Below are 57,234 nucleotides of genomic sequence, written 5' to 3' on the forward strand. Positions count from 1 at the left end.
CGTTATTTCCCCAGGCTTGACCTTTCTATCCGATACTTCCATTACCCTAATCTGCCCATGCGATTCCCGAACGTTACTTCTGTAACCGCTAGCCGTATCCGAATATCATCATGGCGAACACCTTTTGCAGGACAAGTTTAATGCTGACATTTACCGCAGAAACTCCGTTTGAAAAACTCGACAACGGCCTCATCCGCCGCCAAGGTGTAATGAGCGATGGCGCCCGTGCTACGGAAGTCAAATTCGGGGCCGGCACCTTCGGGCAACTGCAAAAGCGGGAGCATTCATTGCAAACGCGGGTCGTTTCCGGTGAGTTTGAATTCACCGTTGGCAGTGATACTCAGGTGGTGGTGGCCGGGGAAACTATCGCCATTCCCGCCAACACCGCCAGCGGATGCTTCTGCCTGACTGCCGGAACCCTGCTGGAAATCATCACGGCAGATTGATTGCGTTAATTGTTTCGTTCACAGCAAGGTTATTTGCGCAACAAACACCTGCTGGTGATTTGCATTTGCGCCACATTTGCTGCTGATTTGAAGGATCCGCCGTCGATCACCGGTTTTTTATTTTGTTTCCCGTCGCTTAGCCTTTATAATGCGCAACGTCTTTCAGTTGAATGGTTTCAGCCCTTGATCTGCGAAAACGCAATAACAACACATTTTCATCTCATCATGTTGCGCAGCATCCCTACGCCCTGGCGCGGGCTGAATTTTTACACCCCATTTCAACTCTGGTCACCTATCCTTAACTGTGTTTTGCACCACCAGGCGCGACTCAAATTCCATACCGGTGGCCTGGCCGCTGGTTTTATTCGTTTTTTTATCCATCACAACTTGTAGAAAACTCCGTCATGAAAAAGACCAAAATTGTTTGTACCATCGGTCCAAAAACCGAATCGGAAGAAATGCTGACCAACCTGCTCAATGCAGGCATGAACGTAATGCGCCTCAACTTCTCCCACGGCGATTATGAAGAACATGGTAACCGCATCAAGAACATGCGTGCCGTGATCGCGAAAACCGGCAAAAACGCCGGTATCCTGCTGGATACCAAAGGCCCGGAAATCCGCACCATGAAGCTGGAAGGCGGTAAAGACGCGGCGCTGGTTGCCGGCCAGACCTTCACTTTCACCACCGATCAAAGCATTATCGGCAATAACGAACGCGTTGCGGTCACCTACGCCGGCTTCTCCGCCGATCTGAAAATCGGCAATACCGTGCTGGTTGACGACGGCCTGATCGGCATGGAAGTCACTAACGTGACCGAGAACGAAGTGATCTGTAAGGTACTGAACAGCGGCGATCTGGGCGAAAACAAAGGCGTTAACCTGCCGGGCGTTTCCATCCAACTGCCTGCATTGGCAGAAAAAGACAAACGCGACCTGATTTTCGGCTGTGAACAAGGTGTCGACTTCGTTGCCGCGTCCTTTATCCGCAAACGCTCCGACGTGCTGGAAATCCGCGAACATCTGAAAGCCCACGGCGGCGAGCAGATTCAGATCATCTCCAAAATTGAAAACCAGGAAGGCCTGAACAACTTCGACGAGATCCTCGAAGCCTCTGACGGCATCATGGTAGCCCGTGGCGATCTGGGCGTAGAAATCCCGGTAGAAGAAGTGATCTTCGCTCAGAAGATGATGATCGAAAAATGTAATCGCGCACGTAAAGTGGTGATCACTGCCACCCAAATGCTGGATTCGATGATCAAGAACCCGCGCCCTACCCGTGCTGAAGCCGGCGACGTGGCGAACGCCATTCTGGACGGCACCGACGCCGTTATGTTGTCAGGCGAGAGCGCCAAGGGCAAATACCCGCTGGAAGCCGTGACCATTATGGCCACCATCTGCGAGCGCACCGATCGCGTGATGCCAAGCCGTATTGACAGCCTGAACGACAACCGCAAACTACGCATCACCGAAGCCGTCTGCCGTGGCGCCGTTGAAACCGCAGAAAAACTGGACGCGCCATTGATTGTGGTTGCCACCAGCGGCGGTAAATCAGCCAAATCCGTGCGTAAATACTTCCCTAACGCCGTGATCCTGGCGCTGACCACCAACGAAGTCACCGCTCGCCAATTGATCCTGACCAAAGGCGTTACGCCGCAAATGGTCAAAGAAATCGCCTCTACCGACGACTTCTATCGCATTGGCAAAGAAGCTGCACTGGCCAGTGGCCTGGCGCAAAAAGGCGACGTTGTGGTGATGGTTTCTGGCGCTCTGGTACCGAGCGGCACCACCAATACTGCCTCGGTTCACGTGCTGTAATATAAAACGTGACATAATTGTCTTGACCAAAACGCCGCTTAGCGGCGTTTTTTTTAGCAGTAGTAAACTGTTTTCCCAAAAACGCAACTGCCGATTGCTCATTATTTGGCTAATTACAAATCGGAGTTGTCCCATGGAATCCAGCTGTTTTCCCTAGATTTTTTAACTATTCATCAAAAGAAGATGCAAGTTTGAGCGAACGATCAAAATAAAGCACTCCAATACAAAAAAATTATTCTCTTTCGAAAAAAGTTTGTGTAATACTTGTAACGCTACATGGAGATTAACTCAATCTAGAGGGTGTTATAATGAATCGTACTAAACTGGTACTGGGCGCGGTAATCCTGGGTTCCACTCTGCTGGCAGGCTGCTCTAGCAATGCTAAAATCGATCAACTGTCTTCTGACGTTCAGACTCTGAACGCTAAAGTTGACCAGCTGAGCAACGACGTGAACGCAATCCGTTCTGACGTTCAAGCAGCTAAAGACGACGCAGCACGTGCTAACCAGCGCCTGGACAACCAAGCTCACGCTTACAAAAAGTAAGATAGCTTCGGTTATTGAAAACGGCGCACATTGTGCGCCGTTTTTTTTTGTTTGCACTCCCCTTTCCCCTCGCCACAGGCGAAAAAAAGGGTTCAGCACGCTGAACCCCCTCAGAATCGTCAGTTATGACCCGTATTTAATTCACCGCGCTGATAGGTGCCCCCTTGAACAGGCCCTTATTCGCTCCCTGCGGGGCTACAGGCGTTAAAGTCACCTCAGACGTACTCTGCCCTAGATTAACCAGTACCGGCATGCCAGAGCGGCGTACAACCGCACTGTCGAACACCGCACGATCGGTCTGCGAATCCTCGACAAAGCTTTTTTCGGTTTTGGACAGTGAAATCGGCATGGTCTGCGGATCGTCGCTTTCGACTCTCGACAGCGGCTGATGGACTTCGACGTAACGCTTACCGTCCGGCTCTACGGAAATTTTCACCGGATCGTTAATCACCTGTACGCGGGTGCCGCGCGGTACCATGTTAAACAGCGCTTCGATATCCTTCGGACGCAGGCGGATACAGCCGGAGCTGACGCGCATGCCAATACCGAAATTGGCATTGGTGCCGTGGATCAGGTACTCACCGTGCCCCATAGCCAAACGCATGGCAAACAGCCCCATCGGGTTTTCAGGGCCGGCCGGTATGACCGCTGGCAGCGTCACGCCTTTCGCCTGATAGCGCTTACGGATGTTGGCGGTTGGTGTCCAGGTCGGGTTCGGGATCTTCTGGCTGACTGAGGTCACCTGCAGCGGCGTATGCATGCCGGTTTGGCCAATACCGATAGGATAAACAATCACTTTATTCTCGCCTTTCGGGTAGTAGTACAGGCGCAGTTCGGCCAGATTGACCACTATCCCCTCACGCTTGGTGTCCGGCAGCAGCATTTGGGTCGGGATGGTTAATACCGAACCCGGCTTGGGCAAGAACGGATCCGTACCCGGATTGGCCTCCAACATGCCCAACAGACCAATTTGATACTCGGCGGCAATGGCCTCTAACGGACGGCCATCGTTAGGTACGGTATAAGTGGTGTTCTCGCCAATCAGGCGGCTGTCCGGCGACGGCAACGGATACTCGGTCGCGCTGGCGGCTTGGGTGCCTGTCAGTACGGTGGCGAATAGCATGCCCATTAAACTCAACGCACGTTTCATTATCATCCCTATATGCTTATTACGGTTCGGCCACAAGGCTAGCGGGCACCTGACGGCAGGTAAATCAGACAATACCTGATTAATACTAGCAACGCTGGCATTAAAGGCAATAAGTCCTCTAAAAATCAACATGTTATAACGTAATTGCGCGACAGGTTTGTCAATGCAACGTCAATCAGCAAGCTGCTGAAATGTCACTGATTTGTTGCACAGACGGGGGGTTCGGAAGGGATTTGTAAAGACTCACTGACACAAGAAATATATTCAACGCATCAATAAGCCTTTCTGAATATCAAAGCAGGCTCACAGCAACTGGGTGGCCTTACTGCGGATAGCGCGGATCATCGCCTCCAACCCCTGGGAACGCGATGGCGTCAGGTGCTGGCTCAACGCCAGTTCGGCGAAAAAGGGCCGCACATCAAGCTCGGTAATCTGCTGTGGCGTCATTTGGTGATACAGAATAAACACTACCGCCAGCAACCCTTTGACGATGGCCGCATCGCTGTCACCGTGAAATTCGACGCACCCTTGCTCGTCAGTGTGCATCACAATCCACACCTGGCTCTGGCAGCCGGAAATCAGATTGCTCGCCTGACGTTCGTCCTCGGCAAGTGCCGGCAGCCTCGCGCCCAGTTCAATCACATACAGGTACTTATCTTCCCAATTAAGACAACGGGAAAAATTACGCACCAACTTATCTTTATCCGGCAAGTTCGCCATGAGGATCCTTTCAATAATTCAGGGACCGGCATGCCGGCCCCGCGTAACTGTCTGCAGACATTGTTTCGCCAGAGAGCGCCACAAGCGGCACCCTCGACCTACCCCAAGAGTTTTTGGATACGCTGCAACCCGGCCACCAGCCGATCAACTTCATCGCGGGTGTTGTATAACGCCAGCGAAGCGCGACACATGCTCGGCACATTATAGAACGCCATCAACGGCATCGCGCAATGGTGCCCGGTACGAATGGCGATACCGTATTGATCCAGAAAACTGCCGACATCGTAAGCGTGATGCTCACCCAGGTTAAAGGCAATGACCCCAGCGCGCTCTGCCGGACCATAGATGTTAAGCGTCGGCACCTGTTTCAGCGCTTCGAGCGCATAGTGCATCAGCGACTGCTCGTAGTCGTGTATCGCCTCCAGCCCCAGCGCGTTAACATAATCAATCGCCGCGCCCAGCCCCATCATGCCGGCCGTGTTCGGTGAACCGGCCTCAAAGCGCCACGGCGGCTCGGCATAGGTGGTGCCGTTAGTCAGGCTGACCTGTTGTATCATCGATCCCCCGCCTTCCCACGGCGGCATCTGCTGCAGCAGCACCTGGCGGCCATAAAGAATGCCGATACCGGAAGGGCCATACAGCTTGTGGCCGGAAAACACATAGAAATCGCAATCCAGCGCCTGCACATCCACGCGTTGATGCATAACGGCCTGTGCACCGTCTATCAGCACCTTCAGGCCCGCAGCCTTCGCCTGAGCGATGATTTCACGCACCGGGTTCACCGTGCCCAGCACGTTGGAGACCTGGGTCATCGCCAGCAATTTGGTGGACGAGTCGATCAAACCCGGCAACTGTGCCAGATCCAGCGTGCCGTCCTGCTGCAGCGGCCATACCCGCAGTTGAAGCCCGCGCTCCTGCGCCAGCATCTGCCAGGGAACAATATTGGCGTGATGCTCCATCTCGGTGATGATAATGCTGTCGCCCGGTTGCAGGACATGGCGGCCAAAGCTGTTGGCCACCAGGTTAATGCCCTCGGTGGTGCCCTTGACGAAAACAATCTCTTCCGCCGAAGCGGCGTTGATAAACGCCGCCACTTTTTCGCGCACCGCTTCCATGTCCTGCGTCGCTTCTGCGCTCAGCGTGTGGATGCCACGGTGTACCGCAGCGTAGCCATGGCGATAAAAATCCAGTTCGCGATCGATCACCGCCTGCGGCTTCTGCGCGCTGGCGGCACTGTCAAGGTAAGCCAGCGGCCGGCCATTGACTTCACGCGCCAAAAGGGGGAATTCGCTGCGCACCCGTTCAATCGGAAAACTCATGCGGCCTCCCCCGGCAGGCGTTGCGCTATGCGCGTCAGCACCCATTCGCGGATAACATCGTTGCCGATGCCCTCGGTCAGTTCAGCGGCAAAGGCGAAGATGATCATCTGCTGCGCTGCGTGTTTATCAATACCGCGCGATTGCAGATAGAACAGTTGCTCTTCATCAATACGCCCGACGGTGGCGCCGTGGCTGCATTTCACGTCATCGGCGTAGATTTCCAACTGCGGCTTGGTGTCCACCTCCGCCACCTTACCCAGCAGCAGGTTGTGGTTGGTCATCTGGCCGTCGGTCTTGATCGCATGCTTGGCGACTTTGATCATGCCGTTGAATACCGCCTTGGCGCGATCGCTGACCACCGTTTTATGCAGTTGACGGCTCTCACAGTAACCTTTGTTGTGCTCCAGATAGGTACGGGTATCGCACACATCCTTGCCCACCGGCAGCACCAGGCTGTTGATCACCAGGTTGGAACCTTCGCCGTTCAACTGCGCGCTGGTGTTATGCCGCGTAAGGCCGGCCCCCAACAGGAAGCTGTCGCTTTTCACCCGCGCGTCGCGGCCAATCACCAAGTCGTTATGCGCAAAGTGGTAGCTCGCCTGGCTTTCGAACGCCAGCTTGCAGTGACGCAGCTCCGCGTTGTCTCCGATGCTGGCTGTCAGACGCGCGCCGGTGAAATGCGCGGCATCGTTCAGGCTGACATAATGCTCGATCACCTCAGCCCGGGCATTGCGACCGACGTCGAGGTGATGGCGATGATGCACAGTATTCACCTCGCCCTCAGCGCCGCGTCCACTGCTGATGTGCAACAGGTACAACGGCCGAGCAGCGATCTTGCCGGCCGCCACGCGGATCATGCTGGTCTCCTGCGCCAGGCTTTCGGTCAGGTGCAGAAAAATTTCAGGCTGAATCGGCTCCGGCAATGCCTGCGGCGTGCCGTAGGGAGTGACCTCGAACTGGTATTCGCCCAGATCGCTGTCGCTCAGCGCGGCGTTGAAACGCCCGTCGACAAACACCAGCCGATAAGCATCGAGGTTCAGCGCCAGCGCATCACGTTGGGCGGCAGCGATCGGTTCGGCCTGCGGCTCAAGGAATTGCTGCTCCAGCAAGCCCTCCAGCGGGGTATATTTCCAGTTTTCATGTTTGCGCGTCGGCCAGCCCAGACGCAAAGCCTGCTGCCAGTGCGCCAGGGCGTGAGCGGAGTGTTCGCCGCCACGGGCCTCGAACAGGCTGTAAAGCTGTTGCAACGCACGCGAGTTATTGTTGGTCGGTAAGCCAGCCATAGCCCTGCTCCTCCAACTGTTTCACCAGGGAGAAATCGCCGGACTTCACGATGCGCCCTTGAGACAGAACATGAACATAATCCGGTTTGATGTAGTCCAGAATACGCTGGTAGTGCGTGACGATAATGAAGGCGCGTTTGCCGTCCCGCAGCGAATTAACGCCGTTGGCGACGATCTTCAGCGCGTCAATATCCAGGCCGGAGTCAGTTTCATCCAGGATGCACAGATCCGGCTCCAGCGCCGCCATCTGCAGAATGTCATTACGCTTTTTCTCGCCGCCAGAGAAACCGACGTTGACCGAGCGGGTCAACAGATCCTGGGGCATATTCAGCAACTCAATCTTTTCTTCGATGAAATCAGCAAAATCGAAGCGGTCGAGCGGTTCTTGCTGGCGGTATTTGCGCACCGCATTCACCGACGTCTGCAGGAAGAAGTGGTTGCTGACCCCGGGGATCTCAACCGGATACTGGAACGCCAGGAACACGCCTTCGCCGGCGCGATCTTCCGGGGCCAGCTCAAGCAGGTCTTTACCCTTGAAGGTAACCTCGCCCTCGGTCACCTCATACTCTTCACGCCCCGCCAGGGTGGCGGAGAGCGTACTCTTGCCCGAGCCGTTCGGCCCCATGATGGCATGCACTTCACCCGGCTTGATCTCCAGGTTCAATCCCTTGAGGATCTCATTGCCTTCGGCGCTGACTTTCAAATTCTTGATACTTAACATGCGGTGTCCTTAAGTAGCGCTGCTGCGCTGTAAATCCGGCGTTTAGCCCACGCTGTGTTCCAGGCTGATGGCCAATAACTTTTGCGCCTCGACGGCGAATTCCAGCGGCAGTTCAGAGAACACGTCCTTACAGAATCCGTTGACGATCATAGAGATGGCATTGTCTTCGCTGATGCCGCGCTGCAAACAGTAGAACAGTTGGTCATCGCCGATTTTCGACGTGGTCGCTTCGTGTTCCAGCTGTGCGCTGTTATTGCGGGCCTCCACGTACGGGAAGGTATGGGCTCCGCTGTCCGGTCCAATCAGCATCGAGTCGCATTGGGTAAAGTTACGCGCATTTTCCGCCCCCGGCAGGATCTTCACCAGGCCGCGGTAAGTGTTCTCGCTGTGCCCGGCGGAGATGCCTTTGGCAATGATGGTCGATCGGGTGTTCTTGCCGATGTGGATCATCTTGGTGCCGGTATCCGCCTGCTGATGGCCGCTGGTCAGCGCCACCGAGAAAAATTCGCCGATCGAGTTATCGCCTTGCAGGATCACGCTCGGGTATTTCCAGGTGATCGCCGAACCGGTTTCCGACTGGGTCCAGGACATTTTCGAGCCTGCGCCTTCGCACAACGCGCGCTTGGTCACGAAGTTGAGAATGCCGCCCTTGCTGTCACCGCCGGAGAACCAGTTTTGCACCGTTGAATATTTCACTTCGGCGTCTTTGTGCAGGATCACTTCCACTACCGCCGCATGCAACTGATAGCTGTCACGCACCGGGGCTGAGCAACCTTCGATGTAACTGACGTAGCTACCTTCATCAGCGATCAGAATCGTGCGTTCGAACTGGCCGGTTTTGGCGGCGTTAATGCGGAAATAGGTCGAGAGTTCCATCGGGCAGCGCACGCCTTTCGGCACGTAGACAAAAGTGCCGTCGGAGGCCACTGCGGCGTTCAGCGCGGCAAAGAAGTTATCGTTGGACGGCACTACGCGGCCCAGGTACTTGCGCACCAGATCCGGGTATTCCTGAATCGCCTCGCCGAACGAGCAGAAAATCACCCCGCTTTCCGCCAGTTTTTCGCGGTAGGTGGTGGAGACCGATACCGAATCGAATATCGCGTCTACCGCCACTTCGCTGCCTTCACGCACCGGTACGCCGAGCTGGTTAAACGCCAGTTCAACTTCGCTGGTCAGGTAGCTGTTTTCGGTTGCCGCACCGGGTTGCTGTTCGGCGCCGGGCTGGGAGCCGCAGGCGTCGTCGCAACTGCCGCAGGAGGGCGCCGAGTAATAGCTGTAATCCTGGTAGTTCAACCGGTCATAGTTCGCTTTCAACCAGTGCGGCTCTTCCATTTGCAGCCAGGCACGGTAGGCCTCCAGGCGGAATTCCAGCATCCACTCAGGTTCGTTACGCTTGGCCGAAATGGCGCGCACCACATCTTCGTTGATGCCCGTCGCCAATTCATCGGTATCCAGCTGGGTGAAAAAGCCTTCTTTGTAGCGCCCTTCGCTGACCCAAGCCTGCACTTCATTAGGCATTTCTACATTGCTTCGTGTCATGTTGATTGCATCGCTCAAACGCCAAAGCTCTCGCCGCACCCGCAGGCATGCTGAGCTTTAGGGTTATTGAATTTGAATATTTGATTCAGCCCTTCACGGACAAAATCTACCGTGGTGCCATCAATGAACGGCATGGCTTTAAGCGGCACATACAGTTTGGCGCCATCGCGCTCAAACAGCAGGTCGTCTTCCGCCGGGGCACGGGTGAGATCCAGCACATAGGCAAACCCGGCGCAGCCTGATTGCTTCACTCCGAGTTGCAGCCCCTTCACTTGCGGATCCTGCTGCATCAATTTAGTAATTTGTTGTACGGCGTTGTCGCTGAGCAAAATGCCTTGCCAGACATTTTCGTCCAGAGAAAAGGTGCCGACATTTTCCGTTTGCATAGGGCCTACCTCACACTCGTGTTTTACCACAGCCAATCTGGGTTGCTTATATGTTAGTGATAACAATTATCACTTCAACCGTTTGTTTTGCGGGGGTATCCGCCAAAAGCCCGTTTTTTTGCTGCCGCACACGGCAAGCAGAAGGGACAGTCAGGGTGCCTGACGCAGTCCGGCGGCGACGCGTTCATTTTATCCTTATGAATTTACTGTACATCCTGAATCACCGCACCGCCCAGCCGCTGGCTCATCCCCTTTACACCGCCGGCTTTTATTGTCGATGTAAACATTCATAGAAAATACCTATTTCAACATTTTGTCTGTCTCAAAAATGCGTTTATCGGCAATTAGCGGCGTTTTCCGTCATTTGCACCGCCCGGCCACACTGGCCGAAACCGCCGTCATTGATTAAAGTTTAGCCGCTACTGACTGATATTGGGTCGGCGCAGAGCAAATGCAGCCCCGGTGTCCGATAAAAATTTCAACAGAATGATTGATCGCGAACGCATCCGTAAATATGATAATGATTATCATTCAAATACAAGTGAGCGCGGGTAAATGAATATCTCGATGAATGCGTGGCTGCTGGGCAAAATTGATGACTATAAATTCAGCGTGCGCGATGCCACGGTAGATTTCTACATGGCGGAGGCGTCGCTCAGGCGGCCAGAGTGCAATATCAACCATCTGAAACGCTACAATAACGTCAGCCTGAACATGGCCAATCTGTGCCTGGAAAACGGCGATGATGAAAGCTATCTGCACGCGCTCAGCAAACTGCATAACCGGCTGATCGTCGAAATCAACAACCCGCAGCGCTGCCAGTTGTTTCGGGTTCAGAGCTATCATTTTGCCCGGCATACCCTGACCTTAATCTGCCAGAAATATGCGATGGAAGGCACCTGGGAGAAGGCTAACGCCTTCCAGAAGGATTTCGTCAAGCGGGTGCCATTCCAACTGTAAATGTCTGCGGAACGGCAACGGAGTACCCGCAGGCAAAGGCGCCTGCGGGTGGGAGGATCAGTCGATGATTGCGGTGGTCAGGCGTGAGGTGCAGCACAACCGGTCGCGCGAATCGAATATTTCGATCTGCCACACCTGATGCCGTCGGCCAACGTGCAGCGCGCGGCATACACCACGCACCTGCCCTTCAAATACCGCCCGCAAATGGTTGGCGTTGATTTCCAGCCCTACCACTTTCTGCTCCCCTTCGCTGCACAGATAACCGGCCATCGATCCCATCGACTCCGCCAGCACCACCGACGCCCCGCCGTGCAACAGCCCGAAAGGTTGCCGGGTACGGTGGTCCACCGGCATCGTGGCTTCAAGAAAATCGTCTTCCAGCCGGGTGAAGTGAATCCCCACATGGCTCACCATGCATCCCTCACCGGCGCGGTTTAACTGCTCCAGCGTCGTTTCTCGTTTCCACAATTTCACGCAATCATCTCCAGAAGTGCCTGTAACGGGTGGCGCACGCCGTTACCCTCAATGCGTTTGACCTGGCTGCGACAGGAATAACCGGTCGCCAGACAGCGTTGCCGCGGCAAACGTTGCAACGCCTGATGCCATGATAGCTCATAAATCCCGAGCGAATTCTCCAGGTTCTTCACTTCGTGCCCGTAGGTGCCCGCCATGCCGCAACAGCCCACGCTGACATTTTCCAGCCTGGCCCCGAAACGGGAGAAGATCGACGCCCAATGCTGGCCGCTGGCCGGCAGCGCCGTGGTTTCGGTACAGTGGCCAAACAAGTACCAGGCCTCACCGGTCGCCGGTTGTTCGGCACGTTCCGCCAGCAGCTGTTGCAGCCATTCATGCACCAGTTGCACCTGGAAGTCACCGCGAGTTTCGCCGAGGATCTCGTTATATTCGTCGCGATAGCACAGCACCAGCGCCGGATCGACCCCTACCAGCGGCATCCCGAGTTTCGCCACCCGGTTGAGGAAATCGGCGGTTTTGCGCGCGGTGCGGGCAAAGCGCGTCAAGAAACCTTTGATATGCTGCGCCTTGCCGTTCGGTGAGAAGGGCAGCAACACCGGCTGGTAACCGAGCTTTTCCACCAGCCGCACAAAGTCCGCCACCACCTTGGCGTCGTAATAGCTGGTGAAAGGATCCTGCACGATCAGCACGTGTTGCTCGCGTTGTTCGGCGCTCAACGCTTCCAGTTGCTCCAGCGTCATGGTCAAGGCGCCGTGGCCGGAAAGTTGCTGACGCAGTGTCGGGCTGGAGAGCATCGGCAAATCGACCATGCCGATAGTGCTGCGGCTCAGCTCACGCACCCAAGGCTGGCGGAAGAAGAAATTGAATACCTTCGGCGCTTTTGCCATCAGCGGCGTATAGCTTTCAACCCCGGCGACCATATAGTCACGCGCCGGCCGCAGATAACGGGTGTGATACAGCTGCAGGAAACGCGAGCGGAAACCCGGCACGTCAATTTTAATCGGGCATTGGGTGGAACAGGCTTTACAGGCCAGGCAGCCGGACATCGCCTCTTTCACCTCGTGCGAAAAATCATATTCGCCTTTGCCGGCGTACCAGCTGTTGCGGGTTTTCTCGATCAAGGTACGGAAGCTAAGACGCTGCTGCGGCAGTTGCTGTTCCAGCACCAGCGGGTCTACCCCCTGTTCGGACAGCAGGCGCAACCATTCGCGCACCAGCGCCGCACGGCCTTTTGGCGAGTGAATGCGGCTACCGGTGATCTTCATCGACGGGCACATCGGGCTGCGCACATCAAAGTTAAAACACAAGCCGTTGCCGTTACACTCCATGGCGCCACGGAACGAGGTACGCACCTCTACCGGGATACGGCGGTCGAGTGTGCCGCGCTTGGCCGCGTCCACTTTCATCATCGGGGCATCAACGCCCAACGGCGGGCAAATTTTACCGGGGTTAAGGCGGTTATTCGGATCGAACGCGGCCTTGATGCGGCGCAACTCTTCGTACAGCTGCTCACCGAAGAATTCCGGGCTGTATTCGGCGCGGAAACCTTTGCCGTGTTCGCCCCACAGCAATCCACCATATTTGGCGGTCAGCGCCACCACCTGGTCGGAAAGCTGCTTCATCAGCACTTCTTGCTGCGGATCGCACATGTCGAGCGCAGGCCGCACGTGCAATACGCCGGCATCCACATGGCCGAACATGCCGTAACTGAGGTTATGGCTGTCCAGCAACTGGCGGAACTCGACAATGTAATCGGCCAAATGCTGCGGCGGCACGCAGGTATCCTCGGCGAAAGGAATAGGCTTGGCGCGTCCTTTGGCGTTGCCCAACAGCCCGACCGCCTTCTTGCGCATGTTATAGATCCGCTCGATGCCGACCAGGTCCCCGCAGATCTGATAGCCAATCACGCCGCCCTGCTTCTCGCGGATTAACTCGTCCAGCCGCAGACACAGCGTTTCCATCTGCTGGTCGATCAGCGCCTTGTCATCCCCGGCAAATTCGACGATGTTCAGACCCAGCATCTCTTTATCCGGCACGTTGGTGATCAATTCACTCACCGAATGCCAGACAATATCTTCCCGCGCCAGGTTCAATACCTTGGAATCAATGGTCTCTACCGACAGCGCCTTGGCCTCCACCATGAACGGGGCGTTGCGCAGGGCGGAATCAAAGGAGTCATATTTCACGTTAACCAGGCGACGTACCTTCGGCAGCGGCGTGATATCCAGACGCGCCTCGGTGATAAACGCCAGCGTGCCCTCTGCACCGGTCAAAATGCGCGTTAGATCGAAGGTTTGCAGATCGTCACTGAACACATGCCGCAGGTCGTAGCCGGTCAGGAAACGGTTTAATTTGGGGAATTTCTCCAGGATCAGCGCACGCTGGTCGCGGCAGCTATTCAGTACCCTATGGTAGATCCGGCCTTCAACGGTATCTTCCATAGCAATCGTTTCCGCCAGCGATGTCGGCATAGCGCGGGTGTCGATCATATCGCCCCCCAGCAGCACCGCCCGCAGGCCCAAAACGTGATCGGAGGTTTTGCCATACACCAGCGAGCCTTGGCCGGAAGCATCGGTGTTGATCATGCCACCCAGCGTCGCGCGGTTACTGGTAGAAAGTTCCGGCGAGAAGAAATAGCCGAACGGCCGCAGATACTGGTTAAGCTGGTCTTTGATGACCCCGGCTTCAACCTTCACCCACCCCTGTTCGACATTGATTTCAAGAATGCGGTTCATATGGCGCGACATATCCACCACGATGCCGGTGTTGAGGGCCTGGCCGTTGGTGCCGGTGCCGCCGCCGCGCGGGCTGAAGGTCAACGCGCTAAAGCGCTCCTCTCCCGCCAGGCGCGCAATCAACGCCACATCCGCAGTGGAACGGGGAAACACCACCGCGTCAGGCAACAGCTGATAGATGCTGTTGTCGGTCGCCATCGTCAGCCGATCAGCGTAGCTGGTCGCAATATCGCCGTTGAATCCGTTTTGCTTTAAGGCTTCCAAAAAGTCGAGCACCCGTTGAATGAGGCCGGGTGCCTGAGAAATCTGTGGGATCATTCGCTTTTTTGACCCTGTCTGTCTATTTTTTATGCGTTAATATACGCTGAATCAGGTCTTTACCCGTCGCCTTTCAGGCTGCGGCGTTGTAGGCTGCAACTTGAAATTCATAGGGTATATTCAGACCCACCCTACTTTTTATTGATGCTGAAAACTAACATACTCGTTTAGTGAAGGCATTCACATTATCACAATTACCCCGCTACAGAATGGCGTGCGATAAAAGGTGCGCCGCATTGTGAAAAATGGCGAAAATGCACCATGCTTAGCGGGTACAAAGGATTTAACTTACCAGGATGAGAACCTAATTCATGACACTCCCGCACTCCCGATACGATTTGCCACGGATTATTTTTGGCGTGCTGTTTATCGTCATCATGATCGTCGCCTGTTTTTGGGTCATTCAACCCTTTATTCTCGGCTTCGCCTGGGCGGGCATGGTGGTCATCGCCACCTGGCCGCTGCTGATAAAACTGCAAAAACTGCTGTGGGGCCGACGCTCGCTGGCGGTACTGGTCATGACACTGCTGCTGATCCTGCTGTTTATCCTGCCGATTTCGCTGCTGGTCAGCAGCGTGGTGGATAACAGCGCGCCAGTCGTTGCCTGGGCCAGCACCCCCGGCAAGCTGCATATTCCCGATCTGGCCTGGTTGCAATCGATCCCGATGATCGGCAACAAAGTTTATAACAGCTACCACACTCTGGTGAATGCCGGCGGCGCAGCGCTGTTGGCGAAGATCCAACCTTACTTCGGTCAGACCGCCACCTGGTTTGTCGCGCAAGCGGCGCATATCGGCCGTTTCCTGCTGCACTGTACGCTGATGTTGCTGTTCAGCGTGCTGCTGTATGCGCGGGGTGAACAAGTGGCCCTGGGTATTCGCCATTTTGCGGCACGTCTTGCGGCCGAGCGCGGCGACGCGGCGGTGGTGCTGGGTGGCCAGGCGATCCGCGCGGTAGCGCTGGGCGTTGTGGTGACGGCGCTGGTGCAATCGGTTCTGGGCGGGATTGGCCTGGCGGTGTCCGGCATTCCTGCCGCCACCTTGCTGACGGTGCTGATATTCATCTGCTGCGTGGCGCAATTGGGGCCGTTACTGGTGCTGGTGCCGGCGATTATCTGGTTGTACTGGAGCGGCGACACCACCTGGGGCACCGTCCTGTTGGTGTGGAGCTGCGTGGTTGCCACGCTGGATAACGTGTTGCGGCCGGTGCTGATCCGCATGGGCGCCGATCTGCCGATGCTCCTGATCCTGTCCGGCGTTATCGGCGGCCTGCTGGCCTTCGGCATGATCGGCCTGTTTATCGGCCCGGTGGTGTTGGCGGTATCTTATCGTCTGCTCACTGCCTGGATGGACGAAACGCCAGAACCCACGGCCGATCTGGATGAAGTCGCCAAAGAGTTGGAAGAGCGGTAATTCCCCTATTCTGCCCGGGCAACCGGGCAGAATACCCTCAGCAGACTCCCGGTTCATTTCCGGCCTTCGAATTCACTCTCTGCCATAATATAACCGCCCGCTAGAGCACATTAATTAAACATGCCGAGTGAATGCATCTTTATACGATAAAGATAAAATAAGCGTTCAGAAAAATAAATCATGAGGCAAGTATTTATTAGGATGATTCTTAATGACTGGCAGGCTTTAAATATCTAGTATTATTACCATCTATTGCTTCAAATCACTGATTTTAAAGCAAGCTTTCCAAACAATGTAATGCCATACATGTAAATTGCTGTGTGTAGTCTTTGCCCGTCTCTTGATGGGCTTTTTTTTATTCTTTTTTTGACCCCGGCGATTTTCTCACCGGCACTATTTACATTCAGCAATAAAAAAACCGTAACCTGAGTTACGGTTTTGCTTCAGCAATTAATCTGGCGATGAAGAGTTATTTTTTCTTCGACAGATTGATCCAGGTTTGCACCACGGTATCCGGATTGAGGGACAGGCTGTCAATGCCCTGCTCCATCAGCCATTCGGCGAAATCCTCATGATCGGATGGCCCCTGGCCACAAATACCCACGTATTTGCCATGACGCTTAGCGGCCTGAATCGCCATCGACAGCAGCGCCTTCACCGCTTCGTTGCGTTCATCAAACAGTTCCGACACCACGCCAGAATCGCGGTCCAACCCCAGCGTCAACTGAGTCATGTCGTTAGAGCCGATCGAGAAGCCGTCAAAGTGCTCCAGGAACTGATCCGCCAACAGCGCATTGGACGGAATTTCACACATCATGATCACTTTCAGGCCGTTCTCGCCGCGCTTAAGACCCTGACGTGCCAACTCCGCAACCACCGCCTCCGCCTGCGCTACGGTGCGAACAAAGGGCACCATGATCTCGACGTTGGTGAGGCCCATGTCGTTGCGCACACGTTTTACCGCATCGCACTCCATCGCAAAGCAATCGCGGAAGCTGTCCGACACGTAGCGGCCTGCCCCACGGAAGCCCAGCATTGGGTTCTCTTCGTGCGGTTCATACTTCTCGCCGCCCACCAAGTTGGCGTATTCATTGGATTTGAAATCGGACAGACGAACGATCACCCGTTTCGGCCAGAATGCCGCACCCAGCGTGGCGATCCCTTCCGTCAGGCGGCCCACATAGAACTCGACCGGGTGGTCATAGCCCAGCATCAACGCCTTGATTTCGTTCTGAAGCGCCGGGGTTTGTTGATCGAACTCCAGCAACGCCTTTGGATGGACGCCAATCATGCGGTTGATGATAAATTCCAGACGGGCCAGGCCCACGCCTTCATTCGGTAAACGCGCAAAATCGAAAGCCCGATCCGGGTTACCGACGTTCATCATGATTTTCAACGGCAGGTCCGGCAATTCGGTCACTTCAGAGCTCTGTACGGTAAAGTCGATCATATCGCTGTACACGAAGCCGGTATCGCCTTCCGCACAGGAAACGGTGACGTTCTGGCCGTCTTTCAGCAAATCGGTGGCGTTGCCACAGCCGACTACCGCCGGGATACCCAGCTCGCGAGCGATAATCGCCGCGTGGCAGGTACGCCCCCCACGGTTGGTGACTATCGCCGCCGCTTTCTTCATGATCGGTTCCCAGTCCGGGTCGGTCATGTCGGTAACCAGCACGTCACCCGGCAGAATACGATCCATTTCGCTGATGCTGTGGATCACCTTCACCGGGCCGGCACCAATGCGATGGCCGATAGCTCGCCCTTCCACCAGCACCGTACTTGTGCCGTTAAGCTGATAACGTTCCATCGTCTGCTCGTTGGAACGCACGGTTTCTGGACGTGCCTGCACAATCAGCAATTTTCCGGTATGGCCGTCTTTGGCCCACTCGATGTCCATCGGGCGGCCGTAATGTTTTTCGATCAAAATCGCCTGATGCGCCAGCGCTTCCACTTCCTGGTCGGTCAAAGAGAAACGATTGCGTTGCTGCTCTGGCACATCTTCGATTTGCACCTGTTTGCCGTGATCCAGCGAAGGCGCGTACACCATGCGGATTTTCTTCGAGCCGAGGTTGCGGCGGACGATAGCCGGATTGCCGCGTAGCAGCGTCGGTTTGTGCACATAGAACTCATCCGGGTTCACCGCGCCCTGCACCACCATTTCGCCCAGGCCGAAGGCGGACGTAATAAACACCACCTGATCAAAGCCCGACTCGGTATCAATGGTGAACATCACGCCGGAAGACGCCAGGTCGGAACGTACCATGCGCTGTACGCCGGCCGACAAGGCTACACCGCGGTGGTCATAGCCCTGATGTACGCGATACGAGATGGCGCGGTCGTTAAACAGCGAGGCGAAAACGTGTTTGATCGCCACCATGACAGCGTCGATGCCCTGGACGTTGAGGAAGGTTTCCTGCTGGCCGGCAAAAGAGGCATCCGGCATGTCTTCCGCGGTCGCGGAGGAACGCACGGCAAACGAGGCTTCCGGTTCGCCGTCCGCCAGCTGTTGGTAAGCCAGGTTAATTTCGCGCTCGAATTCCGCATGGAATGGCGTGTCGATGACCCATTGGCGGATTTGCGCGCCGGCCTTGGCCAGTTGAGCAACATCGTCAACGTCAGTTTGATCCAGTAATTGATAGATGCGCTGGTTAACACCGCTTTGCTCGAGGAAATCGTTAAACGCCTGTGCGGTGGTGGCAAAACCGTTTGGTACGGCCACGCCCAAATCGGAAAGATTGGTGATCATTTCACCGAGGGAGGCATTTTTGCCGCCGACACGGTCAACGTCGTGCATGCCGAGCTGGTTGTACCAAAGCACATTACGCAAGTCTGGGCCATTGTTGGACATCGAGACAATCCTTATTGCTATCAGTAGGGTATAGACGGATTTAATTCGTTTGCTTTCTTGGGCGCCGACAAAACGGAGCCAACTCAGACTAGCACAATGATCCATAGGAAATGGAAAGGTGAATCGATCAACCCGATGAAGAAAGTGGATTTTCGGAAAATTACCTGAACGGCGAAATTTGACTGGAATCGTTCCCTGTGGCACTAAAAGCTTAAATCTCAACAAATTAAGTATTTTTTAAACTTCAGTTTTAAAGACCATTCAAACTCAATGGCTTTTGATGAACATAACGCCAATGCGCTGAACATTCCACCACTGAAAATAAACTCTGCTTTTTCATAAAAATTAAAATAACGTTTCATCTGAAAAACCTGTGGTTCATGATTCTCCCTGCCTCGAAAATTAATGACCAACTCTGCCCGCATTATCACATTTTTTTTGCCCGCCCCTTTACCGCCGGTAAACCTGAAGCCCATGATACTGTTAAGCAGTCGATACAACTGCATCACCGTTTTCAGGTAAGGAGCCTCGGGTGGAAAGAAGCGTTTTTTATATTTCGGATGGCACGGCGATCACCGCCGAAGTATTGGGCCACGCGGTTTTATCTCAGTTCCCGGTCAAGGCCACCACCTTTACGTTGCCTTTCGTTGAAACCGAAGCGCGGGCCCGCGGAGTCTGCCAACAGATTAACGATATTTATCGCGATACTGGCGTGCGCCCGTTGGTGTTTTATTCCATCATTTCGCCGGAAGTGCGTAATGTCATCACCCAGAGCGAAGGCTTTTGCCAGGATATCGTTCAGGCGCTGGTCGGCCCTCTGCAGGGCGAACTGGACGTTGAACCCACGCCGGTGCCGAACCGCACCCACGGGCTGACGGCCAGCAACCTCGGTAAATATGATGCCCGTATCGCCGCCATTGACTACACGTTAGCCCATGATGACGGCATATCGCTACGTAATCTCGATCAGGCTCAGGTCATACTGTTGGGCGTATCCCGCTGCGGCAAAACCCCCACCAGCCTGTATCTGGCCATGCAGTTCGGGATCCGCGCCGCCAACTATCCGTTTACCGCCGACGATATGGACAATTTGCATCTCCCCGCCGCGCTGAAACCGTTTCAGCATAAACTGTTCGGGCTGACCATCGATCCGGAGCGGCTGGCCGCCATCCGTGAAGAACGCCGAGAAAACAGCCGTTATGCCTCCCTTCGCCAGTGCCGGATGGAGCTTGCCGAAGTCGAAGCGCTGTTCCGCAAGAACCAGATTCGCTATCTGAATACCACCAACTATTCGGTGGAGGAAATCTCCACTAAAATCCTGGATATTCTTGGCATGAGTCGCCGCATGTTCTAGGCAGCATGGCGCTCGCCGCTAACAACTAGCCTGGCCGTGCGCTCTCCCGGCAGTGGCATTTTCCCTGCCGTCTGCCACTGATCTCCCCGCAGACCCTGATTTTTGTGCTTTTTTTAGTGGCTTCGATCAACAGAACACAATTTCTACGGTTGAATTCACCGATTTTTACGTTATTGTGATCGGCATCACTTCCCGGCACTCCTGCCGCAGCGAAGAAAAGTCTTTAGAGAAAATCATGCACAAAACAGATGAACTGCGGACCGCGCGCATCGACAGCCTCGTCACGCCGCAAGCATTGGCGGAAAAGCTGCCGATTTCGGCGGACATTGCCGATAGCGTGACAGCGTCACGACAACGAATTGAAAAGATTCTTACCGGCGAAGATCGTCGCCTGTTGGTGGTTATCGGCCCCTGCTCCATCCACGATTTAGACGCCGCCATCGATTATGCCGGCCGTCTGAATGCGCTGCGCATTCGCTATAAGGATCGCCTGGAAATCGTGATGCGCACTTATTTTGAAAAGCCGCGCACCGTGGTGGGCTGGAAAGGCCTGATCTCGGATCCAGCGCTGGATGGCACCTTTCAGGTAAATCGTGGCATCGAAATGGCACGCCGACTGTTACTGGAAGTCAATCAGCTCGGCCTGCCGACCGCCACCGAATTCCTGGACATGGTGGTCGGCCAGTACATTGCCGATTTGATCAGTTGGGGCGCCATCGGTGCACGCACCACCGAAAGCCAGATCCACCGCGAAATGGCTTCTGCGCTCTCCTGCCCGGTGGGCTTCAAGAACGGTACCGACGGCAATACCCGCATCGCCATTGACGCCATCCGCGCGGCGCGCGCCGGCCACATGTTCCTGTCGCCGGACAAAAACGGGCAGATGACGATTTATCAGACCAGCGGCAATCCCTACGGCCATATCATCATGCGCGGCGGCAAAACGCCGAACTACCACGCCACCGATATCGTTGCCGCCTGCGACAGCCTGCGCGAATTTGAGCTGCCGGAGCATCTGGTTATCGACTTCAGCCACGGCAACTGCCAGAAACTGCATCGCCGCCAACTGGAAGTGGCCGAGAATGTCTGCCAGCAGATCCGCGCCGGTTCCGCCGCCGTCACCGGCGTGATGGCAGAAAGTTTCCTGGTGGAAGGCACGCAGAAAATCGTTGCCGGCCAACCGCTGACTTACGGCCAGTCAATCACCGATCCATGCCTAAGCTGGTCCGACAGCGAACAACTGCTGGCCATGTTGGCCGATGCGGTGGATACCCGCTTCTGAACCTGTTCTCCGGGGTGGCGACACCCCGGTTTTTCAACGTTCCCTTCCCTCATCTATACTTATGCCAATCAAGCCCGCAGACGCTATAAACCGCGCCCCTGCCAACAGGATGTGGAGTTTCCTGCATGAGCCATTCACTGTTATCCATCCCTTGCGTCACTCTGCAAGGAGAGCACAAAACTCTGGGCGACTTTCCCGCCCGCGCTTATCTGGTGGTTAATACTGCCAGCAAATGCGGCTTTACTCCGCAATACCGTGGCCTGGAAAACCTGTGGCAGTACTATCGGGATCGCGGCCTGATGGTGTTGGGGTTCCCTTGCAATCAATTTGGTGCACAAGAGCCAGGGGATCCGCTGGAGATCGCCAATTTCTGTACGCTCAACTACGGCGTCAGCTTCCCGCTGTTCAGCAAGGTGGAGGTTAACGGCCCCGGCGCGCATCCGCTGTTCAACGAATTGAAACGCCTGGGGCCAGGGGTGCTGGGCAGCAAGCGCATCAAGTGGAACTTCACCAAGTTCCTGCTGACCGCCGACGGCCAGCGGGTGAAACGTTTTGCGCCCATTACCAAACCTGAGCGTCTGTTTGACCGCATCGAAACCCTGCTGAAATAACCCCTTACTTTGCGGGACGGGCATGCCCGAACCGCTCCGCCGGCCCTTCTTTCAAAAAGGTTCCATCGGTAAGAAAATTTTCCTTGATGTAACCTTTCGCTCGCATGATAATGATTATCAATATGATATTAATTACCATTTAATTGCCCATTTTATAAACAAATGACGATGGATAATCACAATGACACCCCGCAGGGCAACGCTGCCCCCGGTGCTGAACGCAGCCTGATCTCGCCTCCTTGCTACGACAGCGCGCAGTTGCTTGATGCCGACGGCGTAGCGATCATCCTCCATCAGGGCCAGCGTTACCAACTGCGGCAGACCAAGGCCGGGAAATTAATCCTGACCAAATAATCCCTTATTCCTCAACGCCAGCCACCCCGATCGCTTCGATCCAGGCAGCCAGCAAATCTAGTGATATGTTTAAAACATATGGAGAATTGCGACATGCCTCTGCCCTCTTACACCCGGCAGCGTTTATCCGCATTGAGTCTGGCGATTGCCTGCGCTCTGCCGACGGTGACTTTTGCACAAGCTACCAGCACAGTTTCTTCTTCTGCCGCCGCCCCGGCAAAAACCGAGAAAACCGGCGACGACGCCATGACCGTTGTCGCTACCGGCAATCAGCGCAGCAGTTTTGAAGCGCCAATGATGGTCACCGTGATCGAAGGCAATACCCCAGAGAGCCAGACGGCCACCAGCGCCGCCGACATGCTGCGCCGCGTGCCGGGCATTACCGTAAATGGCACTGGTCGTAGCAACGGTCAGGACGTCTCCATGCGCGGCTACGGTAAAAACGGCGTACTGACGTTGGTAGACGGTATCCGTCAGGGCACCGATACCGGCCACATTGGCGGTACTTTCCTGGATCCGGCACTGGTAAAACGCATTGAAGTAGTACGCGGCCCTTCGGCTCTGCTGTATGGCAGCGGCGCACTGGGCGGCGTAATTGCTTATGAAACCGTGGATGCCGCCGATCTGCTGCTGCCTGGCCATGACACCGGCTTCCGGGTCTATGGTACCGCCGGCAGCGGCGATCACAGCCTGGGTATGGGTGCCAGCGCCTACGGCAAGACCGACAATCTCGACGGTCTGCTGTCGTTCGGCACCCGCGACGTCGGCGATTTGCGCCAGGGCAACGGTTTTGACGCGCCAAACGATGAAACCATCAACAACCTGTTGGCCAAAGGTACCTGGAAGATTGATGATGCCCAATCGTTGAGCGGCGATTTGCGCTATTACAATAACAGCGCCCGCGAACCGAAAAATCCGCAGGATCCGGATTATTCCAGCAGCAATCCGATGACCAACCGCTCTACCATCCAGCGTGATGCGGCATTGAGCTATAAAGTAAAACCTCTGGATCAGGCGTGGCTGGACGCCGACGTCAAGGTGTACACCTCTGAGGTCAAAATCAACGCTCACAATGCGGCGTCAACGGACGAACTCCGCAAACAAACCACCAACGGGGCCAAGCTGGAGAACCGTACCCGCCTGTTTGCCGACAGCTTTGCTTCGCACCTGCTGACCTACGGCTCGGAAAGCTACCAGCAAAAACAACATCCTGGCGGCGCTACCACCAGCTTCCCACAGGCGAAAATCAACTTCGCTTCCGGCTGGATGCAGGACGAAATCACGCTGCGTGATATTCCTGTCACCCTGCTGGCCGGCACCCGCTACGATAACTATAAGGGCAGCAGCCAGGGCCACGACGACGTCGATGCCGACAAGTGGTCATCCCGCGGCGCACTGACTTATTCGCCAACCGACTGGCTGATGCTGTTCGGCTCCTATTCCCAGGCCTTCCGCGCCCCCACCATGGGCGAAATGTACAATGATTCGCGCCACTTCCCCGGCAACTATTGGGTGCCGAACCCTAATCTGAGACCGGAAACCACCAGTACCGCCGAGTACGGTTTCGGCCTGCGTTTTGACGATCTGTTGATGGCCGGAGATAACCTGCAGTTTAAAGCCAGCTACTTCGATACCAACGCCAAGGACTACATTAGCCTGTACGTCACCCATACCCAGACGTCTTCGCAAAATATCTCACGCGCTAAAATTTGGGGCTGGGATACGTCCCTGAGCTACCAAACGCAGTGGTTTAATTGGGATCTGGCTTACAACCGCACTCGCGGCAAGGATAAGTCGCGCAACGGGGAACTGAACGGCAACAGCGGAGAGTGGCTGAGCGACATCAACCCTGACACCGTGACCAGCACGCTGGATATCCCGTTGGGTGAAACCGGCCTGTCGACCGGTTGGGTCGCTACCTTCGCCGAGCGCGCCACTCGTGTGGAAACCGGTACCGCCGAGCAAGGCGGCTACGGCGTCAACGATTTCTACCTGAGCTATAAAGGCCGCGAACGCCTGCAGGGCGTCACCACCACGGTGGTGCTGGGCAACGCCTTCGATAAAGAATATTACTCGCCGCAGGGCATTCCGCAAGATGGCCGCAACGCCAAACTGCTGGTCAGCTATCAGTGGTAACCTTTTGAATACGGCGGGCGAGCCGATTGCCCGCCGCGTGAACCACACACAGGAGCACAACCGATGAGCAACAACTTATACGCCAGTTACCAGCAGGCAAAAATTGATAATCCTGGCAAATACGCACGCGATCTGGCGGAACTGCTGGGTGTCAGCGAAGCGGAACTGACCCATGCCCGCGTGGGTGAAGACACCCACCGCCTGCAAGCCGACGCACGTACCCTGCTGACCGAGCTGGCACAGGTTGGCGTCACCAAATCCATTACTCGCAACAGCTATGCGGTGCATGAGCAAATGGGCCGCTACCTTAACCAACACCTGAACGGCCACGCGGGGTTAATTCTTAACCCCCGCGAGCTGGATTTACGTCTGTTCCTCAACCAGTGGGCCAGCGTATTTGCCATGAGCGAAACCAACAAACGCGGCGTACGCCACAGCATTCAGTTCTTCGATCATCAGGGCGATGCCTTGCACAAGGTGTACACCACCGAGGAAACCGATCTGGGGGCCTGGATGGCGCTGGTCGAACGCCACCTGAGCACAGAAAACCCGGCTCTGACACTGAAGGCTGCAGACGCCACGGTCAGCAACGCCGCACCGGACGCCGAAAAAATCGACCGGGAATGGCGTGAGATGACCGACGTTCACCAGTTCTTCCAACTGCTGGGCCGCCATAAGCTGACGCGTCAGCAGGCCTTCCGCGCCGTCGGCAACGATCTGGCGTACCGGGTGGATAACAACGCCTTGGCGCAGTTGCTCAATGCCGCGCACGGCTTGCAGAACGAGATCATGATTTTTGTCGGCAACCGAGGTTGCGTGCAGATCTTCACCGGCCAGATCGAGCGGCTGATGCCACAGGAAGGTTGGATTAACGTGTTTAACCGCCGCTTCACTCTGCACCTGATCGAAGGCGCAATTGCAGAAAGCTGGATCACCCGCAAACCCACCAAAGACGGCTTCGTCACCAGCCTGGAACTGTTCGCCGCCGACGGCACGCAAATCGCCCAACTTTACGGCCAACGTACCGAGGGCCAGCCGGAACAAACCCAGTGGCGCGAGCAGGTTGCCGCCCTTGAACCCAAGGACATTGCCGCATGAAATCTTCATTGTCCCGTCGTCTGACGTTGTGCCTTGCGCTGGCGTTGCCGTTCACCGCTGCGGCGGCGGAACGTATTGTCTCGATTGGCGGTGACGTCACCGAAATTGCCTTCGCCCTTGGCGCGGGCGATGAGCTCGTGGCACGAGACAGCACCAGCCTGCAGCCGGCGGCCGTGAAACCCTTGCCGGATGTCGGCTATATGCGTCAACTCAATGCCGAAGGCATTCTGGCGCTGAAACCCACGCTGGTGCTGGCCACCGAACTGGCTGAACCTGCGCTGGTGCTCAAACAGTTGGAGGAAAGCGGCGTGAAGGTGGTGCGAATTCCCGGCGACACCACTTTGCAGGCGGTGCCGGAAAAAATCGCGGTCATCGCCCAGGCGCTGCAACGCACCGAGCAGGGCACACAACTGAGCGCCCGTTACCAACAACAGCTCGCGCAGGTGAACACGTCTTCGTTGCCGATCAGGGTGTTGTTCGTCATGAGCCACGGCGGCATTACACCGATGGCCGCCGGGCAACATACCGCCGCCGATGCGGTCATCACCGCCGCAGGGTTGAAGAATGCGATGCAAGGATTCAACCGCTACCGCCCGCTGTCGCAGGAAGGCGTGATCGCCAGCGCGCCCGATCTGCTGCTGGTCACCACCGATGGCGTCAAGACCCTTGGTGGCCTGGATCAGCTGTGGAAACTGCCCGGCATTGCCCTCACGCCTGCCGGCAAAAACCACCGCGTGTTGGTGGTCGACGACATGGCGCTGCTGGGCTTTGGGCTGGAAACGCCGGCGGCGCTGGCCAAACTGCGTAATGCGGCGGAGCAAAAGTAATGCCCGGTCGCATTTCTCCGCGCGTGACCATTGTCGGCCTGTTGGTGCTGCTTGCGCTATTGGCGCTGGGTGCAGCCAATATGGGCGCGCTGACGCTGTCGTTTCGCACCCTGTGGCAAGAACCGTTCAGCGATACCTCTTGGCATATCTGGCTAAACATCCGCTTGCCGCGTGTGCTGCTGGCGGTGGTCATCGGCTGCGCACTGGCGGTGTCCGGCGCCGTCATGCAGGGGCTGTTCCGCAATCCGCTGGCCGATCCCAGCCTGTTGGGCATCAGTAGCGGCGGTGCGCTGTTTGTCGCGCTGATTATCGTTATGCCGCTGGCCCTGCCGCCGGTGATTGCCTTGTATGGCCACATGTTGGCGGCTTTCCTCGGCAGCCTGCTGGTGTCACTGTTGATCTACGGTATCAGCCGCAGCGGGCACGGCAGCCTGTCACGCCTGTTGTTGACGGGGATCGCCATCAACGCCCTGTGCATGGCGGCCATCGGCGTGCTGTCTTATCTCAGCAACGATCAACAGCTGCGTCAGTTTTCATTGTGGATGATGGGTAGCCTGAGCCAGTCACAATGGCCAACGCTGATCGTATCGGCCTCGCTGATCCTGCCGGCGGCCCTGCTGACGCTGTTACAGGCACGCTGCCTGAACCTGCTGCAACTGGGCGATGAAGAGGCGCACTATCTCGGCGTGAATGTCCAGCGTGCCAAACTGCAACTGCTTCTGCTCAGCGCATTGTTGATTGGCGCGGCGGTGGCGATGAGCGGCGTCATTGGCTTTATCGGCCTGGTGGTGCCGCATTTGGTGCGCATGCGACTCGGCGGCGACCACCGCTGGCTGCTGCCCTGCTCCGCGCTGGGCGGTGCCTGCCTGCTGCTGGTCAGCGACACGCTGGCACGGACGCTGGTGGCGCCGGCGGAAATGCCGGTCGGGCTGATGACCAGCCTGATTGGCGGACCTTATTTCTTATGGCTGGTCATGCGCCAGCGGGAGCGTACGGATGGATAACGAATCAAGCCTGACGGCACATCAGCTACGTTACAGCCTGGGTTCGCGTCGGTTAGTCAACGACGTCTCGCTGAGTATCGCCAGCGGTGAAATGGTGGCGATTATCGGGCCGAACGGCGCGGGGAAATCGACGCTGCTGCGTCTGTTAACCGGCTACCTGTCGCCGAGTTGCGGGGAGTGCAAACTTCTTGAGTTGCCGTTGGATCAATGGCAGCCGCAACAGTTAGCCAAGGTACGTGCGGTGATGCGTCAGCACAGCGATCTGGTCTTTCCGTTTACCGTCGAGGAAGTGGTCAGCATGGGCAGGTCACCGCACGGCAAACGTCATGTGCAGCAAGCGGTACAGCAGGTAATGGCGCAAACCGATTGTCTTGAACTGGCCCAGCGGGATTATCGCCGCCTTTCCGGCGGTGAACAGCAACGGGTACAGTTAGCCCGCGTGCTGGCGCAGCTTTGGCAGCCGCAGCCCTCGCCTTCCTGGTTGTTCCTGGACGAACCTACCTCGGCGCTGGATCTTTACCACCAGCAGCATACGCTGAGGTTGTTGCGTTCACTGACACGGCAACAGCCCATTGCGGTGTGCTGCGTACTGCACGATCTGAACCTGGCGGCGCTGTATGCCGACCGTATTTTATTGCTGCATCAGGGGCGTTTGGTTGCCGTGGGCACACCGCAGGAGGTATTGCAGGCGGATATTCTGACCCGCTGGTATCAGGCCGATTTAGGCGTGGTGCACCACCCGGAAGTGGCGCTACCACAGGTTTATCTGCGTCAGTGAACTATCGCCATGCCTGTTCACACTTCAGCCAGGCGGCGCGTTGGCGCACAGCATGTCGCGCCCACGTTAGCCCGCTGCAATGTGAAACGCGGCAGGTATTTCAGCTCGAGCAGGAAATCTCAAGATGCTTGCCCCAATCCGGCGGCAAAGCGGCAAGATCGTCGTATTCGGCCGCATCGGCGAACGGCGTCAGCAACGCCTGATGCAGGCGCGCCAGCTTGCTGACATCATCCTGCTCGGCACTCTCTATCGCCTGCTGCGCCAAATAATTGCGCAGGATTAATTTGGGATTTGCCGCCTTCATCGCCTGCTGCCGTTCACTGTCGCTCACCTGCTCTTGCTGCAAACGCTGCCGATATTGCTGATACCACGCGTCGAATGCGCCGCGATCGATAAACTCATCCCGCAACGGCGACTGCGCCTGTTGCTGTTCCGTCTGGCTCAGCAAGCGGAAAGTTCGGGTATAGTCACACCCCTCTTGCGCCATCAGGCTCAACAGCCCGGTCAGCAGACCGTTATCCTGAGTCGACTGGGTGAAAAAACCGAGTTTGGCGCGCATCTGTTCCCCATAGGCTCGCATCAACGCCGGTTCATAGGCCGCCAGCGCCTTCTGCAACTGCTCGGTGGTCATCAACCCGGACAGCGCCTGCGCCAGCCGGTGGAGGTTCCACAGCGCAACCGCAGGCTGATTATCAAAGGCATAACGCCCCTGATGATCCGAGTGGTTACAGATAAAATCAGGTTTATAATCATCGAGGAAAGCGTAAGGGCCATAATCGATGGTGATGCCAAGGATCGACATATTATCGGTGTTCATCACGCCGTGAGCGAACCCGACGGTCTGCCAATGCGCGATTAAGCGCGCAGTGCGTTCAACAACGTCAATAAACCAGGGTAAATAGCCGTCATCGTGATCCTTCAACTGCGGCCAATGGCGGGCGATCACAAAATCGGCCAGCTGTTGCACCTGCTCCGGCTGTTTGCGGTAGTAAAAATGCTCAAAATGGCCGAAGCGCACATGGCTTTCCGCCACGCGCAGCAACATCGCCCCACGCTCTGGCTGTTCACGGAAAACGGGCTGTTCGCTAGTCACCAGAGTCAACGCGCGCGTGGTCGGGATCCCCAGATGATACAACGCCTCAGAGGCCAGAAATTCACGGATCGCCGAACGCAATACGGCACGCCCGTCGCCCATCCGCGAATAAGGCGTTAGCCCCGCGCCTTTCAGGTGCCAGTCCATGCTGCGGCCATCCGCCAGCTTTTGCTCGCCGAGCAAAATGCCGCGGCCGTCGCCCAATTGCCCAGCCCACACGCCAAACTGGTGGCCGCTGTACACCTGCGCCAACGGCTGCATACCAGGCAGCAGCCTTTCACCCGACCATATCGGGGTCTTGTCCTGGGTAAACCAGCTTTCGTCCAACCCCAGCTCTCGCGCCAGCGGCTCACTGTGATACAGCAGGCGAGCGCCCTTCAGCGGCGTGGGTTTCAATTCGGTATAAAAACCGGGTAACTGGTGGTGATAAGCATTTTCAAACTGCGGCATAGGCCCTCCGTATCCGTTTAGTGTAGAGCCTGGGCGTGCGGATTAACACAGAGGAAATGCAGGGAGAACACCTCTGTCGAGAACCCAGGCAGAGGCGGAGGATAGGCGTTTGCGTCAATAGGGTTTAAGCGCCTTATTCTGCCGATGAATGAAAGGCTTTTTCAGCGAGAAATTCATGATAAATAACAGAGGCGGAATCACAGCAAAAATCATCCGATCCATTATTACTCTGAAGTGGGCGGCGCTATCGATTATTGCTATTGAACTCTTCAGGCGTACCCCGCAAAGCGGCCAGATTATCCACACCAACGCTGGGCCATAAAAAACCCTGCAAACCCAAAACACCGGCATGCCTGAGCTTATTAAAATACTCCTTCTTCTCTATGCCGCAGACAATCACCCCCTTGCACAGCAGGTTGATATTCTTTAATAGCGAGTCTATGACTACGTCATATCCCTCGTGGGTAAACAGCTGCCAGTAAAAATGTTTGTCGATTTTCACATAGTCGAACAGGCCGTCATACAATGCGGTCAATGTCGCCTGCCCCGAACCAAAATTATCCAGCCACAGAGTGAACATTTCGCTTAGCCGGCTGACCTTGGTATTGTTCTTTCCCGCCGAAAGATTCGGAAAAGCCTCACTGATCTCAAATGCAATAAACGACCACTGCCGTAGGCGTTGACACAACAGCTCGTCAGTGAGGATCGCATCGACAAGGGTTTCTTCGATATTGAGGGTCAACAGCACGTCGTGCTCGATAAACCAACTGGCATATTGCTCCGCCAGTCTCAATTGCTCATTAAATAACTCAATCCTTTGATCAGGGGTCAATAACGTAATCCCAATGTCAGCCGGCATAGCTAAATCACCGTCCAGGCTATTGAAACGGCATAAAATTTCCACCGCCATCAGCCTGCCGTCCATTGAGTAAACAGGTTGAAAAACATAGCTACTAATAAAGTCAGCTTCGAATTGAATTTTCATTTTAATGCCACAGGCAGAATGGCGAGCAGCTCATCGTATATCAATATATTTTATCGATCAATCCCCCTGGGATTAATCGGAAATATCAATGTAATTACCAATAAGTTATCATTTAATTGATAGATTAAAGCTATGCGTAGTTCGCAAAAAAATGAATAAAAAACAATTTAACTTATGACAAGATCAGAACGGAACGAATGAAATTGAGAGGCATTTAACTTAGGTGATAGAGTAATGCTTAAAATTTGACTTATCTCCATTGTTTTAATTAAAGAAATTCCTATCAGCCTGGAAACCTATCCTTGGCACTCAACGCAATTACGCCCCAATTCCCTAACAACTGATTAAATTTAATAACACATCAATTCACTGCGCTATTCTCAGCATTGAAACAACCAAAAAATGCCCACCTTGATTTTTAGCGAATTTATGCTGAGCCTGCATTTACGACTTTTTTGACGATGAGATACAACAACAAAGTAGGGGCCACACGGCGTAAAAAAGGATGAGTTGCCTCATCCCAGGATAGTCGCAGCCTGAATGTTATTTAATCGTCTCGGCCAACCATTGCCGCAGTTCAGCCAACTCGGCGGCATGATCGGGAAACTGCGCGATCAAACTATCGCAACAACTTGCCACAGCCTCACTGCGGTAGGCGCATCCCACCAGCCTCTGCGCCAACTGTTGCAACGGCGCAGGGTTAAGGCTATCGGTAAAAATCTGCGCCCTGTCAATGGCTCCCTTTTCCACATCAAAGAAGATATCCACCCCGCCCCAGGCAAAGCGCTCATTCAGCAAATGGCTAAATGCAGGCGCTTTGCCGAAATTCCATTCCCAGCTGCTTTGTCTGGCGAACTGGGCGGCAAAATCCGGCAGATCCGGATACACATCCGGAGAGATGATTTCCGCCCTGGCGGTATCGCCATAATGGTCAAAGAATGCCTGAGTCACGGCATCGCATATCTGTTGGTGGTTGATATCGGGCCGGAACTCCGCCAGGTTGGCGACGCGAGAACGTACTGAGGTGATGCCCTTGGCCTGCAATTTCTTGGGGTCCGGGTTGAGGTAGTCCGCCAGACGGTTTAGATCGGCGTTCAGTAATAACGTGCCATGGTGAAACCCGCGATCCTGAGTTTCACGGTAGGCCGAGCCGGATATTTTACGCACGCCCTCTGCGGTGTCGATCACCAGATCATTGCGCCCTGATGCCGTGGCGGAGATCCCCAGTTGAGCCAGTGCCGCCAGAATAATGCCGGTGGACACGTTTTTATCGTAGCCGGGTTTACCTGCCATAAAGGTAAAGCAGGTATTGCCCAGGTCGTGAAATACCGCTCCGCCCCCGCTGCTGCGCCGCGCCAGCCGGATCCCATCTTGCTCCATCCGTCGGGTGTTGCACTCTTTCCACGGGTTCTGCGACTGGCCAATGACCACGGTTTCGGCGTTGCGCCATAAGAACAGGATTTTCTGCGTGGTCATCTCGCGGAAGATGCACTCTTCCACGGCCAGATTGAACCAGGGATCGTAGGAGTCGGAAATCAGTAAACGTAGGCTATTCATGGCGGTCACCGTTAAGGACGTGATGCCGCCATGATACACCGAATCAAAGGGTTAAGGTTAAATGCGCCGCGCCTGCCAATAGGCTCGCTTCCAATAGACATTGTCCAGCGAGGAACGAATGACGCCGCGGCTGGTTGAGGCATGGATAAATTGATCGTTGGTATCGTAGATACCCACGTGTAAACCATTTTCACCCGCGCCGGTTTTGAAAAACACCAGATCGCCCGGCATCAATTCATCACGCGAGACTTTGGTGCCGAGCTCGGTTTGCTCTTCGGTAGAGCGCGGCAATTGCATATCGAAACGGTCACGGAAGGTGCGATAGACAAATCCTGAGCAGTCGACGCCGCCGCGATCCATCCCGCCGTAACGATATGGCGTGCCGTACCATTGCCGCAGTTGCTCGTTCAATTGAGCCACCACCACGATCGAGTCGGCCAACCGGCCGCTTGGCGGCGGCGCATGGCTGCTGCAACCGGCAAGAATTAAACTGGCTAATAAAAACCAAACACGCATCCGCATAATATCCCTTCATTGAACCCGTTGCCGCATCATGCCGCCCGGTCAACCACACCGCCAGCGAGGCAAAGTCGGCACCACGTTAGGAGAGAGCTATTTGGCGCTAATTTATCTCCCGCATGGGGAAAAAGGCAAGCACTGTGAAGGAGATAATCGCGTTGACGCTAATTTTTGCGCTATTGGGCCGTTTTTACCCCAGCCTTGCTGTTAATCAGCCACACCCCAAACAGGATAAACAGCGTTCCCAGCGTTTTCAGCAGGGTAGCGGATTCATTAAACCAGGGCAGGATCACCGCAGCCAGATACACCAGCGCATAACTGACGCTCAACAGCGGATAAGCGCGATTGAGCGGCAAATGATGCAGCGCAAAGAACCAGCACAGCATCGACAACGCATAGCCAAAGATACCGCAACCCACAGCCAGCAGCGGCAACCAGTAATGCATGAGCAGCGCCAATGTCACGTCGGCGAACGACATCAGCGGGATCTGCGCCATGCCCCACTTCATCAACAGTTGCGCCAACGTCACCAACAATACGCTGGCAGCGCCCCAGGCATAGCCCCTCATGGGTGTACACTCATCAACAGGATCCCCAGCATAATGGACGCTACGCCACACCAGTGGCGCAAGGTGGTCGGTTCCTGAAACAGCCAGCGGGCAGCCAGCGTCACCAGCACAAAATTCAGGCTGAGCATCGGGTACGCCAGGCTGAGTGGCAAACGTTGCAACACGTTGAGCCACACCGCCATGCCGGCCCCCAGCAGCAACACCGCCAGCGCCAACCAACGTAGCGTCGGCCCTCGTCTGACCTCCGGCGGCAATTGCCAGCACAGAGCGGCCTGTTTCTGGCACAGCTGCCCACCGCAGGTGAGCAGACTGACCACAATCACCAACAGGTAACCGATCATCATGGTTGCTGTTGATACCAAACCAGCGCCAGGCGGTTCATCTCAACAATCTTGTCTGCGGTCGGTAAGTTTTTTGGCACATGATCCCCTCTCGACAATTGCAATACCAGCGAGACATCGCCCTGCTTGCGCGCCTGTGCCAACCACTGAGGGAAATCTTCATCGCTGATGAAATGGCTGCGGGCATCCGGGTAGTCCAGACCATAAGACACTTCGCCCTTTTCGCTGAACATCAGCACGTCGCTGCGCTTCAGTTCCCAGGCCAGGCCGGCGGCGACCCCCACGCTGTCTGTCAGCACATAGCGGCTATGGCTTAATTCTGCCATGTTCACCCGTGTGAAGTTTTGCGGCAACTTGGAATCGGTCACCTGTTGCGGAATCGCATAGCCAATCAGCAGGCAAAGCAGCAACGGACAGGCGGCAGCCCAGTGCCAACGGCGTGCATTATCACGCACCGACACCACGGCGAACAGTAACCACCCGGCAAAGGCGATAATGCCGATCACTATCTTCGGCCATTCCTGGGCGCTAAACAAATGCACCTTGGGCAACAGACCAGTACCGATAATCAATAGCGCCAATATGCCGATCGCGCCAAACAATCCGTTCAGCAGCGCATTGACTTTGAATGCCTTGCTGCGCAGTGCCGCCGCATAATCCTCGGCATAGGCCGCCATCAACAGCGCCAGCGGTGCCATGCACGGCAGAATATAGGTCGGCAGCTTACCCTTGGCGATGCTGAAGAAGATCAGTGGCATCACTACCCAACTGAGCAGGAAAAACAGCTCCGGGCGATTGATGCGTTCACGCCAGCCCTTGATCAGCGCCCCTGGCAGCAGCGCCGCCCACGGCAGCACCCCGGCAAACAGAATCGGAATGTAGTACCAGAACGGTGCCTTATGCTGCGCATTGTCCTCGGCGAAGCGCTGAATATGCTCCACCCAGAAGAAGTAGTTCCAGAAGTCCGGTTCTCGCTGGGCAATGGCCAGCGCCCAGGGCAGGCTGAGCAACACCGCCACCACTATCGCCACCGGGCCGTAAATAAGAAGATCTTTAATCCGCCGTTGCTGAATGACAATCGGGATCACCGCAATCACCGGCACCGCCAGCGCCAGGAACCCCTTGGTCATAAAGCCCATGCCGCAGGCCAACCCCAGCAGCGCGTAACCGCCCAGCTTGCCTTTGACCGTGCTGGCTTTCAACGTCAGGTAATAACTGACCATCGCCGCGGCCAACCACAGTGAGATCATCGGATCCAGTACGCTGTAGGTACCGATGCTGAACACCAGTACCATCGACAGGAAAATCAGCACCGCCAGGCTGGCGCGGCGCGCATTGCGCCACATCAGCATCGCCAGCGCAAAGACCAACAGCGCAGTCATGCCGGTGCTGAATACCGAGCCGAAACGCACCGCAAAGTTGGTCTCGCCAAACAGCCATTGGCTGATGTTGTTAAACCAGTAACCGGCTACCGGTTTTTCAAAATAACGTAGGCCAAGCAGATTGGGCACTACCCAGTCGCCGCGCTGCAGCATCTCGCGGCTGATTTCGGCATAACGGGTTTCATCAGGCTGCCACAGCAGGCGCCCATTGAGGGGAATCAGGTAAACCAGAGCAAAAAAAATGGCCAGCAAGATGGCCCATGATCCTTTTAGCGCCTTCATGAATCGTCCTTCACATCGGTTTGACAACCCAGCCAACCTTCGCGGCCGGGGAAAGGAGCGCGCTTGATGCGGCCCAATGGCAATGAAGCCAAATCGTGCGGCAGCAGTTCGCTCAACGGACAGAATGCTATGCCCTGTCGTTGTGCGCGCTGCAGTAACTGTTCGAACATCGCTGCCTGCGACATCCCTTCCACTTCGGTATGAATGGTATACACCGGCACGCCCTGGTCGTTTTCAATGGCTTGCAGAATGTAATCGTTGAAGTCGGCCATACTGACTTCACTGCCAATCACCTCGTCAAAAGTGGGCAACGTAACCGGGATTTGCACGGTGCCGAGACGGCCATCGCTTAACTGCGGACGAAATGGATGGGTGCCCCGGCAGTCGCTGTTGTAGTGAAAACCGAAACGCTGCTTCACCTCCAGTACCCGCGTATCCGCACGCCAGCCGGCGACTGCCGAGCATTTTACCGGCTGGCCGGTACTGGCGGTTAGCGCATCCACGCCCCGTTGAACCTGCTGCGTCAGTTGCGCCTCAGACCAGCGGCCGACGTTCGCCTGCCAGCCCTGATGATCCCACGCGTGCAGCCCCACTTCATGCCCGGCCTCGGCGGTACGTTTCATCAACGGCCCCAGAGTGCGGGAAATATTGCGCCCCGGCCAGGCGGTACCGGCCAGCAGGATATCCCAACCGTACAGTGACGCGGCGTTCGAACGCAGCATTTTCCACAGGAATTTCGGACGTAAAAGGCGCCACAGATGGCGCCCCATATTGTCCGGTCCTACGCTGAAGAAGAAACTGGCCTGAATACCGTACTTGTCGAACAGCTCCAGCAACTGCGGCACCCCTTCCCGGGTACCGCTGAAGGTATCTACATCAACTCGCAGACCGACTTTCTTCATTCACCTTTACCTTCCTGAACGGTAGTGCGCAGGAAGTAATCCAACGTGTCTGCAACGGTCTGCTGCATCGCAATGGTCGGCTGCCAACCCAGCAGGCGGCGGGCATTCTTGATGCTCGGCGTACGGTGCTCGACGTCCTGATACCCTTTGCCGTAATAGCTGCTGCTTTCTACATCCTTGAAACCGGCAAACGGCGGGAAGCTGTCGCGCAACGGGTGATTGTTGAAACTCTCGAGCAGCATTTCCGCCAGTTCACGGATGCTGGCCTCATTGGTCGGGTTACCGATATTGACAATCTGACCGTCACACAAACCATCGCGGTTTTCGATAATGCGGAACAGCGCTTCGATACCGTCGTTGATGTCGGTAAAGCAGCGTTTTTGCGCCCCGCCGTCCATCAGTTTGATTGGCGAACCCTCCACCAGATTGAGGATTAACTGGGTGATAGCGCGTGATGAACCGATACGCGCCGCATCCAGATTGTCCAGGCGCGGCCCCATCCAGTTAAACGGACGGAACAGCGTGAACTTCAATCCTTCCTTGGCGCCGTATGCCCAGATCACCCGGTCCAGCAACTGCTTGGACACCGAGTAAATCCAGCGCTGTTTGCTGATCGGCCCGACGATCAGACGCGAATGGTCTTCATCAAATTCTTTGTCGTCGCACATGCCGTACACCCCTGAGGTGGACGGGAAGATAATGCGCTTATTGTATTTCACACAGTCGCGGACGATTTTCAGGTTTTCTTCGAAATCCAACTCGAATACGCGCAGTGGGTTGCGGGTGTATTCGATAGGCGTCGCAATGGCCACCAGCGGCAACACCACGTCGCATTTCTTGATGTGATACTCGATCCACTCGGAGTGAATGCTAATATCCCCTTCCACAAAGTGGAAGCGCGGGTTATCCAGGAAACGGCTGATGGCATCAGAGCCGATATCCAGACCGTAAATGTCGTAACGATCGTCACGCAGCAGGCGTTCGGTCAGGTGATTGCCGATAAAACCGTTAACGCCCAGGATCAACACGCGAGTTCTGCGCTTCATGACTGCATTCGGCTTGGCGGCCAGGCGCACATCGGTCACGATGCCCATTTCCTGCGCCAGGCGGCTGCCCTGCACGTACAGACCGGACTCGTTTTGCCCGGCAACGATTTCCAGCGCGCCTTCACCGCAAGCGATGATCAGCGGCGAGGTGCTAAGCACTGTGCCCGGTTGTTTATCATGCTGGGCATCCAGCACGCGGGCGCGCCAGACGATCAGCTTACGTTGGCCAAGGTAGCTGAATGCGCCAGGGTAAGGCTCGGTGACCGCACGGATCAGGTTGTTGATTTCCTGCGCGGATTTATGCCACAAAATTTCACCGTCTGCGGCTGTGCGGCGGCCAAAATAGCTGGCGTCGGCTTCATTTTGCGCAGTGAATGAGGCGGTGCCGTTTTTCAGTTTAGGCAGCTCATCTTTCAGCAGCGCCTGTGCCACTTCCAGCACTTTTTTATGCAGCGTCAACGCCGTATCGCCAGAGGCGATCGCCACTTTACGCTGACCAACGATATCCCCGGCATCCGGGCGTTTGACCATTTTGTGCAGCGTGGCGCCGGTTTCGGTTTCGCCGTTGACCAGCGCCCAGTTCACCGGTGCACGGCCGCGGTAGCGCGGCAGCAACGAGCCGTGCAGGTTGAACCCGCCAAGCGGCGCCAGCGAAAGGATCTCATCGCTTAACAGGTTGCGGTAATAGAATGAGAAAATCACGTCCGGTTGCATCTGACGGATGCGCTCGATCCACAACGGGTGGTTAACGTCTTCCGGCGCATAGACCGGCAACTCCAATTCAGCGCCTAAACGGGCTACAGAGGAGAAGAAATTGTTCTCACCAGGATCGTCGGTATGCGTAAATACCGCCTGAACGTCATAGCCTGCGTCAGTCAGCGCTTTCAAACCCGCGCAGCCAATATCATGGTAAGCAAATACAATAGCTTTCATCATTCTTCTTCCTGAGTATTGTGAACCGGCTGTTCACCGACCACTTTCTGAACAAAATAACGAGGGCGAGCGCGTACGTCGGTATAGATACGACCTATGTACTCTCCCAACAGACCCATGCCGACAAATTGAGCACCAATAAAGGTAAACAGCACCGCAAACAGCGTGAACACCCCACCGCCCGACCATTCGGGCCCCATAATCAAACGCAGGGCGATCAGCACTACCGCCAGCACAAAACCCGAGAGCGCCACCACGCTGCCTACAACGCTGAGCAAACGCAGCGGTGTCGTCGTCAGGCAGGTAAGCAAGTCGTACATCAGGTTAATCAACTTCATCAGGCTGTATTTGGAATCGCCAAACTCGCGTTCAGCGTGCAGCACGTCGATTTCGGTGGTCCGCCGGGCGAAGGTGTTCGCCAGGATCGGGATAAAGGTGCTGCGTTCGTGGCAGTTCAGCATGGCTTCGATAATATGGCGGCGATAGGCGCGCAACATGCAGCCGTAATCGCCCATCGATTTGCCGGTAGCACGTTGGATCATCATATTGATAATGCGTGAGGCGCTTTTGCGGAACCAGGAGTCCTGGCGGTTGGCACGCACGGTGCCCACCACGTCATAGCCCTCTTCTGCGACCCGTACCAGGCGCGGGATCTCTTCCGGCGGGTTTTGCAAATCGGCGTCCAGCGTAATCACCAGATCGCCGCTCACCTGATTGAAGCCGGCCATGATTGCCGAGTGTTGGCCGTAATTACGGTTCAGCAAAACGGCAATCACGCAGCTGCCCGGCTGCTCTGCCGCGGCGGTCAGCATATCGGCTGAGTTGTCGCTGCTGCCGTCATCGACCAGGATAATTTCATAAGGTTGAGTCAGTTGTTTACAGGCGGCGGTAGTACGCTCAAGCAAGGCAGGCAAACTTTCCTGCTCGTTGTATACCGGGATCACCACAGAAACTTTTTTTATCGGTTCAACGCGAGACACGTAACGACTCCACAACAGAAGATAAGGCGTTGACCACGCGATCAACATCGCCGTCGGTCATATCAGGGAATAACGGTAAGGTGCACAGACGCGCCGAGTTCCATTCGGTGTTCGGCAACGACAGCTGCGGATAACGTTCGCGGTAAAACTTCTGGGTATGGGCAGCGCGGAAATGCAGGCCGGTGCCGATGCCCAACGCTTTCAGGCGCTCCATCAGTTGGTCGCGATCGATACCGCAACGTTCGGCATCAACACGCACCATAAACAGATGCCAGGCGTGATCATGCGGGTAATCAGGCTGCCCCAGCGGCTGGAAAGGCGAACCTTCCAGCGCGGCCAAATAACGCTGGGCCAGCGCTTTGCGACGGGCGTTCAACTGCGGCAGACGAGCTAACTGCACGACAGCTATGGCCGCGTGAATATCCGAAAGGTTGTATTTGTAGCCCGGTTCCACCACCTCTGCCTGCGGCTTGCGCCCCAGTTGTTGGCGATCGAAGGCGTCAACCGCCAGTCCGTGGAACTTCAGGCAACGTACGCGATCGGCCAGCGCATCGTCGTCGGTGGCAATCAGGCCACCCTCGGCACAGGTCAGGTTTTTAATCGCATGGAAGGAAAAAATTGCCGTGCCGCGTGCGCCGACCCACTCGCCGTTGTAACGGGTACCCACTGCATGGGCAGCATCTTCGATCAGGGGGAGGTTGTGGCGCGTTGCCACATCGCGCAAAGCGTCCATCTGCAACGGCGCACCGGCGTAATGCACCGGGACAATGGCTTTGGTTTTAACCGTAATGGCCGCTTCGACATCGGCGGCACTGACCATCAGCGTATCGCGATCAACATCAATCATCACCGGCGTCGCGCCAAGTAATTCAATCATATTGAGGGTGGAAACCCAGGTTTGCGAGGGCGTGATAACCTCATCGCCCGGGCCAATGCCCAGCGCCATCAGGGTGATGTGCATGCCCGCAGTGGCGGAACAAACGGCTATGGCGTGTTTACATCCGAAGGTGGAGCAGAATTCGTTTTCCAATTGCTGATTCTGCGGCCCGGTGGTGATCCAGCCGGAGCGCAATACCTTTCCTACCGCTGCGATCTCTTCATCGCCAATGGCCGGGCGAGAAAAAGGTAAAAATTCATCCATAGCTAACCCCAAACTCATCAAATTTCTTTAATGACACTGTAGATCTCTTTCATTTAACGAATATTAAACGTCAGAGAGAATCGTTCTTGGTGGATTAGCTGCCAATGTACGGCCCCAAGCTTAACTAAACCTTAAGGTAAGATTAATTATCAGTTGGCTATCAGGTTTAAGGGACTTATCATCAAGGCATAAATAATTCATTAAAATCAAATAATTATATTTATAAATAATTACTTACTTATTTTATTTGAACTAAATCAGCGTAGCACGTCAGCGACGGTTTTCAAGGTGGGAGAGTTAATTTAAAAGAGAAAAAGAAATAACGGCTTAAGGTTAGCCGTCTATTTATATCGGGTCCGTTTAATTTACGTTTAAGCCGATTTTCGCGCTACGCCGTCTTGGTCATGATCCAGCGCTGATCGCCAACCGCCTGCAGATGAAAATCGACGTCATAAATCTGTGAAAGCAATACCGGCTCCATCACTTCTCGCGTAACGCCCTGCGCGACCAGTCGGCCAGCGTGCAACAGCCAAACCCGATCGGCCTGCTGCAAAGTATGGTTGAGATCGTGCGCGCAAACCAAAGCGCTACGGCCGCTCTGGCAAAACTCGCGCAGCAGGCGATCCAGTGCCACCTTCTGCGCCACGTCCAGACTATTGGTCGGTTCGTCCAGCAGCAACAGTTGGCTGTAGGGGTTAACCGTCGGCCACACCTGAAGCAACACCGCCGCCAGACGCACCCGTTGCCATTCACCGCCGGAAAGCTGAGTCAGCATACGTGGCAACTTATCCATCAGCTTTAAACGTTGGCAAAGATAGAGAATGGTGCTCTCCACCGCAGCGTCAGCGGCGCCCGCCGGTTGGTGTAACGCCAGGTATTGGAACACGGGCATCAACGCTACAGGCGGCTGCTGCTGGCTTAAGTAAGCGCGGCGCAGCGCCAGTTCACTTCCCTGATAGCCGGCCAGCGGTTGGCCCGCCAGCAAGAGTTCCCCTGAACCGGGCAGCATACCCGCCAGCCGAGCCAGCAGCGTGCTTTTACCGGCGCCGTTCGGGCCGATGAGGTGATACTGCAACCCAACATCAACCTGCGCTGAAAACGGGGCCAAACGCCCTTCTACCCCAACCTGACTGAGCTGCAGCATGATGGATTACCGCTCCTTGTTATCCGGCCAACGCCTGTTTGACAGCGGCTACCAGCGCCGGATCTTCCGGCGTCGTGTCCGGCGAGAAACGCTCGATCACTTGACCATCGCGCCCAATCAGGAACTTTTCAAAGTTCCACAGGATATCGCCGGTTTGCTTCGGCGCACGGCCTTTGCTGCTCATACGCGCCAGGAACTCGCTGCCCTCTGGCGCGACCGCCTGCGGTTTTGCGGCAATCAGCGCCTGATACAACGGATGGCGGTCGTCGCTGTTCACTTCAATTTTGGCGAACATCGGGAACTGTACGCCGAAGGTCCCGCGGCAAAATGCCAGGATCTCTTCATTGCTGCCAGGTTCTTGCCCCAGGAACTCATTGGACGGGAAGCCCAACACCTCAAACCCCTGTGCGCGATAGGTTTCGTATAACGCTTCCAGCCCTTCATATTGCTTGGTCAAACCGCATTCCGACGCCACGTTAACCACCAACAGCGCTTTGCCTTCATATTCGCCCAGGGTGGTGGATTGATTTTCGATAGTGTTTACCGGAATGTCATAGATAGGTTGAGACATAGCTTTATCCTCTTGTTTTGTTTGCAGGTGAACAGAAGAAACTACCTTACGCTTTTTACCCGGGTCAGTAACCAGATAAATAGCGGTGCTCCGAGGGTGGCCGTCACCACCCCAATGGGCAATTCTGCCGACAACAGGGTGATACGCGCCACCACATCAGCCGCCAGCAACACGCCGCCACCGGCCAGCGCGCATCCGGGCAGCAGGTAACGCTGGTTGGTCAGGCCGCTGAGGCGCAGCATATGCGGGATCACCAACCCGACAAAACCAATCACCCCGGCCAGCGCCACACTGACGCCCACCAACCAGCCAATCGCCAACACCAGTAGGTTGCGCCACAGATGCAAAGAGAGCCCGAGCTGACGCGCCTGAATCTCCCCCAGGGCCATAAAGTTCAGCGCCTTGCCTTGGCAACACAACCAAAGCAGCACCGGCAACAGGGCCAGCACCAACCACTTTTGCCGCCAGTCAACACCGCCAAACCCGCCCATCATCCAATACATCAGTTGGCGCAGATCCAGGCTGGAACTGAAGTACACCGCCCAGGTCATCACCGCGCTGCAAACGATGCCCAGCGCAACCCCCACCAACAGCAAGCGCGCATTGGTTAACCGCCGGCGGCGGGCAAAACTGAGCAGCAGAAAAGTCATGATTAACGCGCCGACGATGGCGCTCAGACTCATCAGCGCCACCGGCAGCAAACCGTTGCCCAGCAACACCGTCAGCACCAGCGCCACGCCGGCGCCGTTCGCGACACCCAACAGGCCCGGCTCGGCCAAGGGGTTTTCGAACAACGCCTGCATAACCGCCCCAGCCACCGCCAGGCTGGCGCCTACCAGCATCACCGCCAGCGCACGCGGTAGCCGCAACTGCCAGACGAACAGCTGCGCGGGCTCGCTAAGCCACTGTGAGGGCCAGAGCCAAATGTCACCGGCACTGAGGCTGAAAACAAAAGCCACCGCAACGCCCAGCATCAACAACCACAGATGGCGCTTGTCGCGAGTGCGTTGGTTTTGGAGCAATAAAGAAAAGGTTTGGCTGGTCAGCATTGGCGCGGCGATTCCCTGCAGGCCGTATTTACGGCCGAATAATTGACGTCTGGGTCAAATATTAGGGGGTTAGCGCCAGAAGGGGAAGCATTGCATAAGCACTATGACAGGAAAACCGCGGCTGCATCTGCCCGTCACCCACAGGTGATGGCAAAAGCAGCCGCTGTAAAATTAATTAAGGGCGTGGGCCATTGCCGTTCGGCGGATAGGGTTCGCCATTGCCGTGACCGCGGCTATTATCATTGCCGCGGCCCTGATCGTTACCACGACCATTGTCACGGCCGCCATTGTCATGACGGTTGCCGTTATCATGATTATCGCGTTCGCCACGGAACGGATTGCCGTCGCGATCCGGGCCACGGTGCTCATAACCACGCGGTGGCTTCGGTTGCCAGCGGCCTCCATCCCAGTACATGCCATGGTTATTCCGCTCGCCCATACCGCGGCCCTGATGAGCGTGCCACCACTGCGGCGGACGCCAGTCGTAACCATCCCAATAATAGCCCCGGCGGTCCTGATCGCCCAGATGTACCGAAACGCCCGGCACGTTGATATCAATAGAGACATCCGCCTGCGCAGCCACCGGCAGCAGCAACGGTAAACAAACCAGCAACAGGAACTTTTTCATTTTATGTTCTCACTTTATTTTCTCGCTTGAGTGGTTATATCAGCGCATTTATTTAGCGCCTATCTCACCAATGCCTATTTTCAGATCGTTTTCATCTCTCTTACGAAATCCATACACTCCGGCCCTGCCGTTTAATTAATATAATTGCTGACAACCTTTAACGAATAACTGACGTACGTATCGCCACCAGGCTATTTATAATTAAACCAACAACCACCGGAGAGACATTATTATGATTAAGCGCATTGGAATGCTATTGACCGTTGCCGTACTGGCTTCAGCGCTCAGCGCCTGCTGCTTCGGCCCGCACGGCGGCGGGCACCGTGGCGGCGGGCCGGGTCACTACTATAATCATTATTAACCGTCAGGGGTCTCGGCCCCTTTTTTTATTCAAAAAACAATTAATAACAAATAGCCATAAGAATAATCCGCAACGATAATATTATTTTAGCTTGAACGAGAGGGATTAATATCACCACCTGAAAAATCTCGTGGCGGTATAAGTTAAGAATAAACCTAATTTAACTCGGAAAAAGAAAAAGGCCGCAAAGCGGCCTTTTTGGTTTCATGCGACTTACTCTTTCGGGCTGGCGTTCTCTACCCGACTTTTCAGCTTTTGTCCCGGACGGAAAGTGACCACGCGGCGCGCCGTAATCGGAATGTCCTCGCCGGTCTTCGGGTTACGCCCAGGACGTTGGTTCTTGTCACGCAAATCAAAATTGCCAAAACCTGACAGTTTAACCTGCTCACCGTTCTCGAGAGCACGACGCACCTCTTCGAAAAACAGTTCTACCAGGTCTTTGGCATCCCGTTTGCTAAGCCCAAGCTTTTCAAACAGGTGTTCTGACATTTCAGCTTTAGTAAGCGCCATAGGTTCAATCCCTCAAGGATGCTTGGAATCGCTGTTTTAGAGCCTCTACACATCTTGCAACGGTAGCGGCTATCTCCTCTTCTTCCAGTGTACGAGCGGTATCCTGCAATACCAGACTGATAGCCAGGCTCTTATCACCCTCCGCTACGCCCTTGCCACGGTACACATCAAACAAGTTTACGCCAACTACCTGATTTGCGCCAACTTTCTTACACTCTGCCAAAATATCTTCTGCGGCGACATTTTCAGCCACCACAACGGCGATATCGCGGCGGTTTGCCGGGAAGCGAGAAATCTCCCGCGCCTGAGGCACGGCGCGGCTTGCGACCTTGTTCCACTCCAGTTCGAACACCACTGTACGGCCGTTAAGATCCAGTTTACGTTCAAGTTCCGGATGCACCACACCGATGAAACCTACGCGTTCACCCTGTAAATAAATCGCCGCGCTTTGCCCAGGATGCAATGCCGGATTGGCCTCGGCTTTGAACTGAATTTCGGATAATTTACCGGTCAGCTCGAGTACCGACTCCAGATCGCCTTTTAAATCATAGAAGTCGACCGGCTTACGCGCCAGATCCCAGTGTTCTTCATGCGTATGGCCCGCAATCACCCCTGCCAGCATGACATCCTGACGGATGCCCAGATTTGCCGCAGTATCAGGCACAAAGCGCAACCCGCTTTCAAACAGGCGCAGGCGGCTTTGCTGGCGATTCTGGTTATACACCACCGCAGACAGCAGGCCGGTCCACAATGACAGACGCATCGCCGACATCTCTACCGAGATTGGGCTTGGCAGGATCAACGCCTCTTCGCCCGGGTGCAGCAAGGCCTGCACTTTAGGATCAACGAAGCTGTAGGTGATCGCTTCCTGAAAACCGTGATCGACCAGCAGAGTTTTCACGCGTTTCAGCGTCAGATCGGCTTCGCGGTGCTTGGTCATGACCAGATCGGCACGTACCGGCACGTCAGGAATATTGTTGTAGCCATAAACGCGCGCGACTTCTTCAACCAGGTCTTCTTCGATTTCCATATCGAAACGCCAGCTCGGCGCCACCGCCAGCCAGTTATCGCCCTGCTCGGTCACCTGACAACCCAGACGACGCAGAATATCGCTCACCTGCTCGCTTGGTACCACATGACCAATCAAACGATCCAGCTTTTCACGGCGCAACGTAATAGTGGCGCGCTTCGGCAGTTCGCTTTCGGTGGTAACATCAATAACCGGGCCCGCCTGGCCGCCGCAGATATCAATCAGCAGGCGGGTAGCGCGCTCCATCGCCTTGTACTGCAGCGCAGGGTCAACGCCACGCTCATAACGATGTGACGCGTCGGTGTGCAGGCCCTGACGACGCGCGCGGCCGGTAATCGACAGCGGGCTAAAGAAGGCGCACTCCAGCAGCACGTCCTGGGTCTCGTCATTCACCCCTGAATGTTCGCCACCAAAGATGCCGCCCATCGCCAGCGCTTTTTGGTGATCGGCAATCACCAGGGTATCTGCATTCAGTTTGGCTTCGTTGCCGTCCAGCAGAGTCAGGGTTTCCCCTTCTTCGGCCATACGCACCACGATACCGCCTTCAATGCGGCTCAGGTCGAAGGCGTGCATTGGCTGACCCAGTTCCAGCAGCACGTAGTTGGTAACGTCAACCACCGCGTCAATGGAACGGATACCGCAACGACGCAGTTTCTCACGCATCCACAACGGGCTGGCGGCCTTGACGTTGATGCCTTTGACTACGCGACCGAGGTAACGCGGGCACGCCTGCGGTGCGTCAACGCGGATCGGCAACGTATCATTGATCGTGGCGGCAACCGGGCTCATGTCCGGTTCGGTGAGCACCACCTGATTCAGCACGCCAACATCACGCGCTATGCCGATGATGCCCAGACAGTCGGCGCGGTTAGGCGTCACGCTGATTTCGATCGTGTTGTCGTTCAGCTTCAGGTATTCACGGATGTCGGTGCCAATCGGCGCATCTTCCGGCAGCTCGATAATACCGTCGTGATCGTCGGAAATGCCCAATTCGGAGAACGAGCAGAGCATGCCTTCAGAAGGCTCGCCGCGTAATTTGGCGGCTTTGATTTTGAAATCGCCCGGCAGCACTGCGCCCACGGTGGCAACGGCCACCTTCAGGCCAGTCCGGCAGTTCGGCGCGCCGCAGACGATATCCAACAGGCGGTCGCCGCCCACGTTAACCTTGGTCACCCGCAGTTTGTCCGCATTGGGATGCTGACCGCATTCCACCACGTGGCCAACCACCACGCCGTTGAAGACGCCGGCTATCGGCTCCACGCCGTCCACTTCCAGGCCGGCCATGGTGATTTGATCGGATAATGCTTCGCTGCTGATGGCCGGGTTTACCCACTCGCGCAACCAGAGTTCACTGAATTTCATGTGATATTCCCGCCTTACTTAAACTGTTTGAGGAAACGCAGATCGTTTTCGAAGAACGCGCGCAGGTCGGTGACGCCATAACGCAACATCGTCAGACGCTCCATGCCCATGCCGAAAGCAAAGCCGGAATAGATTTCCGGGTCGATGCCCACGTTGCGCAGAACGTTCGGATGCACCATGCCGCAGCCCAGAACTTCCAGCCATTTGCCGTTTTTGCCCATGACGTCCACTTCAGCGGACGGTTCGGTAAACGGGAAGTACGACGGACGGAAACGAACCTGCAAATCCTCTTCAAAGAAGTTATTCAGGAAATCATGCAGCGTGCCCTTCAGGTTGGTGAAGCTGATGTCTTTGTCGACAATCAGGCCTTCCATCTGATGGAACATCGGGGTGTGCGTTTGGTCGTAATCGTTACGGTAAACGCGACCTGGCGCAATAATGCGAATTGGCGGCTGCTGGTTCTTCATGGTACGGATCTGCACGCCGGAAGTCTGAGTGCGCAGCAGGCGCGTGGCATCGAACCAGAAGGTGTCGTGATCGGCGCGCGCCGGGTGGTGCCCCGGAATGTTCAGCGCGTCGAAGTTATGATAATCGTCTTCAATTTCCGGCCCGGTCTCGACTGAAAAGCCCAGTTCGCCAAAGAAGGCTTCGATACGATCGATGGTGCGGGTCACTGGATGCAGCCCGCCGTTTTCCATACGACGGCCTGGCAGGGAAACATCAATAGTCTCTGCAGCCAGACGCTCGTTCAGCGCAGCGGATTCCAGCGTGTTTTTACGCGCGTTCAGCGCATCCTGCACCGCCTGTTTTGCCTGGTTGATCACCGCCCCGGCCGCCGGGCGTTCTTCCGCCGGCACGTCACGCAGCGATTGCATCTGCAAGGTAAAATGGCCTTTCTTGCCTAAATATTCGACGCGTACCAAATCCAACGCGGCAACATCCTGGGCATCTTCTACGGCTGCTTTAGCATTGGCAACCAGCTCTGCGAGATGTGGCATTGCTTTCCTCTTCCTCTGGCCGGTATGGCCCTAAGTAATGACTGATAATTGTATGTTATCTGGCCTATGTCATACCCACAGGATTTCAAGCTACAGCCAGGCGGCAAGTGGGTGAATCCCCGGGAGCTTAGATAACTAAGTGACTGGGGTGAACACACGCGGCCAACGCCGCTGTAGTTTGAAAGACAAAGGGTATGGCCAAAAACAAAAAAGCCTCCACAGGGGAGGCTTAGGCGCTACTTTTCGTTTCTTTTCTTACGCGCAAAGCCTCCTGAGATCAGGCGCTAAAGTAAAAAAAGAAACGAAAAATAACAACGTGCATGATTGCTTAACCTTGTCGATTGATTGCCCACCAGTGATATAGCGGCGGTCAATAAAAGTCAATATTCGTACTGAAAAACAAAGATAAAAGAGGGAGCAAGCTCCCTCTTTTACTGACTTACGCCAGTGCTGCTTTCGCTTTCTCAACCAGTGCGCCGAAGGCCACTTTGTCGAAGACTGCGATGTCAGCCAGGATCTTACGGTCAATTTCAATAGAGGCTTTTTTCAGGCCGTTAATGAATTTGCTGTAAGACAGGCCGTTCACACGAGCTGCTGCGTTGATACGTGCAATCCACAGCTGACGGAACTGACGCTTACGTTGACGACGGTCACGGTAAGCATACTGACCTGCTTTGATTACTGCCTGGAAGGCAACACGATAAACGCGCGAACGGGCACCGTAGTAACCTTTCGCTTGTTTTAAAATTTTCTTGTGACGTGCGCGTGCAATTACACCACGTTTTACGCGAGCCATATGCTCTCTCCTAAAGTCTTATTCTGGATTCAAAAAAAATGGCTTATGCGTACGGAAGGCACGCAACAACCAGGACCATATCGTTTTTAGACACCATGCCTTTCGGACGCAGGTGACGTTTACGCTTGGTTGCTTTTTTGGTCAGAATATGACGCAGGTTAGCATGCTTGCGCTTAAAACCACCGCTGCCGGTTTTTTTGAAGCGTTTGGCTGCACCACGTACAGTTTTAATCTTTGGCATTTTAATTAAATCCACTTCGCATTGTTAAACAACGATCAGTAAGGCGAATAAAACCCACACAACGCAAGCGCTGCGCGGGTTCGATTACTTGGAAGCCTTTACTGTCTCTTTTTCGGTGCGAGCACCATGATCATCTGACGGCCTTCGATCCTCGTAGGGAAGGATTCGACAATGGCCAAATCAGAATCTTCACACAGGTCTTTACGGACGCGATTAAGCACTTCCATACCGATCTGTTGGTGCGCCATCTCACGTCCGCGGAAACGCAGGGTGATTTTGGCTTTATCGCCATCTTCCAGAAAGCGAATCAGGTTGCGTAGTTTGACCTGATAGTCGCCATCATCGGTACCAGGACGGAATTTGATTTCCTTGACCTGAATGACTTTTTGCTTCTTCTTCTGTTCTTTGGTCGACTTGCTCTTCTCGTAGAGGAATTTGCCGTAATCCATGATTCGGCAAACTGGCGGTTCGGCATTTGGGCTGATTTCTACTAAATCAACGCCCGCTTCCTCAGCTTTTTCAAGAGCTTCATTCAGACTGACAATACCAATCTGCTCGCCATCGACGCCGGTTAGGCGAACTTCTTGCGCGCGAATTTCTCTGTTAATGCGATTAGGACGCGCCGGTTGAACTCGTTTTCCGCCTTTAATACTTTATTCCTCCAGTTGATGAAGACTACGGCTGCGAATCTCTTTCAGCAGCTTGTCTACGACTTCGTTTACGTCGAGGCTTCCCAGGTCTTTGCCACGGCGGGTACGAACGGCAACTTTGCCTGATTCGACCTCTTTATCACCGCACACCAACATGTAAGGAACCCGACGTAAAGTATGTTCGCGAATTTTAAAGCCAATCTTCTCATTTCTCAAGTCCGCTTTAACACGAATCCCTGCCTCTTGCAGTTTTTTGGTCAATTGCTGGACATAATCAGACTGGCTATCGGTGATATTCATCACCACCACCTGCACCGGAGCAATCCAGGTTGGGTAAAACCCTGCGTACTCTTCGGTAAGGATACCGATGAAACGCTCCATGGAGCCCAAAATAGCACGGTGAATCATTACCGGTACCACGCGATCGTTGTTTTCGCCAACATACGACGCGCCTAAACGGCCCGGTAAGAAGAAATCGAGCTGCACGGTACCACATTGCCATGCACGATCCAAACAATCATGCAGAGTAAATTCAATTTTTGGTCCGTAGAAGGCGCCCTCACCCGGCTGATATTCAAACGGAATCCCGTTTTCGGTCAGCGCCGCAGCCAGATCCTCTTCCGCACGAGTCCACATATCGTCAGTGCCGATGCGCTTCTCAGGGCGGGTGGAGAGTTTAACTGCGATCTTTTCGAAGCCAAAGGTGCCGTAAACATCATAGACCATTCTGATGCATTCGTTCACTTCGGCGCGCACCTGCTCTTCGGTACAGAAGATATGGGCGTCATCCTGAGTGAAACCACGCACGCGCATCAGGCCATGCAGAGAACCCGAAGGCTCGTTGCGGTGGCAACTGCCGAACTCGCCCATGCGCAGTGGCAAATCACGGTAAGACTTCAGGCCCTGGTTGAAGATCTGCACGTGTCCCGGGCAGTTCATCGGCTTGATGCAGTACTCGCGGTTTTCCGACGAAGTCGTGAACATGGCGTCTTTATAGTTTTCCCAGTGGCCGGTTTTTTCCCACAGCACACGGTCCATCATAAATGGCCCTTTCACTTCCTGATACTGGTACTCTTTGAGCTTCATGCGCACAAAGGCTTCCAGCTCGCGGAAAATCGTCCAGCCGTCGTTGTGCCAGAACACCATACCCGGCGCTTCTTCCTGCATATGATACAGGTCGAGTTGCTTGCCGATCTTGCGGTGGTCACGCTTGGCGGCTTCTTCCAGACGCTGCAGGTAGGCATTCAGCTGTTTCTTGTCTGCCCAGGCAGTGCCGTAGATACGCTGCAGCATTTTGTTCTTGCTGTCGCCACGCCAGTAGGCGCCCGAGGTTTTCTGCAGTTTGAAGTGATGGCAGAAACGCATGTTCGGCACGTGCGGACCGCGGCACATGTCGACATATTCTTCATGGTGATACAGGCCAGGACGGTCGTCATGGCTGATGTTCTCATCCAGAATCGCCACTTTGTAGTTTTCACCACGCGCGGCAAAGGTGTCGCGGGCTTCTTGCCAGCTGACCTTTTTCTTGATGACGTCATAATCTTTATCGGCCAACTCATGCATCCGCTTTTCCAGCAGATCCAGGTCTTCCTGCGTCAGGGTGCGGTCAATATCAACGTCATAGTAGAAACCGTTGTCGATCACCGGGCCGATGGCCATTTTGGTGTCCGGCCACAGCTGCTTGATAGCATGGCCCAACAGGTGCGCGCAGGAGTGGCGCATGATTTCCAGGCCTTCGGCGTCCTTGATGGTGATAATCGCCAGTTGCGCATCGGATTCGATCAGATCGCCGGCATCCACCAGTTCACCGTTTACACGGCCGGCAATACAGGCTTTGGCCAAACCAGGGCCGATATCAAGGGCAACATCCAGGGGGGAAACGGCGCGGTCGAAATGACGCTGACTTCCGTCAGGAAGAGTAATAACAGGCATTAATGATTCCTTATCTACAGTGGTGACCCACACGACAGATCACATGAAGAAATACAATATCGTTTAACTACATGTTGTTATGAACGCTATTCAGCTTCACTCTGCCAAATATGTACCCTCATAAGCACACAATTTACGGTGTGCCATGGTGCGACGCCATAACGGAACGGGCAGTGTAACACTATGATTAGCGCGCCATCTACCGGAGAGTTTGTCAGGCTCGCCCTCACTTACCGGCCGGCGTATTTTAAAATCTTGGTGAGCGGTTCATCCGCAATGAGCAAGTAATAACATTGCACAAATCAGCTGTAGCGAACCTTGTCCGCTACCGCTATCCTGTTGCCACTAACGGCTGAATTGAGACATTCCCCCGCATCATGAACCGGTTATTTAAGTTACTCGTCGGCGTCTGCGTGGTGCTGGTGGCGAGTTTCACTCTGCTTCACCTCGGCACCGATCGCCACCCACGAGCCATTGCGGTCAACGAACCGCCGATGGAGTGCGAAGATACCCCGGACATTGCCAACGACTGTGTGAACGACGACGACGCCTCCGCCGACGCGGCACCTGAATTGACGCCACCCGATACGCGGGGCTGATCGGGGGCCCCTACACTGCCAACATGGTGTATTTTCACATGATATCCCCCTCTCGCCATTGCCCGTGATCTCCCGGCAGGCTACTCTACTATTTTGCGCCGTATTACGGCGTTAACTGAAAACAGGGGTCTGCTTTATGTCGAGTATCATGCAGTTATTCCAGGCCATCGGATTGGGTCTGGTGCTGCTACTGCCGCTTGCCAACCCGCTTACCACCGTGGCGTTGTTGCTTGGCCTGTCGGGCAATATGACACGTGAAGAGCGCAATCAGCAGTCGCTGATGGCGTCGATCTACGTGTTCCTCATCATGACGGTAGCGTTCTACGCCGGTCAGTTGGTCATGAACACCTTCGGCATCTCCATTCCCGGCCTGCGCATCGCCGGCGGGCTGATTGTGGCGTTTATCGGTTTTCGCATGCTTTTTCCGCAGCAAAGTGCAGAAGATGCGCCGGAGGTGGAAACCAAGTCAAACGAGTTGCGCAAGAGAACCTCGGCCAACATCGCCTTTGTGCCACTGGCCATGCCTAGCACCGCCGGCCCGGGGACGATTGCCATGATCATCAGTTCGGGATCAAGCATTAAAGCTAATGTACTGGGATTTGAGCACTGGGTGCTGTTGGTGGCGCCGGTGGCAATTTTCCTGTCGGTGGCGGTAATACTCTGGGGTTGCCTGAGAAGCTCCGGTGCCATTATGCGTTTGGTGGGCAAGAGCGGGATTGAGGCGATCTCACGCCTGATGGGGTTCTTGTTGGTGTGTATGGGCGTGCAGTTCATTATCAACGGCGTGCTGGAGATTATCTCCACCTACACGCCTGCGGCCTGATAAAACGGGCGCGAATCGGTGAAACGCGCCCGCTATGTTTACTTCCCTACCGGTGCCTGAGCACCCAGAATCCCCTTTCCTTCCGGCACTTCGGTAAAGCGGCTGAGGATCTCGCTGTAGGTTTTCGCCGGATCCAACTCTGTGAACTGATTCGGGTAGATAAACTTCGCCAGATACTCCAACCCAACGATGTTGTACGGGTGATTATAGAAGTTGTGGTAAATGCCGTAGAAACGGCCCTCTTTCACCGCCGAGAGTTGGGCGAAACCCGGACGCTGTTTCATGCGGTTGAAAGCCTCGTCAACCTGCTGCTGGGTAACGCCATAGCCAAAGGGCACCGCGGCATTGGTTTTGCTGGCCCACTGGGAGCCTGAAACGATATAAGCATCCGGCTTCATGCTGATCACTTTTTCAAGCGAGACGTCGCCGGTGGCACCGGGCAGCAGTTCGGAACCCAGGTTGCGGGCGCCCACGGCCTCGACCATCGCCCCCCAGCCGACGTGCGAATGCGTGAAGCAGCAAGATTCAAGCCCGTTCAAACCGGCTTTCGCTTCGATAAACACCAGCGGCTTTGGCTCCACCGTTTTGGTTTTATCGAGGATGCTCTGATAATGCTGCTGGTAGAAATCGGTGTATTGCTTCGCTTCGCTCTCGCGGTTCAGGGTCTCCCCCAACAGTTGGATACTTTTCGGGGTGTTTTCCACCGGCTTCAGCATGGTGTCAATAAACAGCACCGGAATGTTCAACGCTTTCAGCTTGTCCAGTACGCCGGTCTGGCTCAACGACGGTTTGGAACGCAACTGCGCCACCATCAGATCGGGGTGTTTCGCTATCACGCTTTCCAGATTGATCTCGCCCTTGTCGCTGAAGCCCATATCGATAATGTTCTTCGCCTCAGGCCATTTGCTCTGCAGGATTTTCCAGGTTTCACCGTCGCTTTTCTTCAGCAGGTTGTTCCACGCCACCAGCCGGGTGAAGGGATCGGCGCGATCAAGCAAAGCCAGCGTCAAAATATCGCGCCCGTCCTGCACCACAACGCGTTTCGGCTCTTGTTTAATCGTCACGTTTGCGCCGGAAGTGTCGGTCAGGGTCAACGGATAGGTGGTCGCCATCGCCTGAGCAGATAAAACGCAGGCGCAGGCCAATGCCAGCAGGGTGATTCGACGATGCACGTAAAGCTCCTTAGCGTAGAAAAATTCTCGGTAAATAATAATGAGAATGGCTTCTATTATCAAAGACAACGCTAAGCAGATGACGGTTTAATTGAAAATGGATGTGAATCAGAAGGAAGCGTGGCGCGCCGGTTTCGGCGCGCCACAGAGGTTAAACCAGGCCGTAAATCAGCGCAGAAAGCGCAATCAGGCCCATCACCAGCACGAAGACGTTGCTCGGCGCACGGTAGCGGTGCATCGCGGGCACCGCACGCACCGCGTACATCGGCAAAATAAACAGGATTACCGCAATCAACGGGCCGCTAATGGTTTCGATAATATGCAACGCGCTAGGATTCCAGACCGTGGCCGCCCAGGTGAGCAGGAACAGCAGCACGGCGGAGAGGCGATGCGTGATGCGCGAACTTAACGGCTTACCGACCGCTCGCGTCAAACCGTCAATCAGGCTGGTCGCCCCTTCGGTAACGCCAAGCGAAGTGCCGAGGTAGGACTTGGACATCGCCAGTATCGCCATCACCGGGCCAAGATAGGCAATCAACGGGTTGGAGAATTTGTTCGCCAGCGTGGTCAGCACGGTGATGTTCTGATCCTTCGCCTGCTGCATGTCCGCATGAGACAAGCTCAGCACGCAACTGAAAACAAAGAACAGCACGGTGACGCAGATCAGCACGTAGCTATAACGCATGATGCGTGCGCAGCGGCGTTCGGCCTTGTCGCCATACAGGCTTTTTTGGGTAGAAGCGAAGGACGAAATAATCGGCGCATGGCTGAAGGAAAACACCATCACAGGTACCGCCAGCCACAACGAATGCCACAAATCCGGGCTGCTGAACTGGGTGTTGGCCAGGCCGCTGACAAAGTTCGCCGTCTGCCAGGTCGGCATCAGGTACAACGAAATGCCCATCAGGAACACCAGTAACGGGAACACCAGCATGCCCATCGCCGCGACAATCGCGTCTTTACCGCGCAACAGCACCAGATTCAGCACCACCACCACCGCCAGGCTCAACCAGATACGCGGCAGCGGCGTCAGGTGAAACTGATGGATCAAGAAGCTGTCCAGGGCGTTGGTAATCGAAATGCTGTACACCAGCACGATCGGGAAAAACGCCATCAGGTACAACACCATGATGATTTTACCCGCCAGCACGCCAAAGTGTTCGACCACCACATCATGAATATTGCCGTCGCGGCTGGAACCGGAAAGCACAAAGCGGCTCAGTGCGCGATGCGGTAAATAGGTCAGAGGAAAAGCAAACAGTGCCATCAACAACAGCACCAAAGGGCCGTTCAAACCGGCATTGATCGGCAGGAACAGCGTACCTGCGCCGACAGCGGTGGCATAGAGGCCAAACATCCACACCGTATCGGTTTTGTTCCATTTGGCCGCTTGGGTAGCAGCCTGCGTACCTGAATCGGGAGAAATCGTACTCATAGGAAAGCTCACCTTACTCTTCAGCGACAACGATTGCGCTCAATGGGATATCCTTCTCCGCGAATTTTTTAACATTAATCAAGGGATTAATGCAGTATTTCATTCTTGTGCTTGATAAAAGGATGGCAAAGGATAATTAAAAACGCTGCTCGGGTCTATCTCTTGGCGGCTAACTGCGCGCTTCATGAGCGATTTTCAATGCGGGAATGGATGGCGAGAGGCAAAAAACAGGGGCCTCTGGAGGCCCCTGGCGGTTTACTTGTTGGCGTCCGGATGATCCGGCACTTCGGCGCTACCCATCTCTTTCTCATTGCGGATCATCGTGCGGTCTTTACGCACGTCGGCCACGTCCGAGGCATCGATTGGCTTGGCGCTGTTACCCCAACTGGAACGGATAAAGTTAACCACATCCGCCACCTGCTGGTCATTCAGGCGCCAGCCGAACGGCGGCATGGTGAGGTTGGACACCGCCCCTTTCACCGCCGGCGTGGTATTGCCGGTCAGTACGATGTGGATCAGCGAGGTCGCATCGTCGGTTTGCACCACCGGGTTGCCCTTCAGTGCCGGGAAGGCGCGTTTGTAACCCACACCGTCGGTACGGTGACAGGCCGCGCAGTTATCGACGTACAACGCCGCGCCTGGCTTGCTGTCGTTACCGCGCCACAGATCCTTGGCAACGCTATCCTCGACCGGAGCCGCCTGCTGCTTGCCATCTTTTGGCGGCAGCGTTTTCAGGTAGCGCGAGATCGCCGTCAAGTCTTCATCGCTGAGATACTGCAGGCTGTGTTCAACCACGTCGCTCATGCCGCCGAACACGATGGATTTGTCGTTGCGACCGGTTTTCAGGAACTCGGTCAGTTCGGCTTCGCTCCAGGTCCCCAATCCGTCCTTAGTGTCTCCGCGCAGGCTCGAGGCTACCCAACCGTCGATCGGCGCGTTGCTGCCGGACAGATAGTTGTCGCCGTCGTTATTGCTCAGCGATTTTTCCTGCATGGTGATACTGCGCGGCGTGTGGCAGGCGCCGCAGTGCCCCAACCCTTCCACCAGATAACGACCGCGTTCGACCACCGGATCGGCTTTGGCGTCAGCGACAAAATCCGCCGGCGTCGGCGCAAACATACCGCGCCAAATACTCAACGGCCAGCGCATGGACAGCGGCCAAGGGATATCGGAATCCTTATTAGCCTGCTCCACCGGCTGCACGCCGTGCATGAAATAGGCGTACATGGCGCGCATGTCGTCCTCTTTCACCAGCGCGAACGACGGATAAGGCATCGCCGGGTACAGAGTGCTGCCGTTTTTGGCTACGCCCTTGCGCACCGCGTTATCGAAGTCTTCAAAGCTGTAATCACCGATACCGGTCTTTTTATCCGGCGAGATATTGGTGGAGTAAATGGTGCCGATCGGCGTTTCCATCGCCAAACCACCGGCAAACTCTTTACCGCTTTTACCGTTGGTGTGGCAGGCCACGCAGTCACCGGCGCGCGCGAGGTACTCGCCGCGTTTGATCAACTCGCTGCTGACCGTGGCGTCCTGCGCCCAAACGGAAAAACTCAATGCACTGAGAATCAGCGCGGGAACAAATGCTTTCATCGATCGCCGTCCTTATGCCTGCACCAGAGGGCCTGGGTTTTTC

General features: G+C 55.4%; 56 protein-coding genes and 1 other annotated feature (1 of these 57 only partly in view). Of the genes, 18 read left to right on the top strand and 38 right to left on the bottom strand.

Going from position 1 to position 57,234, the window contains the following annotated elements; genetic code table 11:
- Window positions 1-140: 140 nt before the first annotated feature.
- The 4 genes from SPL01S_RS03455 (at window position 141) to SPL01S_RS03465 (ending at window position 2,808) form a co-directional block, all read left to right on the top strand.
- The gene (locus tag SPL01S_RS03455) at window positions 141-446 is read left to right on the top strand and encodes a cupin domain-containing protein (RefSeq protein WP_004943720.1); all 306 of its coding nucleotides are present in this window, start codon (window positions 141-143) and stop codon (window positions 444-446) included.
- A 33-nt stretch (window positions 447-479) separates the two neighbouring features.
- On the top strand, window positions 480-839 hold the full coding sequence (locus SPL01S_RS25135; protein ID WP_147424932.1) for a hypothetical protein: 360 nt from the start codon (window positions 480-482) through the stop codon (window positions 837-839).
- A gap of 11 nt (window positions 840-850) precedes the next feature.
- A complete protein-coding gene (gene pykF, locus SPL01S_RS03460) occupies window positions 851-2,263 on the top strand; it encodes a pyruvate kinase PykF (RefSeq protein WP_062870646.1) in 1,413 nt (470 codons plus the stop codon).
- Window positions 2,264-2,571: 308 nt separating this feature from the next.
- Window positions 2,572-2,808, top strand: a complete 237-nt coding sequence (locus tag SPL01S_RS03465) for a major outer membrane lipoprotein (RefSeq protein WP_004943717.1) — start codon at window positions 2,572-2,574, stop codon at window positions 2,806-2,808.
- A gap of 136 nt (window positions 2,809-2,944) precedes the next feature.
- On the opposite strand, the gene SPL01S_RS03470 is transcribed toward SPL01S_RS03465, so the two are convergent.
- From SPL01S_RS03470 to sufA, 7 genes are all read right to left on the bottom strand, one after another.
- Entirely contained in the window at window positions 2,945-3,958 is a 1,014-nt protein-coding gene (locus tag SPL01S_RS03470; RefSeq protein WP_063197605.1) for a L,D-transpeptidase family protein, read from the bottom strand.
- A 303-nt stretch (window positions 3,959-4,261) separates the two neighbouring features.
- Window positions 4,262-4,678 carry a cysteine desulfuration protein SufE gene (sufE, locus tag SPL01S_RS03475; RefSeq protein ID WP_063197608.1) on the bottom strand — a complete coding sequence of 139 codons (417 nt, stop codon included), beginning with the start codon at window positions 4,676-4,678 and terminating at the stop codon, window positions 4,262-4,264.
- A gap of 98 nt (window positions 4,679-4,776) precedes the next feature.
- Window positions 4,777-5,997, bottom strand: a complete 1,221-nt coding sequence (gene sufS / locus SPL01S_RS03480) for a cysteine desulfurase SufS (RefSeq protein WP_063197610.1) — start codon at window positions 5,995-5,997, stop codon at window positions 4,777-4,779.
- Window positions 5,994-7,280 carry a Fe-S cluster assembly protein SufD gene (sufD, locus tag SPL01S_RS03485; protein WP_004943708.1) on the bottom strand — a complete coding sequence of 429 codons (1,287 nt, stop codon included), beginning with the start codon at window positions 7,278-7,280 and terminating at the stop codon, window positions 5,994-5,996. Before sufD ends, sufS begins: the two co-directional genes overlap by 4 nt.
- The gene (sufC, locus tag SPL01S_RS03490; protein ID WP_004943704.1) at window positions 7,255-8,001 is read right to left on the bottom strand and encodes a Fe-S cluster assembly ATPase SufC; all 747 of its coding nucleotides are present in this window, start codon (window positions 7,999-8,001) and stop codon (window positions 7,255-7,257) included. The genes sufD and sufC overlap by 26 nt, the downstream gene beginning before the upstream one ends.
- A gap of 42 nt (window positions 8,002-8,043) precedes the next feature.
- On the bottom strand, window positions 8,044-9,540 hold the full coding sequence (sufB, locus tag SPL01S_RS03495; protein ID WP_004943701.1) for a Fe-S cluster assembly protein SufB: 1,497 nt from the start codon (window positions 9,538-9,540) through the stop codon (window positions 8,044-8,046).
- Window positions 9,541-9,554: 14 nt separating this feature from the next.
- Window positions 9,555-9,926, bottom strand: coding sequence for a Fe-S cluster assembly scaffold SufA (gene sufA / locus SPL01S_RS03500; RefSeq protein WP_004943698.1), 372 nt, complete (start codon window positions 9,924-9,926; stop codon window positions 9,555-9,557).
- Between the two features lie 555 nt (window positions 9,927-10,481).
- Between sufA and SPL01S_RS03505 the strand changes: the two genes are divergently transcribed.
- A complete protein-coding gene (locus SPL01S_RS03505) occupies window positions 10,482-10,886 on the top strand; it encodes a hypothetical protein (RefSeq protein WP_004943694.1) in 405 nt (134 codons plus the stop codon).
- 57 nt (window positions 10,887-10,943) lie between these two features.
- Here SPL01S_RS03505 and menI read toward each other — a convergent pair whose 3' ends face one another.
- Both menI and ydiJ read right to left on the bottom strand, forming a co-directional pair.
- Window positions 10,944-11,360 (bottom strand): 1,4-dihydroxy-2-naphthoyl-CoA hydrolase, encoded by a 417-nt coding sequence (menI, locus tag SPL01S_RS03510; RefSeq protein WP_073972017.1) that lies wholly within the window; start codon window positions 11,358-11,360, stop codon window positions 10,944-10,946.
- Window positions 11,357-14,413 carry a D-2-hydroxyglutarate dehydrogenase YdiJ gene (ydiJ, locus tag SPL01S_RS03515; RefSeq protein WP_062870642.1) on the bottom strand — a complete coding sequence of 1,019 codons (3,057 nt, stop codon included), beginning with the start codon at window positions 14,411-14,413 and terminating at the stop codon, window positions 11,357-11,359. Before ydiJ ends, menI begins: the two co-directional genes overlap by 4 nt.
- Before the next feature lie 311 nt (window positions 14,414-14,724).
- On the opposite strand from ydiJ, the gene ydiK reads away from it, so the two are divergent.
- Complete coding sequence (gene ydiK, locus SPL01S_RS03520; RefSeq protein WP_020438918.1) at window positions 14,725-15,825, top strand: AI-2E family transporter YdiK; 1,101 nt, start codon at window positions 14,725-14,727, stop codon at window positions 15,823-15,825.
- 469 nt (window positions 15,826-16,294) lie between these two features.
- Here ydiK and ppsA read toward each other — a convergent pair whose 3' ends face one another.
- Both ppsA and SPL01S_RS03530 read right to left on the bottom strand, forming a co-directional pair.
- Window positions 16,295-18,673, bottom strand: a complete 2,379-nt coding sequence (gene ppsA, locus SPL01S_RS03525; protein ID WP_006324926.1) for a phosphoenolpyruvate synthase — start codon at window positions 18,671-18,673, stop codon at window positions 16,295-16,297.
- 218 nt (window positions 18,674-18,891) lie between these two features.
- Window positions 18,892-19,182 carry a hypothetical protein gene (locus tag SPL01S_RS03530; protein ID WP_151206030.1) on the bottom strand — a complete coding sequence of 97 codons (291 nt, stop codon included), beginning with the start codon at window positions 19,180-19,182 and terminating at the stop codon, window positions 18,892-18,894.
- A gap of 23 nt (window positions 19,183-19,205) precedes the next feature.
- Here SPL01S_RS03530 and ppsR point away from each other — a divergent pair, with 23 nt between their 5' ends.
- The 9 genes from ppsR (at window position 19,206) to SPL01S_RS03575 (ending at window position 28,117) form a co-directional block, all read left to right on the top strand.
- Window positions 19,206-20,027: a posphoenolpyruvate synthetase regulatory kinase/phosphorylase PpsR gene (gene ppsR, locus SPL01S_RS03535; protein ID WP_062870640.1), complete on the top strand. Its 822-nt coding sequence runs from the start codon at window positions 19,206-19,208 to the stop codon at window positions 20,025-20,027.
- Between the two features lie 235 nt (window positions 20,028-20,262).
- Window positions 20,263-21,309, top strand: a complete 1,047-nt coding sequence (locus tag SPL01S_RS03540) for a 3-deoxy-7-phosphoheptulonate synthase (RefSeq protein WP_063197878.1) — start codon at window positions 20,263-20,265, stop codon at window positions 21,307-21,309.
- Window positions 21,310-21,434: 125 nt separating this feature from the next.
- Complete coding sequence (locus tag SPL01S_RS03545; RefSeq protein WP_004943671.1) at window positions 21,435-21,920, top strand: glutathione peroxidase; 486 nt, start codon at window positions 21,435-21,437, stop codon at window positions 21,918-21,920.
- Window positions 21,921-22,088: 168 nt separating this feature from the next.
- The gene (gene hemP / locus SPL01S_RS03550; RefSeq protein WP_063197613.1) at window positions 22,089-22,274 is read left to right on the top strand and encodes a hemin uptake protein HemP; all 186 of its coding nucleotides are present in this window, start codon (window positions 22,089-22,091) and stop codon (window positions 22,272-22,274) included.
- A 93-nt stretch (window positions 22,275-22,367) separates the two neighbouring features.
- Window positions 22,368-24,410, top strand: a complete 2,043-nt coding sequence (locus tag SPL01S_RS03555; protein WP_063197615.1) for a TonB-dependent hemoglobin/transferrin/lactoferrin family receptor — start codon at window positions 22,368-22,370, stop codon at window positions 24,408-24,410.
- Window positions 24,411-24,473: 63 nt separating this feature from the next.
- A complete protein-coding gene (locus SPL01S_RS03560; protein WP_063197617.1) occupies window positions 24,474-25,508 on the top strand; it encodes a hemin-degrading factor in 1,035 nt (344 codons plus the stop codon).
- Window positions 25,505-26,335 (top strand): heme/hemin ABC transporter substrate-binding protein, encoded by an 831-nt coding sequence (locus tag SPL01S_RS03565; protein ID WP_063197619.1) that lies wholly within the window; start codon window positions 25,505-25,507, stop codon window positions 26,333-26,335. Before SPL01S_RS03560 ends, SPL01S_RS03565 begins: the two co-directional genes overlap by 4 nt.
- Window positions 26,335-27,339 carry a FecCD family ABC transporter permease gene (locus SPL01S_RS03570; protein WP_063197621.1) on the top strand — a complete coding sequence of 335 codons (1,005 nt, stop codon included), beginning with the start codon at window positions 26,335-26,337 and terminating at the stop codon, window positions 27,337-27,339. Before SPL01S_RS03565 ends, SPL01S_RS03570 begins: the two co-directional genes overlap by 1 nt.
- Window positions 27,332-28,117 carry a heme ABC transporter ATP-binding protein gene (locus SPL01S_RS03575; RefSeq protein ID WP_063197623.1) on the top strand — a complete coding sequence of 262 codons (786 nt, stop codon included), beginning with the start codon at window positions 27,332-27,334 and terminating at the stop codon, window positions 28,115-28,117. Before SPL01S_RS03570 ends, SPL01S_RS03575 begins: the two co-directional genes overlap by 8 nt.
- Window positions 28,118-28,217: 100 nt before the next feature.
- Here SPL01S_RS03575 and SPL01S_RS03580 read toward each other — a convergent pair whose 3' ends face one another.
- The 15 genes from SPL01S_RS03580 to SPL01S_RS03650 form a co-directional block, all read right to left on the bottom strand.
- Window positions 28,218-29,660, bottom strand: a complete 1,443-nt coding sequence (locus SPL01S_RS03580) for a protein adenylyltransferase SelO (RefSeq protein ID WP_063197624.1) — start codon at window positions 29,658-29,660, stop codon at window positions 28,218-28,220.
- 244 nt (window positions 29,661-29,904) lie between these two features.
- Window positions 29,905-30,645: an EAL domain-containing protein gene (locus tag SPL01S_RS03585; protein WP_063197626.1), complete on the bottom strand. Its 741-nt coding sequence runs from the start codon at window positions 30,643-30,645 to the stop codon at window positions 29,905-29,907.
- A gap of 543 nt (window positions 30,646-31,188) precedes the next feature.
- Window positions 31,189-32,202 (bottom strand): lipoate--protein ligase, encoded by a 1,014-nt coding sequence (lplA, locus tag SPL01S_RS03590; RefSeq protein WP_063197880.1) that lies wholly within the window; start codon window positions 32,200-32,202, stop codon window positions 31,189-31,191.
- Window positions 32,203-32,259: 57 nt separating this feature from the next.
- Window positions 32,260-32,724 carry an NlpC/P60 family protein gene (locus SPL01S_RS03595; protein WP_004943635.1) on the bottom strand — a complete coding sequence of 155 codons (465 nt, stop codon included), beginning with the start codon at window positions 32,722-32,724 and terminating at the stop codon, window positions 32,260-32,262.
- 173 nt (window positions 32,725-32,897) lie between these two features.
- Entirely contained in the window at window positions 32,898-33,290 is a 393-nt protein-coding gene (gene arnF / locus SPL01S_RS03600) for a 4-amino-4-deoxy-L-arabinose-phosphoundecaprenol flippase subunit ArnF (RefSeq protein WP_004943631.1), read from the bottom strand.
- Entirely contained in the window at window positions 33,287-33,634 is a 348-nt protein-coding gene (arnE, locus tag SPL01S_RS03605; RefSeq protein ID WP_062870629.1) for a 4-amino-4-deoxy-L-arabinose-phosphoundecaprenol flippase subunit ArnE, read from the bottom strand. The genes arnF and arnE overlap by 4 nt, the downstream gene beginning before the upstream one ends.
- Window positions 33,631-35,295, bottom strand: a complete 1,665-nt coding sequence (gene arnT / locus SPL01S_RS03610; RefSeq protein ID WP_063197628.1) for a lipid IV(A) 4-amino-4-deoxy-L-arabinosyltransferase — start codon at window positions 35,293-35,295, stop codon at window positions 33,631-33,633. The genes arnE and arnT overlap by 4 nt, the downstream gene beginning before the upstream one ends.
- Complete coding sequence (gene arnD, locus SPL01S_RS03615; RefSeq protein ID WP_004943624.1) at window positions 35,292-36,197, bottom strand: 4-deoxy-4-formamido-L-arabinose-phosphoundecaprenol deformylase; 906 nt, start codon at window positions 36,195-36,197, stop codon at window positions 35,292-35,294. Before arnD ends, arnT begins: the two co-directional genes overlap by 4 nt.
- A complete protein-coding gene (arnA, locus tag SPL01S_RS03620) occupies window positions 36,194-38,176 on the bottom strand; it encodes a bifunctional UDP-4-amino-4-deoxy-L-arabinose formyltransferase/UDP-glucuronic acid oxidase ArnA (protein ID WP_063197881.1) in 1,983 nt (660 codons plus the stop codon). Before arnA ends, arnD begins: the two co-directional genes overlap by 4 nt.
- Window positions 38,176-39,156, bottom strand: a complete 981-nt coding sequence (gene arnC / locus SPL01S_RS03625) for an undecaprenyl-phosphate 4-deoxy-4-formamido-L-arabinose transferase (RefSeq protein WP_006324910.1) — start codon at window positions 39,154-39,156, stop codon at window positions 38,176-38,178. Before arnC ends, arnA begins: the two co-directional genes overlap by 1 nt.
- Window positions 39,143-40,297, bottom strand: a complete 1,155-nt coding sequence (gene arnB, locus SPL01S_RS03630) for a UDP-4-amino-4-deoxy-L-arabinose aminotransferase (RefSeq protein WP_063197630.1) — start codon at window positions 40,295-40,297, stop codon at window positions 39,143-39,145. The genes arnC and arnB overlap by 14 nt, the downstream gene beginning before the upstream one ends.
- Window positions 40,298-40,685: 388 nt before the next feature.
- On the bottom strand, window positions 40,686-41,441 hold the full coding sequence (btuD, locus tag SPL01S_RS03635; RefSeq protein ID WP_063197632.1) for a vitamin B12 ABC transporter ATP-binding protein BtuD: 756 nt from the start codon (window positions 41,439-41,441) through the stop codon (window positions 40,686-40,688).
- A 19-nt stretch (window positions 41,442-41,460) separates the two neighbouring features.
- Window positions 41,461-42,012, bottom strand: coding sequence for a glutathione peroxidase (locus SPL01S_RS03640; protein ID WP_006324908.1), 552 nt, complete (start codon window positions 42,010-42,012; stop codon window positions 41,461-41,463).
- A 41-nt stretch (window positions 42,013-42,053) separates the two neighbouring features.
- On the bottom strand, window positions 42,054-43,061 hold the full coding sequence (gene btuC / locus SPL01S_RS03645) for a vitamin B12 ABC transporter permease BtuC (RefSeq protein ID WP_004943610.1): 1,008 nt from the start codon (window positions 43,059-43,061) through the stop codon (window positions 42,054-42,056).
- A 175-nt stretch (window positions 43,062-43,236) separates the two neighbouring features.
- On the bottom strand, window positions 43,237-43,689 hold the full coding sequence (locus tag SPL01S_RS03650) for a DUF2502 domain-containing protein (protein ID WP_063197634.1): 453 nt from the start codon (window positions 43,687-43,689) through the stop codon (window positions 43,237-43,239).
- A 232-nt stretch (window positions 43,690-43,921) separates the two neighbouring features.
- Here SPL01S_RS03650 and SPL01S_RS25635 point away from each other — a divergent pair, with 232 nt between their 5' ends.
- A complete protein-coding gene (locus tag SPL01S_RS25635; RefSeq protein ID WP_013812635.1) occupies window positions 43,922-44,050 on the top strand; it encodes a hypothetical protein in 129 nt (42 codons plus the stop codon).
- 213 nt (window positions 44,051-44,263) lie between these two features.
- Here SPL01S_RS25635 and ihfA read toward each other — a convergent pair whose 3' ends face one another.
- From ihfA to thrS, 8 genes are all read right to left on the bottom strand, one after another.
- Window positions 44,264-44,560 (bottom strand): integration host factor subunit alpha, encoded by a 297-nt coding sequence (ihfA, locus tag SPL01S_RS03655; RefSeq protein ID WP_004943604.1) that lies wholly within the window; start codon window positions 44,558-44,560, stop codon window positions 44,264-44,266.
- A 4-nt stretch (window positions 44,561-44,564) separates the two neighbouring features.
- A complete protein-coding gene (gene pheT, locus SPL01S_RS03660) occupies window positions 44,565-46,952 on the bottom strand; it encodes a phenylalanine--tRNA ligase subunit beta (protein WP_063197636.1) in 2,388 nt (795 codons plus the stop codon).
- 14 nt (window positions 46,953-46,966) lie between these two features.
- Entirely contained in the window at window positions 46,967-47,950 is a 984-nt protein-coding gene (pheS, locus tag SPL01S_RS03665) for a phenylalanine--tRNA ligase subunit alpha (RefSeq protein ID WP_004943598.1), read from the bottom strand.
- Between the two features lie 203 nt (window positions 47,951-48,153).
- Window positions 48,154-48,276: a sequence feature (Phe leader region), on the bottom strand.
- Window positions 48,228-48,272 (bottom strand): pheST operon leader peptide PheM, encoded by a 45-nt coding sequence (pheM, locus tag SPL01S_RS25825; protein WP_120978403.1) that lies wholly within the window; start codon window positions 48,270-48,272, stop codon window positions 48,228-48,230. (Overlaps the previous feature by 45 nt.)
- A gap of 113 nt (window positions 48,277-48,389) precedes the next feature.
- Window positions 48,390-48,746: a 50S ribosomal protein L20 gene (gene rplT / locus SPL01S_RS03670; RefSeq protein ID WP_004943595.1), complete on the bottom strand. Its 357-nt coding sequence runs from the start codon at window positions 48,744-48,746 to the stop codon at window positions 48,390-48,392.
- Between the two features lie 43 nt (window positions 48,747-48,789).
- A complete protein-coding gene (gene rpmI, locus SPL01S_RS03675) occupies window positions 48,790-48,987 on the bottom strand; it encodes a 50S ribosomal protein L35 (RefSeq protein ID WP_004943591.1) in 198 nt (65 codons plus the stop codon).
- Between the two features lie 98 nt (window positions 48,988-49,085).
- Window positions 49,086-49,637, bottom strand: coding sequence for a translation initiation factor IF-3 (infC, locus tag SPL01S_RS24355; RefSeq protein WP_013812633.1), 552 nt, complete (start codon window positions 49,635-49,637; stop codon window positions 49,086-49,088).
- A gap of 3 nt (window positions 49,638-49,640) precedes the next feature.
- The gene (thrS, locus tag SPL01S_RS03685; RefSeq protein WP_006324903.1) at window positions 49,641-51,569 is read right to left on the bottom strand and encodes a threonine--tRNA ligase; all 1,929 of its coding nucleotides are present in this window, start codon (window positions 51,567-51,569) and stop codon (window positions 49,641-49,643) included.
- Window positions 51,570-51,946: 377 nt separating this feature from the next.
- On the opposite strand from thrS, the gene SPL01S_RS03690 reads away from it, so the two are divergent.
- Window positions 51,947-52,168, top strand: a complete 222-nt coding sequence (locus tag SPL01S_RS03690) for a hypothetical protein (RefSeq protein ID WP_062870624.1) — start codon at window positions 51,947-51,949, stop codon at window positions 52,166-52,168.
- Window positions 52,169-52,304: 136 nt separating this feature from the next.
- The gene (locus SPL01S_RS03695; RefSeq protein ID WP_063197638.1) at window positions 52,305-52,991 is read left to right on the top strand and encodes a MarC family NAAT transporter; all 687 of its coding nucleotides are present in this window, start codon (window positions 52,305-52,307) and stop codon (window positions 52,989-52,991) included.
- Between the two features lie 38 nt (window positions 52,992-53,029).
- Here SPL01S_RS03695 and SPL01S_RS03700 read toward each other — a convergent pair whose 3' ends face one another.
- From SPL01S_RS03700 to SPL01S_RS03715, 4 genes are all read right to left on the bottom strand, one after another.
- Window positions 53,030-54,163 carry an ABC transporter substrate-binding protein gene (locus SPL01S_RS03700; protein WP_063197640.1) on the bottom strand — a complete coding sequence of 378 codons (1,134 nt, stop codon included), beginning with the start codon at window positions 54,161-54,163 and terminating at the stop codon, window positions 53,030-53,032.
- A 151-nt stretch (window positions 54,164-54,314) separates the two neighbouring features.
- A complete protein-coding gene (locus SPL01S_RS03705) occupies window positions 54,315-55,598 on the bottom strand; it encodes an SLC5/6 family protein (RefSeq protein WP_063197642.1) in 1,284 nt (427 codons plus the stop codon).
- A 255-nt stretch (window positions 55,599-55,853) separates the two neighbouring features.
- A complete protein-coding gene (locus SPL01S_RS03710; protein WP_063197644.1) occupies window positions 55,854-57,191 on the bottom strand; it encodes a c-type cytochrome in 1,338 nt (445 codons plus the stop codon).
- Window positions 57,192-57,203: 12 nt separating this feature from the next.
- Window positions 57,204-57,234, bottom strand: the end of a protein-coding gene (locus tag SPL01S_RS03715; protein ID WP_062791963.1) for a GMC family oxidoreductase. Its footprint extends 1,751 nt past the window's final position; 31 of the gene's 1,782 nt are visible here — the last part of the coding sequence; its start codon lies off the right edge, out of view; its stop codon occupies window positions 57,204-57,206.

It is taken from the genome of Serratia plymuthica NBRC 102599, from assembly GCF_001590925.1.
Taxonomy (GTDB): Bacteria; Pseudomonadota; Gammaproteobacteria; order Enterobacterales; family Enterobacteriaceae; genus Serratia; species Serratia plymuthica.

What these genes read in the sequence shown, in the direction of transcription:
- ihfA (WP_004943604.1), bottom strand. Translation starts at nt 44,560, where the DNA reads ATGGCGCTTACTAAAGCTGAAATGTCAGAACACCTGTTTGAAAAGCTT.
- thrS (WP_006324903.1), bottom strand. Translation starts at nt 51,569, where the DNA reads ATGCCTGTTATTACTCTTCCTGACGGAAGTCAGCGTCATTTCGACCGC.
- sufB (WP_004943701.1), bottom strand. Translation starts at nt 9,540, where the DNA reads ATGACACGAAGCAATGTAGAAATGCCTAATGAAGTGCAGGCTTGGGTC.
- SPL01S_RS03570 (WP_063197621.1), top strand. Translation starts at nt 26,335, where the DNA reads ATGCCCGGTCGCATTTCTCCGCGCGTGACCATTGTCGGCCTGTTGGTG.
- pykF (WP_062870646.1), top strand. Translation starts at nt 851, where the DNA reads ATGAAAAAGACCAAAATTGTTTGTACCATCGGTCCAAAAACCGAATCG.
- SPL01S_RS03505 (WP_004943694.1), top strand. Translation starts at nt 10,482, where the DNA reads ATGAATATCTCGATGAATGCGTGGCTGCTGGGCAAAATTGATGACTAT.
- SPL01S_RS03555 (WP_063197615.1), top strand. Translation starts at nt 22,368, where the DNA reads ATGCCTCTGCCCTCTTACACCCGGCAGCGTTTATCCGCATTGAGTCTG.
- SPL01S_RS03565 (WP_063197619.1), top strand. Translation starts at nt 25,505, where the DNA reads ATGAAATCTTCATTGTCCCGTCGTCTGACGTTGTGCCTTGCGCTGGCG.
- lplA (WP_063197880.1), bottom strand. Translation starts at nt 32,202, where the DNA reads ATGAATAGCCTACGTTTACTGATTTCCGACTCCTACGATCCCTGGTTC.
- sufD (WP_004943708.1), bottom strand. Translation starts at nt 7,280, where the DNA reads ATGGCTGGCTTACCGACCAACAATAACTCGCGTGCGTTGCAACAGCTT.
- pheS (WP_004943598.1), bottom strand. Translation starts at nt 47,950, where the DNA reads ATGCCACATCTCGCAGAGCTGGTTGCCAATGCTAAAGCAGCCGTAGAA.
- SPL01S_RS25635 (WP_013812635.1), top strand. Translation starts at nt 43,922, where the DNA reads ATGATTAAGCGCATTGGAATGCTATTGACCGTTGCCGTACTGGCTTCA.
- SPL01S_RS03545 (WP_004943671.1), top strand. Translation starts at nt 21,435, where the DNA reads ATGAGCCATTCACTGTTATCCATCCCTTGCGTCACTCTGCAAGGAGAG.
- SPL01S_RS03580 (WP_063197624.1), bottom strand. Translation starts at nt 29,660, where the DNA reads ATGCCGCAGTTTGAAAATGCTTATCACCACCAGTTACCCGGTTTTTAT.
- SPL01S_RS03595 (WP_004943635.1), bottom strand. Translation starts at nt 32,724, where the DNA reads ATGCGGATGCGTGTTTGGTTTTTATTAGCCAGTTTAATTCTTGCCGGT.
- SPL01S_RS03540 (WP_063197878.1), top strand. Translation starts at nt 20,263, where the DNA reads ATGCACAAAACAGATGAACTGCGGACCGCGCGCATCGACAGCCTCGTC.
- SPL01S_RS03585 (WP_063197626.1), bottom strand. Translation starts at nt 30,645, where the DNA reads ATGAAAATTCAATTCGAAGCTGACTTTATTAGTAGCTATGTTTTTCAA.
- arnE (WP_062870629.1), bottom strand. Translation starts at nt 33,634, where the DNA reads ATGATGATCGGTTACCTGTTGGTGATTGTGGTCAGTCTGCTCACCTGC.
- sufS (WP_063197610.1), bottom strand. Translation starts at nt 5,997, where the DNA reads ATGAGTTTTCCGATTGAACGGGTGCGCAGCGAATTCCCCCTTTTGGCG.
- arnT (WP_063197628.1), bottom strand. Translation starts at nt 35,295, where the DNA reads ATGAAGGCGCTAAAAGGATCATGGGCCATCTTGCTGGCCATTTTTTTT.
- rpmI (WP_004943591.1), bottom strand. Translation starts at nt 48,987, where the DNA reads ATGCCAAAGATTAAAACTGTACGTGGTGCAGCCAAACGCTTCAAAAAA.
- btuD (WP_063197632.1), bottom strand. Translation starts at nt 41,441, where the DNA reads ATGCTGCAGCTCAGTCAGGTTGGGGTAGAAGGGCGTTTGGCCCCGTTT.
- rplT (WP_004943595.1), bottom strand. Translation starts at nt 48,746, where the DNA reads ATGGCTCGCGTAAAACGTGGTGTAATTGCACGCGCACGTCACAAGAAA.
- SPL01S_RS03640 (WP_006324908.1), bottom strand. Translation starts at nt 42,012, where the DNA reads ATGTCTCAACCTATCTATGACATTCCGGTAAACACTATCGAAAATCAA.
- ydiJ (WP_062870642.1), bottom strand. Translation starts at nt 14,413, where the DNA reads ATGATCCCACAGATTTCTCAGGCACCCGGCCTCATTCAACGGGTGCTC.
- ppsA (WP_006324926.1), bottom strand. Translation starts at nt 18,673, where the DNA reads ATGTCCAACAATGGCCCAGACTTGCGTAATGTGCTTTGGTACAACCAG.
- SPL01S_RS03455 (WP_004943720.1), top strand. Translation starts at nt 141, where the DNA reads ATGCTGACATTTACCGCAGAAACTCCGTTTGAAAAACTCGACAACGGC.
- ydiK (WP_020438918.1), top strand. Translation starts at nt 14,725, where the DNA reads ATGACACTCCCGCACTCCCGATACGATTTGCCACGGATTATTTTTGGC.
- SPL01S_RS03575 (WP_063197623.1), top strand. Translation starts at nt 27,332, where the DNA reads ATGGATAACGAATCAAGCCTGACGGCACATCAGCTACGTTACAGCCTG.
- SPL01S_RS03470 (WP_063197605.1), bottom strand. Translation starts at nt 3,958, where the DNA reads ATGAAACGTGCGTTGAGTTTAATGGGCATGCTATTCGCCACCGTACTG.
- arnD (WP_004943624.1), bottom strand. Translation starts at nt 36,197, where the DNA reads ATGAAGAAAGTCGGTCTGCGAGTTGATGTAGATACCTTCAGCGGTACC.
- SPL01S_RS03710 (WP_063197644.1), bottom strand. Translation starts at nt 57,191, where the DNA reads ATGAAAGCATTTGTTCCCGCGCTGATTCTCAGTGCATTGAGTTTTTCC.
- hemP (WP_063197613.1), top strand. Translation starts at nt 22,089, where the DNA reads ATGGATAATCACAATGACACCCCGCAGGGCAACGCTGCCCCCGGTGCT.
- arnA (WP_063197881.1), bottom strand. Translation starts at nt 38,176, where the DNA reads ATGAAAGCTATTGTATTTGCTTACCATGATATTGGCTGCGCGGGTTTG.
- SPL01S_RS03560 (WP_063197617.1), top strand. Translation starts at nt 24,474, where the DNA reads ATGAGCAACAACTTATACGCCAGTTACCAGCAGGCAAAAATTGATAAT.
- SPL01S_RS03690 (WP_062870624.1), top strand. Translation starts at nt 51,947, where the DNA reads ATGAACCGGTTATTTAAGTTACTCGTCGGCGTCTGCGTGGTGCTGGTG.
- SPL01S_RS03695 (WP_063197638.1), top strand. Translation starts at nt 52,305, where the DNA reads ATGTCGAGTATCATGCAGTTATTCCAGGCCATCGGATTGGGTCTGGTG.
- SPL01S_RS03705 (WP_063197642.1), bottom strand. Translation starts at nt 55,598, where the DNA reads ATGAGTACGATTTCTCCCGATTCAGGTACGCAGGCTGCTACCCAAGCG.
- SPL01S_RS03650 (WP_063197634.1), bottom strand. Translation starts at nt 43,689, where the DNA reads ATGAAAAAGTTCCTGTTGCTGGTTTGTTTACCGTTGCTGCTGCCGGTG.
- sufE (WP_063197608.1), bottom strand. Translation starts at nt 4,678, where the DNA reads ATGGCGAACTTGCCGGATAAAGATAAGTTGGTGCGTAATTTTTCCCGT.
- pheT (WP_063197636.1), bottom strand. Translation starts at nt 46,952, where the DNA reads ATGAAATTCAGTGAACTCTGGTTGCGCGAGTGGGTAAACCCGGCCATC.
- sufC (WP_004943704.1), bottom strand. Translation starts at nt 8,001, where the DNA reads ATGTTAAGTATCAAGAATTTGAAAGTCAGCGCCGAAGGCAATGAGATC.
- SPL01S_RS03465 (WP_004943717.1), top strand. Translation starts at nt 2,572, where the DNA reads ATGAATCGTACTAAACTGGTACTGGGCGCGGTAATCCTGGGTTCCACT.
- arnB (WP_063197630.1), bottom strand. Translation starts at nt 40,297, where the DNA reads ATGGATGAATTTTTACCTTTTTCTCGCCCGGCCATTGGCGATGAAGAG.
- arnF (WP_004943631.1), bottom strand. Translation starts at nt 33,290, where the DNA reads ATGAGGGGCTATGCCTGGGGCGCTGCCAGCGTATTGTTGGTGACGTTG.
- sufA (WP_004943698.1), bottom strand. Translation starts at nt 9,926, where the DNA reads ATGCAAACGGAAAATGTCGGCACCTTTTCTCTGGACGAAAATGTCTGG.
- btuC (WP_004943610.1), bottom strand. Translation starts at nt 43,061, where the DNA reads ATGCTGACCAGCCAAACCTTTTCTTTATTGCTCCAAAACCAACGCACT.